Below are 57671 nucleotides of genomic sequence, written 5' to 3' on the forward strand. Positions count from 1 at the left end.
CCGCCACAAATAGGGCGGAGGGAGCGCGGCGCCGATCGCCTCCTCACGTACCACCGCCCAGAATTCGCGCACTTTGGCCTTCACCTGCGCCGTTTCCCGGCCCAGCACCTTGAAGATCAGGCCCGCATCATTGGGCAGACGACAGGCACCGAACGCCATGCCTTCCGCCAAGTCGACCCCGGCTTGCACGCGCTCGTGGATACGCTCCGCCTTGTCCTCGGGTGTGCACAGGATCACGTTGGCGAGCACGTCAAAGGAGTTCATCACGCCCGTCTGCCGCATCTCATATCGCCGTGGCTCGATCACCAGCTTCTCTGCGAACAGGGTCCGGCCATCGGGCCGCGCGGCCGCCGTCGACATCGACAACACGGTTGCGCCGAAACACTCGTCGGGATGATGGTGCTTGCGGCCGGGCTGAATGATTTCCGAGAACAGCAGCGTTGCCGACGGCGCGACGGAAATCTGCGTGTCGCTGAGAAACCGCGAGTGTCGGTGCGGGATCACGGGATCGGGAAGAAACTCCAGATAGGCATCGTCGGCCAGCGTGATCGTCTGGCTTTGCGCCGCATAGTTGGCGTCCATCGCGTGAACCTTGGTCGCCGATTGCGAGGTCAGATGCGCCTGCGCACGCGGTCCCACGGTGACGTCGAGAGCGAGCCGGTCTCCCTGCAACACGCAGCCGGTGGTGGTGATGAGAAACACGCAAGCCAACTCCGGCATGGCCTCGTCGCAATGCAGCGCGCGCTGCACCACGTAAGGCGCGCGGCGCTGCAGGCTGGCCAGGATCGTCTCTCCGGAGCGGCGCTCGAAGCCCAGGCGCAGGAAACCCGCCTTCCCGACCGCGCCGCTGCGCATCTGCGGCGGCTCGTCCTGGAAAGGCGCGAATTCCGGCATCGATGCGCCGAGCGCTTCGGCGCGAGCCCAGGGATGGACAGCGGCCGGTATCATGCCGGCCGCCGTTCGCGCGGCATGATATCGAACAGGAACTCCCGCTCGATCAGCGAAACCAATTCAGCAATGCCTTCTCCGGTTTTGCAATTGGTGAACAGAAACGGCTTGGCGCTGCGCATCATTCTCGCGTCCTGCCTCATCACGTCGAGGCTCGCCCCTACGTGAGGGGCGAGATCGGTCTTGTTGATGACCAGGATGTCGGAGTAGGTGATCCCGGGTCCGTTCTTGCGCGGGATCTTGTCGCCCGCGGCAACGTCGATCACATAGATGAAATAGTCCACCAAGGCGGGCGAGAAGGTCAGCGTCAGATTGTCCCCGCCGCTTTCGATCAGCACGACATCGCTGTCCGGAAAGCGCCGTTCCATGTCCTCGACCGCGGCAAGGTTCATGCTCGGGTCTTCGCGCACCGCGGTATGAGGGCAAGCCCCCGTCTCCACGCCTATGATGCGCTCGTGGAGCAGAATGCCCTTGAGCATACGCTGTACGTGCTTGGCATCTTCGGTCGTCACCACGTCATTGGTGATGATGAGCACCTTGATGCCGAGATCGAGCAGGCGCGGCGTGATTGCCTCCACGATCGCGGTCTTTCCCGATCCCACCGGGCCGCCGATACCGATCCGCGTGATACCCTTCGACATCCCAGGCTCCATCCGATATCAATTCATGAATAGGCGCACATGCGCGCGAGTGTGGACGGCGGCCAGAATCTCCGTCAGAGGCGCAAAGCCCGCCATGTCTGACAGCCGCGTCTTCGCGGCGATCGCGTACATCTCCTCCGCTCGTCCGGTGAGCTCGTAGAGAATCTTCTGCGTCTCGATGTGGCTGACCTTCATCAGCCGCAGGGCCGCCCCGAGGATCGTGGTCGCAACGCCATACTGGTGCACGACGAACGCCTGATAGGCAGGCAGATCCTGCACCGCAAAATGGATCGCCAGGGCCACGGGATAACAACCGGGCGTGACGGACGTCTCGATGCATTCGCGCCAGGCGCGAAGCAGCGGCGCGCCCACGACCTCGACACCCATCTCCGTGAACTTCTTGCCCACGCGAACCGACATGGCTCGCGCTTCGCCGGAGAGCTTGCGCGAGTAGACCTGCGCATCTATTCGAGCGAGGGTATCGATCTCGCCGGCGGTCGCCGCTCGATGCGCGGCGATCAACGCGATGCAGTCACCGCGGGCTGCCTGCTCGACCGCGGTGAGCGCGAACGCCCAAAGCGTGCTCGCGTCGGTGACGACGCCTTCCTGAACGGCGGATTCAAGCCCCGAAGAGAACGAGAACGCGCCGATGGGAAACATCGAGTCGCCAAACTGCAGCATCCGCGACAGCGATGTCGCGGTCCTCGATGCCTCGGCATGGTCATTTCCTGCTGTCACGTGCGGAGCCGGCCGCTAGCGGCGATGTTTGTTCGTGGTCGGCGGTTGCCGGCTTGGCGTGGATGTGCGCCACGCGTCCTGCCTCTGCTTCGATATGGGCATGGCTCTCGTGCGCGTGCGAATGCACCTGCCCTTCCGCCCCGCCGAAGAGCCGACGGGATTCATGCGGAGCGAGGTAGGGAACGACCTGGCGTCCGGATACGAATTCGTAGCGGATTCCCTCGAAGCGGTGCGTATTCATGACGGAGGCCATCACCTTGCGGTCGACGGTGAGCGGCACATACACGATGTTGTCCTTGACCAACGCCGGCCAATGCTGGTTGCCCATGGCGTGGCCGAGCTCGACGCAGGTCCGCATCGCTATTTCGGGCGCAACACGCGTCAGGTCGCCGAGATGCACGACCATCACGTCGCGCAGCTCGATCCGCGCGACGAGCGCCGAGAGCGCCTGCGCATTCCAAAGCAGAACGTCGCCATCGCAGAGGTGGGTATGGCGGTCGAGCGACACTGCCACCTGTGCGCCCTTGGCGGTGGTTTTGCGGAAACGGCTCTTCTGCGCCTCCCACTGGTCGATCTCGACCAGGTCTATCTCGGCACCCGACAGCCGGCTGGCCCATTCGGGATCGGCAGAATTGCCCAGAACGCTCTCGATCATGATCATGGCGGTTCCTCAACTGAAGAAGTACTTTTGGTTCAGCGAAACCATCGTCAGGGGCGGAACCGTGGCGTGCTTGCCGTCCACAGTCACGGCAAACGTTTCCGGATTGACTTCGATCTTCGGTGTCCCCGCATTTCGGACCATGTCCTGCTTTCCGATCTTGCGCACATTTCTCACCGGCATCACCTGGCGGCGCAGACCCAGCCGCTCCTTGACGCCCGCAGCATGCGCGAGGCCGGAGACGAACGTGATGCAATTGGCGGCCAGCGCGTCGCCGTAGGCACCGAACATGGGCCGATAATAGGTGGGTTGCGGCGTCGGCAGCGACGCGTTGGGATCGCCCATCACCGCCCAGCTAATGAAGCCGTTCTTGATTACGATCTTCGGCTTTGCGCCGAAGAACTCGGGCTCCCACAGCACGAGGTCGGCGATCTTGCCGACTTCGACCGAGCCCAGCACGTCCGCAATGCCATGTGCGATTGCGGGATTGATCGTGATCTTCGCGACGTAGCGCAGCACCCGGAAATTGTCGTTGCCGGCCACATCCTGCGGCAGCTTGCCGCGTCCGGTCTTCATGGCATCCGCGGTCTGGATGCAGCGCAGCCAGCATTCCCCGATCCGTCCCATCGCCTGCGAGTCGCTCGAGAACATCGAAATGACCCCGAGATCCTGAAGAACGTTTTCCGCAGCGATGGTTTCGGCGCGGATGCGGCTTTCGGTGAACGCAACATCGGAAGGGATGTCGGGGCTGAGGTGGTGACACACCATGATCATGTCGTAGAGCTCCGCCTGCGAATTGATGCCGTAGGGGAGCGTCGGGTTGGTGGACGACGGCAAGACATTGGGAAGGCCGGCGATCTTGATGATGTCAGGTGCATGGCCGCCGCCGGACCCCTCGGTGTGGAACGAGTGCACGGTCCGCCCTTCAAAGGCTGCGATCGAATCGTCAATGAAGCCGGATTCGTTCAACGTGTCGGTGTGAATGCAGACCTGCGTGTCCGTCTCGTCGGCGACGGTGAGCGCGGACCGAAGCACGGCCGGCGTGGTGCCCCAGTCCTCGTGACATTTGACGCCGACCGCACCCGCCTCGATCTGCTCAAGCAGGGCTGCTTTGCCGTGCCCGTGCCCTTTGCCGAGAATCCCGACATTGAGCGGCCAGTTTTCGAACGCGCGGAGCATCATACTGATGTTGCCGGGACCCGAGGTGACCGTTGTCGCGTTGGATCCGTCCGAAGGGCCGGTACCGCCGCCGATCAGCGTGGTCGTGCCGTTTGAAAGCGCGGCCTCCGCCTGCTGCGGCGAGATGAAATGGATGTGGGTGTCGATCCCGGCGGCCGTGAGGATGAGATGTGAGCCCGAAATAGCATCGGTGGCCAATCCCAGCTCCAGACCGGGCGTGACGCGATCCATGGTCTGGGGATTGCCGGACTTGCCGATTGCACAAATACGACCATCCTTGATACCGACATCCGCCTTTACGACGCCCAGCATGGCATCGATGATGGTCACGTTGGTGATCACAAGGTCGGGGGCGCCACCCGCCCGCGTCACCTGATTGTCCATCCCCATGCCCTCACGCATGCTCTTGCCGCCACCGAAGACGATTTCGTCGCCATAACCGCCGCGCAGATCGCGCTCGATTTCCACGAACAGACCGGTATCGCCCAACCGGATGCGATCGCCTGTCGTCGGCCCGAACAGACCGACATATTCTTGCCGAGAGATGGTAGCCATTGCGGCCCTCGCGCGTTTCACGCCTTGTTCTATGTGGAGCGAAAGCCCCGCTGCGCTGCCAGCGCGATCGCCTTGGATTTCGCCGTGGCGGCGTTCGTGTCGGCGGTGGGACCATCGACGAGGTTGTTGAAGCCATAGACCGCGCGCTTGCCGCCATAGGGAACGAGGTGAACCTCGCGCTCGTCGCCGGGCTCGAACCGAGTCGCCGTAGACGATGGGATGTTCAAGTGCAGCCCGAAAGCCGCGGCGCGATCGAACTCCAGGGCGGGATTGGCCTCAAAGAAATGGAAGTGCGATCCGACCTGTACGGGCCGGTCCCCCGCATTGCGCACCTTGAGCGTCGTCACCGGCCGATCGGCGTCGAACGTGATCGCTGCCGGGCTGCAGACGTAGCCGCCGACCGGTACGTGTGATGTGACCGGATCGACATCGGCGGCAACCTTGGGGCCCAGTTTTGGTCCAGCCATGTAGATCTCCTGTAAGCGCTCACTGGATCGGCGTATGCACCGTGACCAGGCGGCTGCCGTCGCTGAACACTGCCTCGACCTGCACCATGGGGATGAGGTCGGCGACGCCATCCATCACGTCGGCCTTGGTGAGAACGGTACGCGCCTCGTTGGTGACGTCTTCGATCGTCTTGCCGGAGCGAGCACCATCGAGGGCGGCCGCCGAAATCACGGCGACGGCTTCCGGATAGTTGAGCTTGATGCCCTTGGCTCTTCGTTTCAGCGCCACGTCGGCCAACATGTGGACGAGCAGCTTGTCGAACTCTCGCGGGGTTAGCTGCATGAGATCCTCCCCGAGCCGGCTTCCAAAGACCGCTTCGCACGTTGGATCAGATTCCCCGGAAGGATCATCCGGTGTTCTACTCAGTTCGACAGCGGGAAATACCCCCGTCGTCGTCATTCATCAGTATGATGGCCCCTAACAACCTCATACCGTGGGACGGCCGTGATCAGCCAACTCACGGGTCTTTGCGGGTCGTCGATCCCGGCACCGTCCTTTCGTTCGGCGGGCTCGTTTTCGCTAGAAGAATGTCTGGCTTTCGGACGATTCCACATTTCGCGCAGGAAGCAGGCGCCTCGCAAAGGGGGGCTGGAGTTCCGGACTAGTTGCGGCGCCAGTCGCGCTTCTTTTGTCTGGGGTTACTTCGCCTTCCCCGCCAACCAGTCTCGCCCTTCGCCATAGAGCTTCTCGACCTCGGCACCAGTGAGACCTGGCATGTCGCGCTTCACCTTGTAGCCGATCAGCTCCTGCATGTAGGCGAGGTGGCGGTAGCCTTCGGGCAGTGCGGCGAGCGCAATCTGGTCGAGCTGAAGCTCTGCTGCGGGATCGACCGGGTCGATCCGGTCCTTCTCATAGATCGGCTGGCGGCGGACGATGCCCCATTTCCCGTGGCGCTTCTCCAGGAAATCGTAGAAGCGCCCGGTGCAGACGACGTCGCAGAGCACGTCGTGTACCAGGGCGCGCTGCGAAATCGTCATCTTGGTCTGGGCGATCGCGCGCTCGCCCGCGAGGTCGATGCTGGTGCCGCCGAGGAAATGCAGGATGCGCACGCCCTTGGCGAACCCCTCCTGGCTGACGCGCATGAAGTCCCGCGCCGGCCCCTGAAACCAGGTGGCGGACATCCAGCCTTCTTCGTGCCAGACCGTGGCGAAGCGGTCCCAATCCCCGGCATCGCGCCAGACCGCCCAGTTCTCGACGAGGTCGCGGATGGCGAGGCGGTCGAGGAGTTGCTGGTCCATGGTACGTCTCTCCCGGCGACTTGAGGCTACGATGAATGTCATCGGCCCGACGTATCAACGCGGCAATGATGGTGGCGTCAAGCGCCTGATGTCTCGCGGCCGTTCGAGTTGCCCACAATGGTGCAAGCGCGACCCGAGCAGCGAGTCTTGCAATCAACCGGAGCGCGATTGGTATCCACCGTTGTGCAGATGAAATTCCCCTTGCTGGCCGCGCTTCTCGGATTGCCGGTAGCCTTCCCCACGCACGCCAGACTGAGTCAGAGAGCAGAGAGTCAAATTCTGGAAGGCGCAACTGACGGCCCACATTGTCCGCAACAGGGTTTTGCTGCCTGAAGGACGGGGACAAACCGGTGAGGCCAAGGTCGCATTCGGCATCGACCGGTTTGGCAAGTTGATCTGGCGGGCACTGGCTATGAGCGCTGGATCCCGGCCGCTCGATATTGCTGCGCTGGACATCGTCGCCCGCGCTCAACCGTTTCCGGCGCCGCCTCCGGAGTTGGAGACCTCGCTCACCTTGACCGTGCCGATTGTCTTCAATGGCCGTCAATTCGAGGTACCGTCCCCCGGGGATAGAGCTAAGCCGGCCGGATCCCGCCTCTGGCTCGCCCGATGCCGTGGCAGTCTGGCGCAAGGAGGTCACCGAGCGTGTATGGCGCAACGGAACGTTTCCCCCGGGGGCAATCGGCCAGCGAGGCGATGCCGGCGTCACATTTGTAGTCGACCGCTCGGGCAAATTGATCTCGAGCGCGCTCGTCGAAAGCACAGGGTCCGCGCTGCTCGATGCGGCGGCTCTCAAGATGGTGGAGCGAAGCGAGCCATTTCCGAAACCGCCTTCTGACGCGAAGGACGACCTGCAAAGGGTTACCGTGTTCATGACCCTCGACGGAATGCGACGCAACGGCGGGCTCGGGCCATGGGAGAACGAAGCTAAGGTAAAGGCCAAGCTCAACAGCGTCTGTCGAGGTTGCTGACACAGGGCGCGGGCAAACGAAAAACGGCGCGCCTTGCGACGCGCCGTTTTCTCGTCCGATCGATGCTTCCTTACGCCGCCGGCACCTTCGGCGCGCGGTTGCGCGAGTTGCGCTGGAAGAACAGCGCCTGGCTCGCCACCGCCGACACCATCGCCGGCTGGAACGGCTTTGAGATCAGGAACGCCGGCTCCGGGCGTTCGCCGGTGAGGAAGCGTTCCGGATAGGCAGTGATGAAGACCACCGGCACCTCGAAGGTGCGCAGCAATTCGTTGACCGCATCGAGCCCCGACGAGCCGTCGGCGAGCTGGATGTCGGCAAGGATCAGGCCGGGCCGCTTGTTCTTGGCGAGCGCCACCGCATCGGCATGGGTGCGCGCGACGCCGACGACATTGTGGCCGAGATTCTTCACCAGGCTCTCGAGATCCATGGCGATGAAGGTCTCGTCCTCGATGATCAGCACGTCGGTGGCAATCTCGGCCGCCATCTCGCGCCCTGCGGCGTCCGCGAGCCGCCGCGTCTCGGCAACGTCGGTGCTGAGGATGAAGGCGACTTCCTCTTCCGAAAATCCCTCCAGCGACAGCAGCAGGAATGCCTGCCGCGGCAGCGGCGTGATGTTCGACAGCCGCCGCTCGGGCGGCATCGGCAGGGTCGTCACCTCGGCATCGTCGTTGACCGAAACCGAATTCCAGATCTGGGTGAACAGCCGGAACAGGCCCGCACGCGGCCCATGGCTCTCGTCGAGCACCGACGGATCTCCCAGCATGGCTTCCAACATGGCTGCGACATAGGCGTCGCCGGAGGCCTGGCTGCCCGTGAGGGCGCGTGCGTACCGGCGCAGCAATGGCAAGTGTTCAGCGACAAGCTGTGAACGGGACATCCCCACTCCATTCATCTTCGGGCCGGCCTCAGAGAACAGGAACAACGAGGGGAGGCCCGGGTTCCCCTGCTGGCTGACTACGCCCCAGGACAAGAAAAGTTCCGCGAGAGCGGGAACTTTTTGACGAACCTCGAATTGTGCCTATCCAGGGAACGGCTCCCGGTTGAGAAAACTTCTCGATTTTACAGTAACTTAACTCGGGGAAACGTGGAACAGGTCATGAAAGATCTCAAGTCTCAAGCCAGCAAAAGCACGACCCCCGGCAAGGGAGGCCTTACTCCGGAGATCCAGTCCCGGATCGGGCATCAACTGCGCGCCATGTACGACGACGTCGTGCGGCAAGGGGTTCCGGACCGGTTCGCGGAGCTGATCAAGAAACTTGATGCGCCGGGAGGCGCACCCCAAGTGGAAACGGATGGGGGCTCCAACGACAACAACAATGGGAGGGATTAATGCCTCTCACGGAATCCCTGCGTAACGACATCCTTGCGGCCGTGCCAAGTCTGCGCGCGTTCGCCATCTCGCTCAGCGGCAACGCCGACCGCGCCGATGATCTGGTTCAGGAAACGCTGTTGCGCGCGCTTGCCAACATCGACTCCTTCCAGCCCGGCTCCAACCTGCCGGCTTGGCTGTTCACGATCCTGCGCAACCTGTTTCGCTCCGACTATCGCAAGCGGCGGCGCGAGGTCGAGGATGCCGAGGGCAATTACGCGAAGACGCTGAAGACGCAGCCGTCGCAGAACGCGCATCTCGAGTTCGAGGAGTTTCGCGGGGCGCTCGAGAAGCTTCCGCAGGACCAGCGCGAGGCCTTGATCCTGGTCGGCGCCTCCGGCTTCTCCTATGAGGACGCGGCCTCGATCTGCGGCTGCGCGGTCGGCACGATCAAGAGCCGCGTCAACCGCGCGCGCTCGAAGCTCGCCGCGCTGCTCTATGTCGACGGCGCCGAAGACTTCGGGCCCGACGAGACCGTGCGCGCCGTGATCGGCGGCAGCGGCGGATAGCGCAGCCATCGGGTCTCAGCAAACGTGCGAAGGCGGCCGTTGGCGCGGCCGCCTTCGCGTACGTCCTTACTCCTCCACGAACGTCACTGTGTCAGGCACGCTCGCGCGCGAGGTGCGGTAGCTGTTGACCTTGTGGGCGTGGTCGGCATAGCCGAACGAGATGCCGCAGACGACGCGGCGGTCGTCGGGCAGTTTGAAATGGCGGCGGATCAGGCCGGAGTGGCGCGCCAGCGCCGCCTGCGGAATCGTGCCGAGCCCGAGCGCCTGCGCGGCCAGCATGAAATTCGAGACATAGGCACCGCAATCGATCGCGCCGTAGATGCCGAGCGGCTCGTTGGTGTGGATGATGGCGACATGCGGCGCGCCAAAGAAATTGTAGTTCTCCAGCGCCTGCTTGGCATAGGCGGCCTTGTCGCCGCGGGCGATGCCGAGCGTGTTGTAGAGCTGGAAGCCGCTCTCGCGGCGGCGCTCGAGATAGACCCCGACATATTCGCGCGGCGGGATGAAATCGTAATCGTCGCCGAGGCCTTTCGAAGCCTCACCGTAGATCGCCTTGCGAAAGCGTTCCTTGGCCTCGCCGCTGGCGATGATGACCTGCCAGGGCTGGCTGTTGCACCAGGACGCCGTGCGCTGCGCGGTGGTCAGCACGTGCTCGATGGTGGTGCGGTCGACCTCCTTTGGAAGGAAAGCACGAACCGAGTAGCGCTCGTTGAGGAGCTCTTCGAGCACGCCGATGCGGTCTTCGGTTGAGTGGCGGGCGTTCGGTGTTTTCGCGTCCATAGCATGCTCTCTTCGTTGTCATTCCCGGGCGCCCGCAGCGCGAACCCGGAATCTAGAAGTTATTCACTCATCTCTAGATTCCGGGTTCGATGCTTCGCATCGCCCCGGAATGACGGCTACCCCCGCCCCTTCGTCGGGATCTTGTTATACGGCACGTCCTTGTCGACACGAATATCACCCGGCAGACCCAGCACCCGCTCGGCGATGATGTTGCGCAATATCTCGTCGGTGCCGCCGGCGATGCGCATCGAGGGCGAGGACAGCAGCATCTGCTGGAACTGGCCCTGCACCGTCTCCTCGTCGCTGCCGGTGAGAACGCCGGCTCCGCCCTGCAGGTCCATGGCGTAAGTCGCGATGTCCTGCAGCATCATGCCTGATACCAGCTTGCCGATCGAGTTCTCCGGGCCCGGCCGATCGCCCTTCGATAGCGCCGAGATGGTGCGGTAGCTGGTGTATTTCAGCCCGCTCGACTTTGCCGCCCAGCTCGCGAGCTTTGAGCGCACGGCGGGATCGTCGATGGCCAAGCCATCCTCCAGCATCAGGTTCGAGCAGAACTCGAACATCTCGGGCACGCCGGTCGCGAGCCGCGCGCCGATCGACATGCGCTCGTTCATCAGCGTGGTCAGCGACACGCTCCAGCCATCGCCGACGGCGCCGAGACGCTGGCTATCGGGAATGACGACGTCGGTGAAATAGACCTCGTTGAACTCCTGCATGCCGTTGGCCTGTTTGATCGGCCGCACCTCGACCCCCTCGCTTTTCATGTCCAGGAAGAACATGGTGAGGCCCTTGTGCTTGGGCACGTTCGGATCGGTCCGCGCGATCAGGAGGCCATAGTCGGAATAATGCGCGCCAGAGGTCCAGATCTTCTGGCCGTTGACGACCCAATTGTCGCCCTTCTTCTCGGCGCGGGTGCGCAGGCCGGCGACGTCGGAACCGGCGGAGGGCTCGGAGAACAGCTGGCACCAGATCTCCTCGCCCGAGGCGAGCTTCGGCAAGTACCGGCGCTTGGCGTCCTCGCTGCCGAAGGCCATCACGGTGGGGCCGCACATGCCCTCGCCGATCTGGAACGGCTGCGTCAGCTTGCCGTAGACGCCCTCCTCCTGCTGCCAGATCACGCGCTCGATCGGGCTTGCGCCGCGGCCGCCATATTCCTTCGGCCAGTGCAGGCAGGCCCAGTTGCCTTCGAACTTCTTCTTCTGCCAGGCCTTGCCGACATCGACGATGTCGTGCTTGGCGAGCCGAATGCGGCCGAGCGAGGATTTTGACAGCTCGGCATGCAGCTCCTTCGGCGCATTGGCCTCGACCCATTTGCGCGCGGTTTCGCGGAATGCGGCTTCCTGGGGGGTGTCGTCGAAATTCATATTCGAGCTCTCCTCTCTCGTGCCCCGGACGCCGCGCAGCGCGGAGCGGTGCGCTGCCAAGCGGGGGCCCATCTGCGGCCTGCTGGGTCCCGGCTCTGCGAAGCAGCGCTACGCACTGCATCGCGTCCGGGACACATACTCATCTCCCCTTCGTCGGGATCATGTTGAACGGCACGTCCTTGTCGACACGGATATCGCCGGGCAGGCCCAGCACCCGCTCGGCGATGATGTTGCGCATGATCTCGTCGGTGCCACCTTCGACGCGGGTGCCCGGCGCACGCAGCAGCATGGCCTGGAAACGGCCAGCGAGTTCAGCATCCTCGGCGCCGCTGACCACGCCAGCCGCACCTTGCAGATCGAGCGCGTAGGTTGCGACATCCTGGATCATCGAGCCCGCGACCAGCTTGCCGATGGAGTTTTCCGGCCCCGGGCGCTCGCCCCGCGACAGCGCGGAGATCGCGCGCATGCTGGTGTATTTCAGCCCGCTCGCCTTCACCGCCCAGTTCGCCAGCTTCGAGCGTACCGCGCGATTCTCGATCGCCGGCCCGTCGTCGAGCATCAGGCTGGAGCAGTACTCGAACAGCTCCGGGAAACCGGTCGAGACGGCCGCGCCGATCGCGCTGCGTTCGTTCATCAGCGTGGTCAGCGAGACGTTCCAGCCATCGCCGACCTCGCCGAGGCGCTGATGATCGGGAATGCGAACGTTGGTGAAATAGACCTCGTTGAAGTCGGAGGCGCCGCTCGCCTGCTTGATCGGCCTGACCTCGACGCCGGGGCTCTTCATGTCCAGGAAGAACATGGTGAGGCCCTTGTGCTTGGGCACGGTCGGATCGGTGCGCGTGAGCAAAATGCCGTAGTCGGAATAATGCGCGCCCGAGGTCCAGATCTTCTGGCCGTTGATGAGCCAGTCGTCGCCATCCTTCTCGGCGCGCGTGCGCAGGCCCGCCACATCCGAGCCGCCCGCCGGCTCGGAGAACAGCTGGCACCAGACTTTTTCGCCCGACGCGAGCGGCGGCAGATATTTGCGCTTATGCTCCTCGCGCGCGAACGCCATCATGGTCGGTCCGCACATGCCGTGGCCGATGATGAACATGCGGGACAGCTGGGCGAACGGCCCTTCTTCCTGCTGCCAGATCACGCGCTCGATCGGCGATGAGCCGCGGCCGCCATATTCCTTCGGCCAGTGCAGGCAGGCCCAGCCGGCATCGGCTTTCTTCTTCTGCCAGGCCTTTGCGACCTCCAGGATATTGGCATTCTTGAGCACGGTACGGCCGAGCGAGGATTTACGCAGCTCTTCCTCGTACTGCTTTGGCGCGTTCGCGCTGATCCAGGCGCGGGCCACGCTGCGGAATTCAGCTTCCTGCGGGGTGTCGTCGAAGTTCATGGTCTTTCTCTCCGTCATTCCGGGGCGCGCGTAGCGCGAACCCGGAATCTCGACGTTATTCACTCATCTCCAGATTCCGGGCTCGCCGCTTTGCGGCGGCCCGGAATGACACTAGGCCGCGTTCTTCTTCCGCATGCGGTCGATCAGCTGGTCCTCCCAATAGGACAGGCTGCCGAGCCCGAGCGCCATGGCATTGGCGCGGCGGTAGTACATGTGGCAGTCGAACTCCCAGGTGAAACCCATGCCGCCGTGAACCTGGATGTTGTTCTTGGCGCAGTGCTGGAACGCCTGCGTCGCGCTGATCCGCGCGGCGGCGGCCGCTTCCGGCAGTTCGGCGGCGTTGGTCGAGAGCGCCCAGGCGCCGTAATAGCAGTTGGAGCGCGCCAGCGTCGCCGAGACATACATGTCGGCCAGCATATGCTTGACCGCCTGGAACGAGCCGATCTGACGGCCGAAGGCGACGCGGTCGAGCGCGTAGTCGCGGCCCATCTCCAAAGCGCGGTCGGAGCCGCCGACCTGCTCGAAGGCGCACAGCACCGCGGCGCGGTCGAGCACCTGGGTCAGGATGCTCCAGCCTTCGCCGGCCGCACCGAGCGGCTCGGCCTTGCAGTCCTTGAACGAAATCTCGGCCTGCCCGCGGGTCGGATCGAGATTGGTGAGGCTTTTGACCTCGACGCCACCAGCTTTGAGATCGACCAGGAACAGCGAGAGATCGTTTTCGCGTCCGCTCGGTCCCGTGCGTGCGGCGACCACCGCGAAATCGGCGATCGCACCGTCTGCAACCGGCTTCTTGACCCCGTTGAGCACGCCGTTCGCAGCCGTCAGCTTGACGTTCTTCGGCGATGGATTGCCTTTGCCCTCGAACAGCGCCAGCGTGCCGATGGCCTCACCTGACGCAATCGCCGGCAGCCATTTTTTCTTCTGCGCGTCGCTGCCTGCGATCAGCAGCGCTTCGGCGGCAAGATAGACGGTCGATGAGAACGGCACGGGAGCATTGGCACGGCCCATTTCCTCCGCGATCACGCAGAGCTCGAGATGGCCGGCGCCGGCGCCGCCGAACTCTTCCGGGATCGCGACGCCAAGAAAGCCCATCTCGGCAAGGCCCTTCCATAGCTCCTTGTCGTAGGGCGCCTTGCCGTCGAGCACGACGCGCACCGCCTTGGGCGAGCATTTTTCCGCGAGGAATTTGCGCGCCTGGTCGCGGAGCTGTTTCTGATCGTCCGAGAAATCGAAGTTCATGGCGGCTTACCTTTGTTTATTCGTTGTCATCTATTGCCGTCATTCCGGGGCGCGACGAAGTCGCGAGCCCGGAATCCATACCCACCAGCCGGGGTTATGGATTCCGGGCCTGGCCCTTCGGGCCATCCCGGAATGACGAAGGGCGAGAGCGTCGTCTTCATTTCAGCACGATCACATCTTGATCCGGCTTCTCGGCATAGAGCCGCTCCACCAGCGTCGCGCGGCGTTCGAGGCCGGCGCGCTGGTTGATGTAGCCCTTGTCGGTCAGCTCGTTGCCGTCGATCGAAGGCGGCTCGACCATCAGCATCGCCCGCGCGATGATACGGCTGCTGGCGCCCTCGCACTCCCGGTTGTGAGCTTCCAGCCCGCGCCTGAAGCAGGCGAGCACGTCGGGGTGTCTCACCGCATCCGCAAAGCTCAGATCGGGATTGCCGACGAGCTGGCGACAGGCATGCAAATTCGGCCAGGCCAGCAAGCCGATGAAGGCGCGATCCTGTCCCGCAACCAGCGCGTCATGCACGACGGGCGTCGCGGCCGCGATCGCATCGGTGCGGAGCGAGCCGACATGGACGAAGGTGCCGGTGGTGAGCTTGAAATCCTCGACGACGCGGCCCGCGAAGATGATGCCCTGCACCGGATCGGCATCGTCGACGAAGATGCCGGCATCGCCGATGCAATAAAAACCTTCCTCGTCGAACATCTTCTTGGTCAACTCGGGCTGGCCGAAATAGCCGGGCGTGACGTTGACGCCGCGCAGGCGCAGCTCGTATTTCGAGCCGCACGGCACCATCTTCAACTCGACGCCGGGGAACGGCAGGCCGATCAGGCCGACGCGCTCGGTGTCCCAATAGGTGCCGGTCGAGGTCGGCGCGGTCTCGGTCGAGCCCCAGCCGGTGTAGAACACGATGCGCTCGCCGGTGGTCTTCACGGCAAGCGTCTGCATGCGGTCGTAGAGATCGTCCGGCAGCCGCGCGCCGCCATAGGCCATGATCGAGAGGTTCTTGAAGAAGGAACGACACAGCGCGTCGTCCTTCTCCATCGCAGCCGCGAGCGCCGCATAGCCGGCGGGAACGTTGGCGTAATAGGTCGGCGAGATCTCGCGCAGATTCCGCAGCGTCTCCTCGAACTGGCCCGGCATTGGCCGGCCATCATCGATATAGAGCGTGCCGCCATCGACCAGGACCGGATGGAACGCCGCATTGCCGCCCATCGTATGGTTCCACGGCATCCAGTCCAGCATGGTCGTGACAGGGCCGTCAGGTGCGCGCGGCCGCACCTGCATCATCATCGCGGCATTTGCGCACATCATCGCCTGCGTGTTGATGACGGCCTTGGGCATGCCGGTCGAGCCCGATGTGAACAGCAGCTTGCCGACGGTCTGCGGCGTGATTTTTGCGATCGACGCATCGACCTCAGATGTCACCGGCGTCGCCGCGAGATCGGCAAAACTCACGCTGCTGATGCCATCGCAGGGCCGCAAGACGTGCACAACGGTGACGCCCGTAAGATCGAGCGCATTCAGCGCCTTCTCGAAGATCGGGCCGTCCTGCACCATCACCACGGCCGGCTTGATCAGGTCGAATAAATATTTCAGCTTGACGTGATCGTGGCTCATCAGGGAATAGGCCGGCGACACTGGCGCGGCCGGAAGGCGCGCCTGCATCGCGGCCTGCGTGATCAGCGCGTGCTCGATCGAATTGCCGGAGAGGATCGCAACCGGCCGTCCCTCGAGCTTGAGATTGAGCAGACCTTGCGTCAGCGCATCCACCGTGCGCTTGGCTTCGGCGTAGGAAACTTTGCGCCATTCGCGATTGGGACCGCCGCGCTGCGCAAGCCAGACGCGCTCGGGCGCTTCCTTCGCCCATTTCGCCAACGACGCCGGAATGTGAGTGGCGTAGGCTTGCAGCGGAATGCGCGACTTCAGCACCACCGTGCCGTCGGCGCGGCGCTCGACGTCGATGTCGCGCTTGAGCCACTCGACCTTGCGAAAGGCGGGCTTCGTCATCACCGCCGCCGCGCTTCCACTCATTTTGCGTCTCCCGGAATTAGTGTCCTTTACGGATCTTCGTGCTTCAGCGCCTGATATAGACAGGCTTTCGCTTCTCAAGGAAGGCCCTGATGCCTTCCGAAAATTCCTCGGAGCGGCTGCACAGGACCTGGTTGCGGTCCTCCATCGCGATCGCAGCTTCCAGCGATCCGGCATCGACGCTCATGTTGAGACATTCTTTCGACAGGCGCAGGCCCACCGGCGAAGCCGTCATCATCGCCTCGACATAGGGCCCGGCCGCGTCATCGAGCTTATCCTCATCAACGACCTCCGAGACCAGACCGACCGCCAGCGCGCGCTCGGCGCCGATGAAGCGTCCGGTGAGGATCAGCTCGGACGCGACGGAGACGCCGACGAGCCGCGGTAGAAAATAGCTGGTGCCGATATCGCAACCGCCGAGGCCGAGCTTGATGAAGGCGCAGTTCATCCGCGCCGATGTCGCGGCGATGCGGATGTCGGAGGCAAGCGCCAGCGCGAAGCCGCCGCCGGCCGCGGCGCCCTGCACAAGAGAGATGATCGGCTGCGGACACCGCCGCATCAGCATCACGATGTCGGCGATGCGCCGCTGCGAGTCCAGCGACTCCGTGACCCCAGGCGGTTCCTGCTGCCCGGCACGACGCGCCATCGCGGCCTTGAGGTCGAGGCCCGCGCAAAAATTCCTGCCGGCACCTTTGAGCACGACCACGCGCGTATCGCGGTTGCGCTGCAGGCCCTGGAAATAGACGTTCAGCGAATCGATCAGCGCCGGATCGAGCGCGTTGAGGCTGTCAGGGCGATTGAGCGTCACCCGGTCGACGCCGTCATGATGATCGATCAGCAGCGGTTGGGACATGGGAGCCTCGTGCTTGCCGCGGGCCGCGGCGCCGACTGCTGCGCCCTCTCCTCCTTGTGGGAGAGGGCATGTAAATCGCTAGCCACATACTCGTTTGGGTGAGGGGTCTGTTTCCGCGGATAGAGACCGCTCATCCGTCGCGCTCGGGAGCGCAATTGCGCTCCAAAGCGCGCCACCTTCTCCTACAGGGGAGCAGGAAGAAAGCGTCTACCTTGGCGCCATGCGGATGGCACCGTCGAGACGGATGGTCTCTCCGTTCAGCATCGGGTTCTCGACGATGTGCACCGCGAGCATGCCGTATTCGCTGGCGTCACCAAGGCGCGAGGGATGGGGCACCTGGGCGCCCAGGCTCTTGCGGGCCTCTTCGTTCAGGCCCATCAGCAGCGGGGTGAAGAACAGGCCGGGCGCGATGGTGTTGACGCGAATCTTCTGGCTGGCGAGATCGCGCGCGGCTGGCAAGGTCAGGCCGACGACGCCGCCCTTCGACGCCGAATAGGCGATCTGGCCGATCTGGCCTTCGTAAGCCGCAACCGAAGCGGTGTTGATGATGACGCCGCGCTCTTCGCCGACAGGCTCGATCGTAACGAGGCGCTCGGCGAACAGCCGCAGGCAGTTGAAGGTGCCGATCAGGTTGACGTTGATGATGCGCGCGAACTTGTCGAGCGGGTAGACGCCGTCGCGGCCGACGATGCGCTGCGAGCCGCCGATGCCGGCGCAGTTCATCAGCACGCGGGCGACGCCGTGCGCGGCTTCCGCTTTCGCGATCGCCGCCTTGATCTGCTCCTCGCTGGTGACGTCGGCGTGCAGTGCGACGCCCTTCACCTCAGCGGCGATCTTCTCGGCGTTCTCCTTGCTCTGGTCGATCACGCCGATCCTGGCGCCCTTGGCGGCCATGGCGCGGGCGGTCGCGGCACCCAGCCCCGAACCACCGCCGGTGATGAGGACCGCTACGTCTTTCAACTGCATCGCTTGTACCTTTCCTTGGACGTTTCTTCTCTAGACTTTGTGAAGTGTTGGCTGGACTATCCGGCAGCAGCGGCTTCCCCGGCTTGCGTGAGGATGCCGCCGCAGATCAGCGTTTCCATGTGCTTGATGTATTGCCGGCAGACCTCGTCGGTGACCGGGCCGACGCCGGTCGCGCGGGACATCGCGTGCCGGCCGAAGAACAGGTGGTCGCAGGCGCCGATCAGGCTGGTGTAGAACAGCACCGGATCGGTCTTGCGGAACTCGCCGCTGCTCTCGCCTTCGGCGAGCAAACGGCGATGAAAATCGAGCAGTGGTGCGACGAAGAATTTCGAGACTTCGTCGGCAGAGCCGGCAACGCTCTCGTGCAGAAGATAGTGGATCAGCCGGTTCATGTAGGGGAACCGGTGATAGGCGCGGATGATGCCGCCGATATGCAGCTTCAGCTTCGCCGTTGCCGTGATCGGCTGGGCCAGCAGATATTCGAGGTTGGACATCTCCGTCCCCGCATCGCGCTCGAGCAGCGCCAGCAGGAGGCCGTCCTTGTTGCCGAAATGATATTTGACCAGCGCGGCGTTGGCGCCGGACTTCTGGGCGATGTCGGAGAGCGAGATCTCGATCGAGGAGCGTTCGATCATCAGCTCGCTGGCGGCCACGAGTAATTTCTCTGCCGTGGAATTTTTTCCGTTGGGGAGCCTGTTCGGTACGCTGGTAGCCACGGAGATCCCTGTTTGGCCGCGAGAAGCGGGTCGCAGATAAGCGCAAGCAGCGCCTCATCACAAGAGTTAATTGATCGATTGACTAAATGATCTCTCGCCCCTTTAATCCGCACCGACAACCAAACCACCAGAAGAATCCAGGGAGAAACCGACATGGCCGAGGCTTACATCGTCGCCGCCGCGCGTACCGCCGGCGGGCGCAAGGGGGGCCGTCTCGCCGGCTGGCATCCGGCCGATCTCGCCGCGAAAGTGCTGGACGAGCTGGTCGATCGCACCAAGGTCGATCCTGCCCAGGTCGAGGACGTGATCATGGGCTGCGTGATGCAGGTCGGCGAGCAGTCCAACAACGTCGCGCGCAATGCGATCATGGCCTCGAAGCTGCCGGAGAGCGTGCCGGGCACCTCGATCGACCGCCAGTGCGGCTCCTCGCAGCAGGCGCTGCATTTCGCTGCGCAAGCCGTGATGTCCGGCACCATGGACGTCGTGATCGCCGCGGGCGTGGAATCCATGACGCGCGTGCCGATGGGGCTGTCGTCGCAGCTGCCGGCCAAGAACGGTTTTGGCAATTACAAGAGCCCGGGCATCGAGGCGAAATATCCGAACATCGTGTTCAGCCAGTTCACCGGCGCGGAGATGATGGCGGAGCGCTACGGTCTCTCCAAGGACGAGCTCGACGAATATTCCTTCGGCAGCCATCAGCGCGCGATCGCGGCGACGCAAGCCGGTCACTTCAAGAAGGAGATCGTGCCGCTCGAGATCACCCGCGCCGACGGCAGCAAGGACACCCACCACATCGACGAAGGCATCCGCTTCGACGCTACGATCGAAGGCATCAAGGGCGTCAAGCTGATCGCCGAGAACGGCAAGCTCACCGCGGCCAGCGCCAGCCAGATCTGCGACGGCGCCTCCGGCGTCATGGTGGTGAACGAGAAAGGCCTGAAGCAGCTCGGCGTCAAGCCGCTCGCGCGGATCCATCACATGACCATGATGGGCGGCGATCCCGTGATCATGCTCGACGCTCCCCTGCACGCCACCAAACGCGCGCTGGAGAAGGCCGGCATGAAGATCGGCGATATCGACCTGTTCGAGGTCAACGAGGCCTTCGCCTCGGTACCAACCGCCTGGCTGAAGACCACCGGCGCCGATCCGGAACGTCTCAACGTCAACGGGGGCGCCATCGCGCTCGGCCATCCGCTCGGCGGCTCCGGCACCAAGCTGATGACGACGCTCGTCCACGCCCTGCATCAGCGCGGCAAGCGCTACGGCCTGCAGACCATGTGCGAAGGCGGCGGTATGGCGAATGTGACGATCGTGGAGCGGCTGTAAAGCCGAGACGTCGCCACACTAAAGGTGTCGTCCCGGACCAGCGCGCCCAAAGCGCGCGCCGATCCCGGACCCATAACTACAGGACTCCGTGTTGCGCTGCGCCGGAGCTCCATCTCGTTTCAACAACCACGCCCTGTGGTTATGGATCCCGGTCTTCGCCGGGATGACACCCTTATTGTTGGGAGACCAACGTACATGACTCACCCCTCCATCCACGCCCGCACCACGCCCGACAAGATCGCCTACCAGATGGCAGGCACCGGCAAGGCAATCACCTATCGCGAGCTCGACGAGCTCTCTAACCAGGGCGCGCATCTGTTCCGCTCGCTCGGGCTCAAGGCCGGCGATCACATCGCGCTGTTGATGGAGAACCGCCTCGCCTTCATGGAGCTCTGCTGGGCGGCGCAACGCAGCGGGCTCTATTACACCGCGATCAGCCGCTACCTGAAGCAGGACGAGATCGACTACATCATCGGCGATTGCGGCGCCAAGGTCGTGATCACCACGCCGAAATGCGCCGAGCAGATCAAGGCCCTGATCAAGGGCGCGCCAGGCGAGCCGATCTTCTACATGATGGACGAGCCGCTGCCCGGCTTCCGCTCCTACGACAAGGAAGCCGCCGCGCAGCCGACCACGCCGATCGCCGACGAGGTCGCGGGCTACGATATGCTGTACTCGTCCGGGACCACGGGCCGGCCCAAGGGCATCAAGAAGGCTTTCGAAGGCAACAGGATCGACGTGCCGAACGCGTTCCTGCGTGTGCTCTGCGCCGACATGTGCGGCATGAACGCCGAAAGCACCTATCTGTCGCCGGCGCCGCTCTATCACGCAGCGCCCCTGCGCTTCAACATGATGGCGATCGTGCTCGGCGGCACCTCCATCATCATGGAGCATTTTGACGCCGAAGAGTTCCTGAAGTTGGTCGAGAAATACAAGGTCACGCAATCGCAGCTGGTGCCGACCATGTTCGTGCGCATGCTGAAGCTGCCGGACGAGGTCCGCAACCGATACAGCGTTTCGACGCTGAAGGGCGCCATCCACGCCGCCGCACCTTGCCCGGTCGACGTGAAAGCAAAGATGATCGAATGGTGGGGCCCGATCCTGATCGAGTATTACGCGGGCTCGGAGGGCAACGGCGTCACCGTCTGCAACTCGCAACAATGGCTGGAGCATCGCGGCAGCGTCGGCCGCGCCGTGGTCGGCAAGATCAAGATTCTGGACGAGAACGACGAGGAGCAGCCGGTCGGGGAGATCGGCACGGTCTATTTCGCCGATGCGCCCGCCTTCACCTATCACAACGATCCTGAAAAGACGAAGAAGGCCTACAACGCCAAGGGCTGGTCGACGCTCGGCGATGTCGGCTATCTCGACAAGGACGGCTTCCTCTTCCTCACCGACCGTAAGTCCTACATGATCATCTCCGGCGGGGTGAACATCTACCCGCAGGAGACCGAGGACGTCCTCATCACCCACCCCGAAGTCGCCGACGTCGCCGTGTTCGGCGTGCCGAACGAGGAGATGGGCGAAGAGGTGAAGGCGGTGGTGCAGCCGCACGACATGAAGCGTGCCGGCAAGGCGCTCGAGGCCGAACTGATCGCGTTCTGCAAGACGCGCCTCTCAGCGATCAAGTGCCCGCGCTCGATCGATTTCGAGGCCGAGCTGCCGCGCACACCGACCGGCAAACTGGTGAAGCGGCATCTGCGCGACCGGTATTGGCCGAAGACCGCGACGAAGATTTAGGGCGGGATCGTAGGGTGGATTAGCCGAAGGCGTAACCCACCTCCTTCGGTTCCACAGAAGCAGAAGCGGTGGGTTACGCTTCGCTAACCCGCCCGACGATTCCGGAGCAGGCCGCCTCAATCAAACAGGCTCGGCGTGTGGTTCACGAGCGCGCCTTCAATCTCCAGCATCTTCAGCTTGGTCACCACGCCGCCATTCGCCGAGAAGCCGCCGGGCTTGTTGCCGGCCGCCAGCACACGATGGCAGGGCACGACGATCGGGCACGGGTTGCGGCCGAGCGCCTGGCCGACGTCGCGCGACAGCTGGACGCCTCCGAGCTGCTTGGCGATATCGCCATAGGTGATGGTCTTCCCGGGCGGGATGGCACGGGCGATCTCGTAGACGCCGCGGTTGAACTCGGGCACGCCGTCGAGATCGAGCGGAATGTCGGTGAGATCGTCAGGCTCGCCCGCGAGCAATTGTGTCATGCGGTCGATCGCCTCCCGCACCTTTGGGGTCGGCTCGGCTTCGGTGGCATCAGCATGGCGCTGGCTGATGCGGGTGCGGATCTTCTGTTCGCCGCCCATCGGCAATTGCGTGCCGTTGATGCCGCGCGGGCCCCAGGCGATGGCGCAGAGGCCGATCCTGGTGTCGAACAGGGCAAAATGCTGGTCGTTCATGGCTTGGTTCCTGAGCTAGCATTCCTTGTCGCATGCCCCAATGTGATCTCGGTCCAAATCTAGGCTTGGAAATAGTTGCGATCCACCCGGTTTCCGGGAATCTTGCACAGGAGTTCCAAGCCCTCTCGAGAGCCCCGAATGCAAAGCCTCCACGTCAATGGATACGACATGCCCTATCTCGACGTGGGCGAAGACAGAGGCGGCCCGCCGCTGATCTGCGTGCACGGCTCACTCAACGACTTCCGAGTCTGGGGCTGCGTGCTCGGCCCGCTGACGCAACGGCGCCGGGTGATCGCAGTCAGCTTACGGCATTTCTTCCCGGAACGCTGGGACGGTGTGGGCAACACCTACTCCATCGCCCAGCATGTCGACGACGTCACCGCCTTCATCGAAAAACTCGACCTCGGCCCGGTCGATCTGATGGGCCATTCCCGCGGCGGGCACATCTGCTTTCGCGTGGCGCAGCGCCGCCCCGATCTGCTGCGCCGCCTGATCCTGGCTGAGCCCGGCGGCGAGCTCGATGCGAGCCTCGATCCCGATTACGTCGGTGGCCCCTCGCCGCTGCTGGCGCGCTTCACGGCCTCGGCCGAGAAGATCGCGGCCGGCGATGTCGATGGCGGCCTCGCCGTGTTCGTCGACACGCTGGAAGGCCCCGGCACCTGGCCGCGGCTGCCGGCGATGGTGAAGCAGAATCTGCGCGACAACGCCTACACGCTGATCGGGCAAGTCCGCGACAACCGCCCGCCGTTCTCGAAAGCGGACGCAGAGTCCATCAAGATGCCGACGCTGTTCATCCTGGGCGCGCGGACCAAGGGGCTGTTGCCGAAGGTGCTGCATGCGCTGGCCGCGCATGTGCCCTATTCCAAGACGGCGATCATTCCGAACGCGACGCATCCGATGTTCGAGCAGGCGCCGCAGAAATATTCCGAACTGGTCCTGGATTTCCTGGCGAGCTGAGCATGCAGAGCTTCCGCGTCAACGGTTACGACATGGCCTATCTCGAAGTGGGAAGTGGCCCGCCGCTGGTCTGCGTGCACGGCACGCTCGGCGACTTTCGCACCTGGTATTCGGTGCTCGGTCCGCTGTCGAAGAACCATCGGGTGATCTCGGTGAGCCTGCGGCATTTCTTTCCCGAGCATTGGGACGCCGTCGGCGACGACTACAAGATGGCGCAGCATGTCGCCGACACGATCGCCTTCATCGAGCAGGTGAAGCCTGGGCCGGTCGACCTGATGGGCCATTCGCGCGGCGGACACATTGCCTTCCGTGTCGCGCAGGCGCGGCCTGATCTGTTGCGCAAACTGGTGCTGGCCGAGCCCGGCGGCGATCTCGACGCCAGCCTCCCTGTGCCCGAAGGCACGCCCGCGCATCCGCCGCTCGCCGCACGCACAGCGCGCTCGGTCGAGATGATCCGTGCCGGCGACCTAGAGGGCGCGCTGCAGAACTTTTATGAAGGCATCGAGGGCGACGGCTCATGGCGTCGGGTGCCGGCGGCGGCGAAGCAGCAACTGCGCGACAACGCGCTCACCTTCCTCGGCCAGATCAACGAGCAGCGCAGGCCCTATACGCTTGCAGATGCGCAGGCGATCAGGACCCCGACGCTGCTGATCGGCGGTGGCGCCACCACCGGCAGCCTGTCGGTGATGTGGCGCGTGCTGGCCGCGCATATCGCAGGCAGCCAGACGGCAGTCATTCCGAATGCCGGCCACTGGATGTTCGAGCAGGCGCCGCTGGAGTTCGGCGAGGTGGTGAACGCGTTTCTGACGGAGTAGGTCCTCGTAAGGCGGGCGCCGCTATCGCCGCGCTGGAGGTGGAGGTGCTGGAGCGCTGGGCCGGCCTCGCCCGGCCTTTTCCTCCAAAACAACCCCATGCACAGTAGACGGCCCAAGCAATATCAATAGCTTATGCGCATCCCAAAAGAGCGGCTGGCGGGGCCTATGGCCGCGCTTGACGCCCTTCTCCTCCGGCAGTACCTTCGAATACGGAATTCCGTATTCCATTTTGGTCTATTGGAGCTGCCGGCGTGATTCCTCTCGACCCACTCCCGAACCTGATCGACCAGGTCTATGCGCGCATCCTGGAGGCGATCTCCGATCGCACGCTCGAGCCCGGCCAGCGCATTCGGCAGAACGAACTCGCCGACAAGCTCGGCGTATCGCGCCAGCCGGTGTCGCACGCGCTGCATCTGCTGCACCGACAGGGCCTCGTCGCCGAGAGCGGCAAGCGCGGCTTTGAAGTCACCCAGCTCGATCCCGCGCGCATCCGCCAGCTCTACGAGGTGCGCGGCGCCATCGACGCGCTGGCCGCCCGGCTCGCCGCTGCGCGCGCGGCGAGCGATGCGGCGGGACGCACGAGGCTTGAGACGGCGTTCGCCGCCGGCCGCGGCATCGACCGCACCACGCCGCTGGGCGAGCTCATCGCGCTCGACGTCGAATTTCACCGCGCGATCTATCAGCTCGCCGGCAATCCCGTGATCGAGGAGACGATCGCGCCGCAATGGCCGCATATGCGCCGTTCGATGGCGGCGGTGCTGTCGGAGCTCGACTATCGCGGCAGCGCCTGGGCGGAGCATGCCGATATTGCCGGGCACATTCTGCGCGGCGATGCGAAGGCCGCCGAACGCGCCGCCCTCGCGCATGCGCAGACGGCCGGACGGATGACCGAGGAGAGATTGAGGGCCGGCGAAGACGCGGCGGCGTAGCCGTCATTCCGGGGCGATGCGCAGCGTCGAGCCCGGAATCCATCAGGCGACAAGCGCTGAGGATCAATGGATTCCGGGTTCACGCTTCGCGTGCCCCGGAGTGACAACAATAAACAACTGGAGGACGACCCATGAAACTGTCCGAGGCGCAACTGGAGTTCTTCCACCGCGAGGGCTGGCTGTTTTTGCCCGAGCTGTTCAGCCCGGAGGAGGTCGACCTGCTCGCGCGCGAGGCGGTCGGCATCTACGACGCCGACCGGCCCGAGGTGTGGCGCGAGAAGAGCGGCGCACCGCGCACGGCTTTCGCCGCGCATCTCTACAACGAGGCCTTCCGCATTCTCGGTGCGCATCCGCGCATGATCGAGCCAGTCGAGCAATTGTTCGGCGAGCCCGTCTACATGCACCAGTTCAAGATCAATGCGAAATCGGCCTTCACCGGCGACGTCTGGCAATGGCACCAGGATTACGGCACCTGGAAGCGCGACGACGGCATGCCGGAGCCGCGGGCGATGAACATCGCGATCTTCCTCGACGAGGTGATGCCGATCAACGGCCCCTTGATGCTGGTGCCGCGTAGCCAGAACGCCGGCGATCTCGAAGCCTCGCATGACCTCGCCACCACCTCCTATCCGCTGTGGACGCTGGACGAGGACACCGTGACGCGCCTCGTCAAGCAGGGCGGCATCGTCGCGCCCACCGGCAAGCCCGGCGGCATGCTGATGTTCCACGGCAATCTCGTGCACGGATCAAGCGGCAACATCACGCCCTACCCGCGCAAGATCGTGTACCTGACGCTGAACGCGGTCTCGAACTACATCCGCACCCCGACGCGGCCGGAGTACATCGCGCACCGTGATTTTACGCCGATCAGGACGGTGGATGACGGTGCGCTGCTGCGGCTGGCGCGGGCACCGCGGCAGGCGGCGGAGTAACCTGTCATTCCGGGGCGCGCGAAGCGCGAGCCCGGAATCCATCGAGCCGCAGAGACAGTCGATCAATGGATTCCGGGTTCGCGACTTCGTCGCGCCCCGGAATGACGAGTTTTGATTGTTGCATCAGGGACATCCCCATGAACCTCTTCCGCCTCCTGCAAGCCCGCGCATCCGCCGGCAAACCCGTTCGCGTCGCACTGATCGGCGCGGGCAAATTCGGCTCGATGTTCCTCGCGCAGGTGCCGCACACGCCGGGACTCGAGGTGCCCATCATCGTCGACATCGACCGCGACCGCGCGCGCGAGGCCTGCCGCACCGTGGGCTGGGACGCTGAGCGCATCGCCCGGACCGTCTTCACCGATGACGGCGCGCGCGCCATCGCCGGCGGCGCGATGGACGTGGTGGTGGAGGCGACCGGTAATCCCGCAATCGGCATCCGCCATGCGCGCGCCGCGATCGCGGCGGGCAAACATATCGTGATGGTCAATGTCGAGGCCGACGTGTTGGCGGGCCCACTGCTCGCCGAGGAGGCGCGGAAAGCCGGCGTGGTCTATTCGCTCGCCTATGGCGACCAGCCGGCGCTGACGGCGGAGATGGTGGACTGGGCCCGCGCCACCGGTTTTCGCGTCGTTGCCGCCGGCAAGGGCACAAAATACCTGCCGGCCTATCACGACGTGACGCCCGACGGCGTCTGGCAGCATTACGGCCTGACCGCGGGCGAAGCGCAATCGGCCGGCATGAACCCGCAGATGTTCAACTCCTTCCTCGACGGCACCAAGTCCGCGATCGAGATGGCCGCAATTGCGAACGCCTGCGGCCTCGACGTGCCCGCGGAGGGACTGCTGTTTCCGCCCTGCGGCGTGGACGATTTGCCGCACATCATGCGGCCGCGCTCGCGCGGCGGCGTGCTGGAGCGATCCGGCGTGGTGGAAGTCGTCTCTTCGCTTGAGCGCGACGGGCGGCCGGTATTTCGCGACCTGCGCTGGGGCGTCTATGTCGTGCTGGAGGCGCCGAACGACTACGCCGCCGACTGCTTCAGGCAATACGGCCTGAAGACCGATGCCAGCGGGCGCTTCGCGGCGATGTACAAGCCCTATCACTTGATCGGGCTGGAGCTGAACATCTCGATCCTGTCGGCCGCTCTACGCAGCGAGGCGACCGGCCAGGCTTTCGGCTTCCGTGGCGACGTCGCGGCCGTCGCCAAGCGCAATTTGCGCGCCGGCGAGATGCTGGACGGCGAAGGCGGCTACACGGTGTGGGGCAAGCTGGTGCCGGCCGCCGCGAGCCTGAAAGCAGGCGCCCTTCCGATCGGCCTCGCGCATCGCCTGAAGCTGAAGCACGACGTCGCCCATGGCGAGATCGTGCGCTGGAGCGACGTCGAGTTCGATGCGAACAACGAGACGATCAGGACAAGAAAGGCGATGGAGGCGGCGTTCGCGAAGGAGGGGTAGCGCGCGTTGGGTTGAGTCGGTGGCCGCGGTGTCGGTGCACCTCTCCCGCTTGCGGGAGAGGTCGACATAGGCGGCCTCTGGCCGCCGTTCTTTAAGACGCCGATGCTTCGCATCGGCTAAGGCGCGGGAGAGGGTTCTCTCCTCCAAGGAGATCATCCCGTTGCGGAAACACCCTCTCCCCAGCCCTCCCCCGCGAGCGGGGGAGGGAGCGCACCGGCTTCGGAGCTTCCTGGCCGCTGCACAATCAAGCGGCAGATCGCGGACCTTTCCGACTTTCGTCTGGCCCGCGTTCGCAATTGCGAGGACGGCATGAGGCTTGATTATCGCTACTTGACCGGTCATCCTCGCTGACGGAACCGCAATGATCGGAATTCCAACAACAAGAGCCCATCAGGGCCATTCGGAAACGCCTCACAAGTCTCAAACAAAACAACGTCGATCTCGACCAAGACAAAACGACACCAAAGTCCCTGACGTCGAAGCATCGGCATAACGGAGGGAAGTGCATGGAACGTCGTAAATTCCTGACGGCAGGCGGATTGGGCCTGGCCGCGAGCGCTGTTGCTGCGCCGGCTATCGCGCAAAGTTCGCCTGAGGTCAGGTGGCGTTACGCCACGAGCTGGCCGAAGTCGCTCGACACGCTCTATGGCGGCTGCGAATATTTCACCAAGAAAGTCGCCGAGATCACCGACAACAAATTCCAGATCCAGCCGTTCGCGGCGGGCGAAATCGTCCCGGGCCTGCAGGTGCTGGATGCGGTCTCGAACGGCACCGTCGAGATGGGCAACACCGCGCTCTACTATTACTGGGGTAAGAATCCCGCCTTCACCTTCGCCACCGCGCTGCCCTTCGGACTGAACACGCGCCAGCAGATCTCCTGGCTGCTGTGGGGCGGCGGGCAGGAGCTCGTGAACGACCTCCTGAAGGAGCACAATTGCTACGGCATTCCGACCGGATCCACCGGTGCCCAGATGGGCGGCTGGTTCCGGAAGGAGATCAAGTCGCTGGAGGACATCAAGGGCCTGAAATTCCGCATCGGCGGATTTGCCGGCACGATCATGGCGAAGCTCGGCGCGGTGCCGCAGCAGATCGCCGGCGGCGACATCTATCCGGCCCTCGAAAAGGGTACGATCGACGCGGCCGAATGGGTCGGCCCCTACGACGACGAGAAGCTCGGCTTCGTCAAGGTTGCGAAGTACTACTACTATCCGGGCTGGTGGGAAGGCACGAGCCAGGGCCACAACATCATCAACCTCGACAAGTGGAATGCGCTGCCGAAGCACTACCAGGCGGCGATCGATGCCGCCTCGCGCGACACGTTTACCTGGATCACCGGCAAGTACGACGCGTTGAACGCGCCGGCGCTGAAGCGGCTCCTGGTGGCGGGCGCGGTCCTGAAGGCGTTCCCGCAGGAAGTTCTCGAAGCCTGCTACGCGGCCGCCAACGAGACCTATGCCGAACTGTCCAAGTCCAACCCCCATTTCGGCAAGATGTATGCGAGCCTGACCGCCTATCGCGGCGAGGCGCTGCCCTGGTTCCAGGTCGCCGAGCTGAGCTTCGACAGCTTCATGATGCGGATGCGGACGAAGACGTGAGGCGCTGAAGCGGCGCACACGACTAAAGAATGAGAAGCTCCGGAGATGGCAACATCTTCGGGGTTCTTGCTTTGGCACGGTGATGCTGTTCTTCCCTTCTCCCCTTGCGGGAAAGTCAACAGCGGGAATTGCCGAGCGAAATCAATCGGCAATCGTCCGAGTGTATGGGGGGTGTAAAAATCCTAAAAATCGCTGGCAATGCAGGATAATAGGCCTCAGAGATCATCCGCGTTCGCTAGCGAGCCTAGCTACCCTCTTTGTTCAGCTTCCGAGCTTCCGCAAGATCGATCCTGTAGTTGCGACCATGCTTCCTCAGCATCTGAACCAGATAAGATCCATCGATCAATGTGATCGGTTTGTCTTTCACAAAGTCGCGTGAATCAGGACCGAAGCCGCTGGTCGTCACCAGGATTCCCCGATTTGCGCCCTCATTTATGACGGTCCCATACAAATCACGAACTGCAGCGACATCAACAGTGCGGGTGTAACGTTTCGCCTGCAGCACGTACTTTCCTCCCCTGAGCGGGTCAGGATCGTACATTACGGCGTCGACGCCATGATCTCTGGAAAGACGAAACACTTTCACTTCGACACCCTTCCCGCCAAACTCCCATTCAAAGAGCTGACGCACAAGGTGTTCGAAATCTTCCCAAGGCATAGCCGCGATGTTCGCTTCGACGTCCATCTCACTGTCGACGTCACGATTGCCGACGACCCTTTTGTCGTCTTTGTTCAAAATAAAGATCGGTCGCACTGCCGCGATATCTTCGACCGATGGAGTCGATATTCCCTTGAAATGTCGAAAGCAGGTCTTCGGATCGATTTGATCTGGCCGCAGTCCCATAAATTCCCGCGACGAGCCCTGTAGTGATGCGATTATTCCTTGCTTTGAAGAGCCCGTAGCCCGGTCGTTCCACTGCTGCGAGGCGTTGACCGCAACAACGTCGAACCAGTTTCGAATGTTACACTGAGCTGCAAGGAAAGCTGCCCGAATACAAAGGCTGTAAAGAAGTGCCTCGTTTAAGACCTTCCGCTCCTTCGGAGCGACAGGCACGTATTCATAGGATTTGCCGCGCCTTTTTACGATGGGTAGTTTCGCAAAATCGGGGATCTCGATCGAACACAGTAGAACCCGCGATGATTGATCAAAATCGAACTGAATTGGACGGTGAATTGCAGCAGGCAAATGATTGCGGGCATGCGCCAAATTCATCATGAAGCGGACCGCATCAAGGTCGTCGGCCTCGCATCTCGTCCGTACTTCAGTAAGTTGATGAGCGATGGCCTCATGCTTACGCTGAAACGCAGATCTCTTATCAGCGGTTTTCTGTATCAGCCTAGCTTCCTTTTCGAGAATTTCAGGAGAAAAGCCTCTTGGCGCAGGAGGCGGGGGCTTTGAAAATATCGAACGAAGGCCTGTCGGGGGAGCCGCCGGAATAAAATCATTCGGGCGACTCGGTAATGACGGAAACTCTGGCAGGGGCAGCGGCGCCAACACCCCGTAGCCATATGGCGGCCTAATTTGAGCAAGCAAACCATTTATGCGTTCGGGCGTGATCGGGCCGTCTGCAAACCCTTCGACGGTGAAGAACCCGCGACTATACTGTTGTCGCTTAGACAAATCCTTGGCGACACCCTCGTACTCGGCGGCGTCGAGCTGCCGTTCGTAGTTGTCCAAGTCTCTATCAAAATAAAACCAGCTACTGGACATAATCCCGGCCCCAAGACGATTCTCAAACGAATAGCATGAAAACTTCGATCGCGCCGGGTCGAGCGCAGCTTTTCGAACGCGATTGACGACTGCCCCACTCCGAATTCTGCAGCTGATCCATTTCGGTCTCGGCCAGCGCCGCGGCCTTCTTGATGGCGTCTTTTCGCGTGGTGCGCGGGTTCGACCGCCGCGAGACAAGATTGTCTCAAAAGAACCGCACCGACATCCGGCCGTCCGCGAACCATACCTCAAGCCTCCGCATTCGTCCTCCGAGGTGGGAATTATGCGGATGGGTCGGCTCTGCCCCCGAGGAACTGCTCCGCTATTCGCCAGCCGACGTTTCTAGGTCGCCTTGGGTCGCACCGCTTGACCTTTCCGCGGCATCATCATCGTTGATCAGCACGCCTTCTAGTAATTCTCGATGGCGCTCCTGCAGGAAGGCGAGCGCTTCGCCATCATCGACGCGATGTTCGAGCTTCTCCTTCACGAATTGTAGCCGAGCGTTGTTATCTTCAAGGATTTCACCCCAAGTCTTCACACCGATCTTGACCCGATCTGTCCGGAGGATCAGGCGACGCTGAGGGTCTGGTCCACCCTTGATGCGAGCCTCGACCTGCTTGTTGTATGCATCCGAAATGATCCAAAAGTGCCAGCGCAAGCCCTCAATGCGGTTAAACCGATCGTCCTCCTCCACAGCTAGGGCGTACCCCTCGATTTGGTTTAGGTGCTCTGCATTTATGGTGACCTTCGGTGCCTTAAGCTCAATCACCAGATGCTCAAGGTCGTCCGCACGATGTCGTCGCTGCGCACGTGACAGCATGAGATCGATAATGCCGCGTGACTTATTGATCACCTTTACAGGCTCATCGATGACAAGATCGGGATCGAGTTTATCCCGATGCACTTTCAGCACCGTCGTCAGGTCCTTGTCGCTTGCCCAGAGATTATACTCCTCTCCAAAAATCCATGTGTTCTGCTCCAAAATCTTATGAAGCTGGGAACGCTCGCGTAGCTTCTGCCGAGCCTCGTAGTCGAACAAAATAAAGCGCAGGGCCTCAAGGAACTTCAGCCGATCAGCCACAAGGGTGGTGGCGCCAATGATTCCGGCGAGGGTCGTCTCGTTGAGCAGCTCCGCCAGCTCTTTCTGCTTTCGCTTCGGTAATTTTAGAACCTGATCGAGGATAAGCTGCAGCTCGGCCGGACTGCGCTCGATGGCATGGCGCAATAGCCTCAGGTGTAGGGCGGTTTGCTTCGATGCGGTGTCGCTGAACTCTGGCGAGGCATCTTGAACAGTAACGGCGACGATGTCGAAAATCTGGCGCTCGGCCTTTTCTACGGGCGTCACCGGATCGCCTTCGTAGGGATAGACCTTCTTCTCCTTCCATTCGTCAACGACGATCCGAGCCCGCTCAGCCGCGCGGCTTCGGAAGACTTCTTTGACCTTTGCCCTTGCTTCCTCGATTGAAGCAACCAGAGTCGGGACCATTTCAGCGAGATCAAGCTGTCCGTCTTGATGCAACTCGCTGATGAAGCTAGATTTCAGGTAGGCAGAAAAATGGAAGTCGCCGACGTGGAAACGCGTCTCCACTTGCGAGAGCGGGAAGCCCTGTTCATTGCAAAGATACAGGGTGCGGCGGGTTTGTCCTCGCCATTCGATTATTTCAAGATCGACAGGGTGCTGCTCTCCATCATCGTCCGCTATGGGCGCTAATTCGAAGTCCCATGTACCAGCGATTGCCCGATCCGGATCGATTCGCTCGCCTGCGATTGTGATCGTGACGTTGCGATAATCCTTGAGATAGATAGCGAAGATTTCGGAAAGCTCTTGAACGGCATTTTGCGGCTGCAACGAACTGAAATGCCTCTTCAGTTCGGATATCACCACCGTTACTCCGGTGACAGCGCCGGGAGTCGGTGCTTCATCGCCAATACGGACCCGCTCAATCTGTTGCTCGAGCACGGCCACGTCGTAGCGGAACGGAGTACCATCCTTCGCGTAAATGACCTTCCAATCGACCACTTCCCCGAGGGCAAAGGCTTTGAACCGCCCGCGCCCCTCGCGTCCGTGGAGCATACGATTCAGGCGAGGCGTGGTCAGCCTCAGTTGCTTCCAAGAACCCCCAAGGTTTTTGAAGAGCTGCGGAGCCTCTGCGCGCGGTATTGCATCTCCATTGTCCGCTACCACGATTTTGGAGATGCCGCCGACGCCGTCCGGTTCGAACTCAATGTTGACAGACGTTGCATCAGCATCGAGAGAATTCCAGATAAGTTCCGCAAGCGCCTGCACGGGCTGCGCCTTTGCCTGCCGCGCGAGAAAATCGGGTCTTACTTCGACCTTTACTTCTTCCTGCATAGCCCCCCCGAAAACGGTCGCTTACTACCTTGAATAGCATTGGGCGGGCCGACTGTCTTGGGTCAAAAGGTTAGCCGTTAGCAGGTCGAGTGGAGATGCTAGCCGTCCGACACGAGACATCACCCAAGCTCAATCGGTCTCTGTGAATAATCGGTAGAAATGTCCAGATCCTCGTCTTGCGACCGTGCGTTGTGGCATCGTGAACCCGACTGATTCGTAGAGAGATCGGCACACATGTCGCTCAAGGACGATTTATTGAGAAGGGGATATCTGCCTGAGAACCTTCCGCCCCCCTTCCACACTGAAGAGATTGCAAAATTTTTTTCAAGTAACCCATCAAGTTATCTGTGTGATCCTAAGCAGCCTTTGCGCGCTGCAGCATACAACGCGTCCAAGCGAGGCGAATCGCGTCGATCGTTCTCAGCTATACACCCGATCACCGCACACGATCTGGCCGAGTTTCTCCAGTTGCATGCCGCCGAACTCGACAAGCGCTTTCAGAATAATTCGGTGAGCCTTTCTGTGCCTCGACATACCCCAAGCGGCGAGCGAGCGCTCGAAATAGCCTCACATAACCAACTTGAGGTGGAACGCCTCGCGCGCCTATCGGGCTATCGATTCATTGCAAAAACCGACATATCGCGCTTTTATCATTCGATATACACCCACTCTGTGTCATGGGCTTTTCACGGAAAGGCCGCAGCTAAGAAGACAAGAAAGTTTGATGCCTCCGATGTATTTTTCAACCGATTGGACTTCACGCTGCGGCAAGGTCAAGACGGCCAGACCATAGGAATACCGGTCGGCCCAGATGCTTCACGATATGTAGCCGAGCTAATCTGCACAGCTATAGACGATGACTTCATCACGCGCGTTAAGCACGACGATATCAGCTTCATACGGCACGTAGACGATGTTTGGATTGGAGCTCAATCCCACTCGGACGTTGAGCGGGCGGTGTGGTTATACCGAAACTGCCTTCGAGAGTTTGAACTCGACATAAACGAAACTAAGACGCGCATCTACGGCGCAAACTTTCGATTTACCGATGCGTGGCCTTCGGATATCGCGAGCAGATTGGAGCTCGCGTTGGGAAGCGCCGAACATCGACGGGAGGAGCGACTTAGAGCGGCACTGGAATTTGCGTTCGACATGTCGGTTACCAGTGGCGACGACGGCATATTGAAGTACGCCATTCGCCAATTGGATCGGTCTGACCAGCAGTGGGACGAGTGGGGTACGTTGCAGCCGTTCCTTATGCGTGCAGCGATACATTTTGGGCACACGCTTGACTATGTCGTGCGTGTCTTAGTGTGGCGCAAACTTACTAAGGACGACCTAGACGATGAGCGATGGCGCAATATCATCCACGCGCTACTTGATCGGCATGGACGCCTTGGCAACGATAGCGAAGTTTGCTGGCTGATTTTCGCCGCGGAAGTCCTGCAAACCGGGATACCGGAAGCCATTGCACATACGATTATTAAGAACTGCGGAGCACTTTCTATTGTTGCGATAATGAATTCGTGGGCAAGTCAGAGCAAAGCAATCTGTGAGGCAGCCTTTGATTTAATCAGCTCTGAAAGCTCCGAAGGTCCAATGTGGCCAGTGTTTCTCGAATGGGCAGGCACAGGGTGGCATAGACACGGCGATGTGCAGAAGCTCATTCAGAGTGAGGCAATCAGACAAATGTCCCTAGCACCTGTTTACCTGTTCGATAGCAATAGGCTGACCAGGGTCTTCGCTGGGATCGAGGAGTCAAAGTTTGGTGATATACCGCGCGCCATTGAGTATCGGGTGAGCTCATACGATACGGAGGAGGAGGAAGACGAAGAGGATGACGCGACGTAACGCAAGTCCGCCGCCCTATGTCAACTTTGACGACTTGGTTGGTCCGACATAGGACGCATCAGCGCCCTACTGTGTCCGGTTAAGGCCTCGCGCAGTATCATCAGCTTTTTTGGCTTGCTGAAATAAACTTGCCCGTCCTTTAGCTGTTGCTGTTTTAGGCAGATCGGCGCCGCGGCTTCGCAGTTGTTGTCATCTTTGCCTGCTTCTTACCGGCGATTGGCATCAGCATTTCCTTCTGACCAGCCGCGGCCTTGCGCGGCTTCTTTTCCGACTTCTTCTTTGCTGTTGCGGCTTCGGACGGTGCTTCCTTTCCGACGCTGCGCCGTAGCGCCTCCATCAGATCGACGACGTTCTCTCCCTTCGGCCGCTCTTTCGGCCGGATCACCTTGCCGGCACGCTTCTGGTTGATCAGTTCGACCAGCGCGCTTTCGTAGTGGTCCTCAAACTTCTCAGGATCGAAATTGCCTGCCTTCTGGTTCACGATGTGCTTGGCAAGGTCGAGCATGTCTTTGGTGACTTTGACATCCTGTATCTCGTCGAAGTATTCCTGCTCGCTGCGGACCTCGTAGGGGTAACGCAGCAGCGTTCCGACGAGCCCCTTGTCCATGGCCTCGAGCGCGATGATGTGCTCGCGATTTGTCAAGACCACGCGGCCGATGGCGACCTTGTTCATTTCACGGATTGTCTCGCGGATCACCGCGAACGCATCGTGGCCGACCTTACCGTCAGGTCGCAGATAGTATGGGCGAATGAGATAACGCGGATCGATGTCAACCTTATCGACGAACTCGTCGATCTCGATTGTGCGCGTGGACTCCAGCGCGAGCTCTTCCAGCTCCTCCTTGGTAACCTCGATGAACTGGCCCTTCTCCAACTCATAGCCCTTCACGATGTCCTCGTTCGGCACCTCGTCACCCGTATCCGCGTCAACCTTGAGATACTTGATGCGGTGGCCCGTCTGCCGATTGAGCTGATTGAAGGAGATCTTCTCGGACTCGGATGTCGCCGGGTACAGCGCTACGGGGCAAGTCACGAGGGACAGACGCAGGAAGCCTTTCCAGTTGGCGCGGGGGGCCATGTACGCAGTACTCCGTTAGGGCGGCTCGGATTCAAGACGATTGAACGCCGCCAGTTCCGACAAGGTGGGCGTCAAAAAATTCGGCCAATCTCTTTGGTCGGACTCGACTTTTGTTCTCTTTATGTTCTAATTCGTTGTCATGAGCGATCGACCTGCGAGTTGGCGGATGCCCACCCCAAAACAGATGGAAAAGCTAGCGAGGTCGATGGGTAGCCGGGCCGCGCGAGAAAACGCCCCCGGTCCACAGGACGCTATGCCGGAGGAATATTGGCACGCCATCCTCGATGGTCTCCCGGCCAACGCCGACCTAGTGGGACGGAGTGCAGGGCTCCGCTTGTCCGAGCTCCCGCAGCACGTCCTGCGCGTTTCCTGCCGCAGATGCGAGCGCATTGTCGAGATCCAGAAGGCCGATGCCGTTCGCTTGTACGGGCAGCAGGCCGTTTGGAAGGAGGTCGGGCAACGGCTGCTGGACAACACGTGCCAAAACCGGACCGGCCGCTATGAAGAGGACGGCTGCTGGCCGTCCTTCGAGCCTGTCTGAATTGATCACCCGCATCCCGGATGGCGCCGAAGCATCACCCAACGCCGCTCTCCGGTGGCGACCGAAAGGCTTTGGGCAAGGAGCTGGGCAAGGCACGCGCACTACCGCTTCGGCGGATATGGCGTCCCGGTGGCTGCAAAATACTGAGTTTTTACTAGGACGTGAGCGAAGCCCCGGCTTGTCCGGGGCTTTTCTTTTTGCGCACGCCGTCCATTGATCTAGGTCATGATCTTCAAGTAGATCCGCGCTCCTCTCTAGATTCGGCGGCAGTTCGAGGCACAAGCGGAAGTCACCAATGTGGATCCTGATGTACGTCTTCTCTTATTCCATCAATCCGGCTGCAAGCAGCGACCGAGCGGAATGGCGACTCCTCCCCAATGTCGTATTTCAGGAATTCACGAGCGAAGAACGATGTCGGACGGCAAAGGGAGCCTTGGAGAACAGCCTGAAGGAAGCGGGAGCCAAGCTGAGGAGCGGCTTGGAGGACTTGAAGAGCATCGGCAAGGCTGACCCGACGCATGTCATCATCGCGTACAACGTAGAATGCCTTCAGAAATAGGTAGGGTCGCCTCTCATCTAGGTCGAAGTTTCGCACTCGCACATTTTTAGACCTAACAGCGGCTCCAACGAGGCCCTGCGAGCAAGCTTTATTGAGGCGCCCCTAGAGTACGCAGGCCCCGGTTCAGCTCGAAAGCACGCTGAATCCGATGCCCGTGACCAAACAGACGACATTATCTTCGTCCACTAGGACATCGCCGATTGTCATGGTCGTGTGCTGCAGTCCTTTGGCTTGAAGCAAATCGCGAGCTTCACCATTCGGCGACCAGTTTTCCGCTCTCATGCGATACAATGCGTTTTCCCTATCCTCCGCCTCGATATCCTTCAAATGAACGTGGGTGGCCGCGAGGTTATCGGGGTCAGGTGAGCTTCCAACCGTGTCGCGGAGAAATGATGGCTTCATATACCAAATCTGATATTTCATTTGAGTGCCTCCGTTTTCCCTCTTGCGCTATCAGCCTGTCCCGAATACGCGCCTCCTGTGGCAAGCTCGGCCTGCCACCACGTAGCGATCCCCGTGAACGGAGTTTTCGCTCTGGCCAATTCAGCCGACAACCAACTTCAAAGAGCTGACGACCTCTGCCACGCCGGTGATAATGATTTGGACGCCAACGCAAAGCAGAAGGAATGCCGACAATTTGGTTACAACACTCGTGCCTTCTTCCCCGATAAGTCGGGCCATTGCAGCCGATCTCTTATAGGCAACGTAGACCGTTAAACTCACCGCAAATGCGACAAGTAGCCACACGATGGATGAATAGACGATGCTATTCAGGTCATCCGAGCGGTTTGTCGTGCCGATCGCGATTGCCGTTGCGATCGTCCCAGGCCCCGCGGTCAGCGGTATCGTCAGCGGAAAGAAAGACATTCGTTTTATAGTGGCATAGTCAGCACCTGATCGCGGGTGGCCGCCAGGCGACGAGGGCATCGCGTGGAGCATCGTCCAGCCCGTCACAGCCACGATAAGTCCCCCTGCAATGCGAAGGGCGGGGACGGAGATACCGAAGAAGCGAAGAACAAGGTGCCCCGCGAATAGGGATCCCAACAATATAGCGAATGCATAGATCGCAACGCGCCCGGCGACTCGCGCGCGCTCGGACTCTGTGAGTCCCAAAGTCCGGTCATGGAAGACAAATGCCAAGCCAAACGGATTGATGATCGAAAATAGCGCACCAAATCCGAAGAGAAAATCGCTCAACCAACGAGATGAGAAAACGTCGATCACTAGGGCGGGGAAGAAACGGTTGCCTGTGCGCCGGCCAGAGCGGCCTGAAGCGCAGCTTCCTTGGTATGATCCAGCGACGTCTTCAAAACAGTTCCGCCCTCGCCTTTGAGACCTTCGAGAACCTTGTCGGCTGTGACCTTGCGTACCAGAACAAACAGCGCAGCAGATCCAGGTTGGATGGCCGCCGCAGTTTCCTTCATCCATTTGTCGTCGATCCCGATATCGGTGAGATATCCGCCGAGTGTTCCTGACGCGGCACCCAATGCAGCGCCTACCAATGGCATTAAGAAGATCAAGCCTATCAAAGCTCCCCAGAACGTTCCTGAGACCGCTCCTGTGGCCGTCGTGTTAATGAGCTGGTTCAGTTTGATGCGCCCCTGCGCATCCTTCACCGCGATCACAGCATCGCCTAGTTCGATAAGATACTCTTTTTGCATTGCCAGCAACTTCTGGCGGATTTCTTCGGCCTTTGCTTCCGTCGGGAACGCGATGACAACGAGGTCACTCATACCAAATCTCCAGCCTATTCTAAGAGCACGTCAGCCATTCACCACCGCGCCGCAGTTGACTTAGGTCAACGTTCGCAAATGAATTAGGGTCCGTGCAAGCGGGCCGCCGTCGGGGCTCAGCGGAAGCGCGGCGCGCCACTATTGTCCTTTTCCGAGCGCGCCGAAGATCTCGACCCAGGCCCGTTGCCACGGCCCCATGAGTTTGATCCACACCTCGATCGGGTTCGCTGACGAAGACATTCCCGGAAAGCTCGACAAGGAGTTCAATTTCGACAGAATCTGCGAGGACGATGCCGTGGGGCTTGGAGATTTTAGCTCTTCTTCCCAAGCCTCCATCGTCACATCCAACGTTTTGACTTGCAGCTCGACAACGCTTTTTAGCTGCGAGCGAGCGGCATCTACAACCTGGCCTGGCCATCCGAGGGCCTTCGTGGCCACCGCCATATGGTCAAGGACACGCTCGCCCTTGTTCCGATTAATTTCGACGATATCGTTTCGCCAATCAATCAGTTCCTTCAAGGCTTCATTGGCGCTATCAAGGGCTTCTGGTGTGAGTCCCGAGGCGGAAACCGGGTTGAACGCACGAGGCTTGGTCTCAAAGAAGGCCGCAGGCATGAGTTGCTCTCCTCAATTGCTCCTTGAACCACGAGCGCTCGCACACGCCGCGACGAATTCAGTTGATGCAGATCAAGCCTCGCCTCGCGACAAGAAGTTAGGGATCGGAACTCTCGCACGTGGTTCGCGATGACAAGCGACACCGGCACATGTTGCCGCTCGCGACATCCGCGCAGACTGATAGCCAAGACCCTTAAAGCGCTACATTTCCAACGCGCTCAGGCGGGTCCTGTAGATAACCGATGTTAGCAGCCGCTCCATCACGACGACGTATCCACATGGGCAAGCCCTTCGCCATTCGCAGCGTGATCCGCTGAACCGGCCAGACGTGGGCGTCCGCTGAGAGGCTCATATCAAAGTTGCGGATCAGGACGGCCAGGACAATGGTGGCTTCCTGCAGCGCGAAAGAAGATCCAATGCATGTCCGAGGACCGATACCGAACGGCAGATAGGTGAAGCGCGGAATGGTGGACCGCGCGTCCGGCAGGAAGCGCGAAGGGTCGAAAACATCGGGCCGGTCCCATATGGCCCTGTGCCGGTGGAGCACGTAAGGCGCGATCACGATCAGCGAGCGCCGCCCGACCTTGACGTCACCCAGCAGGTCGCTCTCAAGGGCAGAACGGCTCAGCGCTGCGATCGGTGGGTACAGGCGAAGCGCCTCCTCCACGACCGCTCTGGCTACGACAAGCCGATCGGCCAAGCCGTCCAGCGAAGAGAGCTCGCGCTCGGCCTCTTCGCGTGCGCGCGCGCGCCACTCGGGCGATTGTGAAAGCAGGAACAACGACCAGGTGAGCGTATTTGCCGTGGTCTCGTGACCGGCTGAAAGAAACGTCAGGATGTTCGAGCGGATCTCCGTCGAATCCAGCTGCAGGCCTGTCGACGGATCGAGCGCCTTCAGCAGGAGCGTCAGGAGATCGTCAGGAGCGTCTTCCCGGGCAAGCCGTTCGTGCCGCATCTGAACGATCCTGTCGATGATCCCCTCGAAATAGGCCATCGTGCGCCGCAGGCGCCCGTGGCCGGGACGCGGCACGAAGGTGGGCACCCCGAGCAGATCGAGCGCCCCGATGCGGCCGACCACGTCGAAGTAGGCGGTCATCGCCGCGCTGAATTCGTCGAGATCGCCGCCGATTCCGTCGGAGAAGATCGTCAGCGTGAGCACCCTCAGAGTGATCAGCGTCATCTCCGCAGCGACGTCTATCGTGGTTGCTCCCAGCTTCGACCATTTCGCCACCAGCTCGTCTGCTGCCGTCAGCATCGCTCTCGCGAACGAATTCACCGTCCGCCGCGCGAACAACGGGGCGAGCGCTCTGCGCTGGATCTCCCACCGCTCGCCCTCGACGCTGAGCAGTCCGTCGGCGAGGCCCGAGGAGAGAATCCGGCGCTGGATCGCGTCTTTCGGATAATTCTTCGCATTGTCCATCAGCACGCGCTTGATGGCTTTCGGCTCGTGAACCAGGAACGCGTCAAGGAAAGGAAGGCGAAGCCTGCAAACCGGGTCGCGGAAGAAGTCTTCGCTCCAGCACTCGAGCGGATTGCGCTTCAACCGGATCAGGATGTCGATAAGGCCCAGCCGGCTCTGTGGAGGAACCGGCGCGGGCGGGCTGTAATCGAGTTTGGCCATGCAGCATAGACGTCAATTTGAAAAACTAACCAGCATAAGTCTCCTACGATGTCTTCTGTCTCCCGATCTATCGATATCGAGCCAACCTTGATGAGACGATTCGCGCCGTCAGACACGAGCATAAGTCGTGGCCATGGAGCAGTCCCCAACGGTCGGTAACGACCCCTACGGCAGTTTGGAAACCGGAAAGCACACCAACGGGTTGGTTCTCCGCGCGCGTATGGTTGGTCGAAAACGGCCCTCTCATCCGAGAATTCGTCGTCCCCGACTGCGCTTGATAAGCCTATACAGACAAAGAAGGACAGTTGCTCCGACAATAACTCCTATTCCGAAGCCGTTCCACCCAACACTTGGACCAAGGTAAGCCGCGACGACCCCACCAGTAATTCCGAATGTCGTAATCAGGATAAATCCCGTTGGTTCGGGTTCTCGGAGCATTATCAGCTTCGCGACTACCCCCGCGATGCCTCCAATTACGATCATCCAAAAAATGTCCATCCCTTTGCTCCATTAAGAACAACACTCTATCGGACATCGTCCTCGCGCCGATGGCGTCTCACGCCGTACGCTTGATTGCTGAAAGCGGATGCCGACAGAGGCCTCCTAATGAAAAGAAAGGCTCGGTCAGCCACTTTGTGGCAACCATTGCACTGGGCGGTCATCTTATCAAATGACCGATCAAAATTTGCCTCATCTTTCGCTTTGATCGCCACGGAAACCGATTCTTTCAACTCCGCTGCATCCGCCAAGTCAGAGGTCGAGACGATTTTTGGATAGTAGCGGCCAGCTTCCTTGAGGCTACTGGAGAGCTGCTCAAGTTCGAACGCAGCCAAAGGCCAATTTCCGCGCTTAGCAGCGAAAAATAGTTTCGCGTGTCGAATTTGCATGATTACCATGAGATCGCCCAAACGCGTCACGTAGCTTGTTGCGTCTCGCTCGGCATTCTCCTCAGCTTCGGAAGCCGCAGTTATGACCAACAGCAGCAACGCCGCGGTCGTGAAGCGCTTTAACGGTTGGCGCATGGCCACTCGCAACTTAACCTGGCGCCGGGACCGGTATGGATCGTCAGAGCGATCAGCGGAGGCGCGGGCAATGCCTTTATCCTGACGCCGCCCGTGCCCGCGCTTTTATCAACTCCTCTTCGAGGCTTCATAAGCATCGCGATAGCCTCGCGCAATGGTGCGCACGCCCCGTCCAATATCGTCGTAGACATCGTCGGGCAGATTAGCCAGCGATACGCGGAGCGACCATTCGGGCGCGTCGAAGCCGCCTCCGTTGAGTAGTACGATGCCGTGGGCCTCAGCCAGTCGAAATGCGAGATCGAGCGGATGGACGTTCTTCTTCAGATAATCGACCGCCTCGTCGCCAATGTTCTTCCGCGCCCAGAATTCGAAGTCAATCAGGCCGTAATAAGCATCATAGTTAGGGTTGGGAGTTAGCTTGTCGGCAAGTCCAAGACCGTCGAGCAGCGACCACAGCCGCTTATTCACGATTTCCATGCAGGCGGCCTGATAGGCCTTTTTGGTGTCCATCATCTCCGAGAGCGAAAACAGGCTCATCATCACCTGCTGCGGCAGAGACAGACCCGCCGTGTGATTGAGCGCGACATCGCGACTGTCGGCGACAATGCGGTCGATGATCTTCAGCTTGCGCGGCTCCAGCGTTAACGGACCGTATCTTTTGTCCAGGGCCTTGACGGCGTCCTCGGGCAGCTTCGCGATCATCTTGTCGAAGATGTTGTCTTCATGAATCGCGATTGCTCCAAGCCTCCATCCCGTGCAGCCGAAATACTTGGAATAGGAATAGACGCCGATGGTGTTGTGCGGAAGCTCACCCAGCAGCGAGCGGAAGCCGTGGACGAACGTGCCGTAGACGTCATCGGTGAGCAGCATCAGATCGGGGCGCTTGGTCTTGACCAGCTTGCTCAGCTTGCCGATCGTCTCCGGGCTCACCCCCATCCCGCTGGGGTTGGCGGGATTGACGATGAAGAACGCCTTGATCTTCGGGTCCTCGAGCTTGGCGATCTCCTCGTCGGTGAACTGGAACTTATTCTCCTGCGGGGCCCTGATCTGCACGACCTTGAGGTCATAGTCCTCAAGATGTGTCATCTCAATATAGGGCGTGAAGATCGGAGTACCCAGCGCGATGGTATCGCCGGGAAGCAGCAGACGGTTGGCCTTTAGGGACTTGAAGAGGTAGCACATCGCGGCCGTGCCGCCCTCGACCGCGTAAATATCGAATTTGCCTGAGGGCCGCGGCTCGCCACACACGGCCCACATCAGGTATTCGTGCACGATCTTCTCATTGTGAACCAGCATGCGGTCCGGCACCGGGTAGTTGTCGCCGATGATGGAATCGACGAGCTCGTGGACAAAAGCATCCGGCTCGAAGCCGAACTTCTTAACCGCAAAGGGCAGCATTTCTGACAGAAAATTCGCGCCCGGCATGTCCGAGTGCTGGGCGAGCCAGGCCTCGTAGCGCGCGGCAATACCCTTGGACTGGGGCATGCCGCCGATCCCGGCGGGGTGGTCGATGACCCGCTTGCTTTCAGTGATGGCAAACTGTCCCAACAAGAAAAAGCCTTCTCGCGGCGTGGTGGCTACCCAGTTCGGATTGCCGCGGCCTGCATTGAGGAACGCCGACTGCGTCCGTTTTGACGTCGCCTTGGCGAGATTGATCAGCTCGTCCTTGATCTCGAACGGGCTCAGCGCCTCGAATTTCTTCAACGTCAAGATATCGGCCATGTGACACTCCCGAACGGTGTGATCTGTGGAAGCGAGGTAGAATAGGCGTCGCGCGTGCTCCGTCGCATTCAAGATGCGTGGTGGCCGATGACTACCTTTGATCTAGCTCAAGGGTCTTTGACTCCTCTGCCTTTCGCAACGCAGCGAAGTTATCGACGCGCTCGCCCCAAGACTAGCCATTGATATAAATCAACGTGTTCGGTGCAGCTCACCGCCTCATGTCGGACAATACGGCGACAGATCTCGTTGTCGGGATCTTCCCATCCGACGAAGCGCGGAGCGGGTTGGGCGCGTGCCGATGCATGTAGGGGTGACATCATGATCGACTGGTTCTTTCAGACGCTCAAGAGCTATCCGGAAATCGCGATCTTCATATCCTTGGCCCTCGGTTACTACTTTGGCTCCTTCACTTACAAAGGCCTCGGGCTCGGTGCCGTCACCGCAACGCTAATTGCCGCCGTGATCATCGGCCAGATCGGGATTACGATCACCGGCCCCCTCAAGCCGTTCTTCTTCCTGATGTTCCTGTTTGCCATCGGCTACGGGGTCGGACCGCAATTCGTGCGCGGCATCGCGCATGACGGTGTGCCCCAAGCGATTTTCGCGGCCGTCGTATGCGTGTTTTGCCTTCTCGCCCCGTATGTGGCGGCCAAGATCGCCGGTTATGACGTCGGTTCGGCTGCAGGTTTCTACGCCGGCTCACAAACGATCTCAGCATCGATGGGTCTGGCGACGGACGCCATCAATCGTCTCGGACTTTCCCCTGAAGACACCAAGAAGATTCTCGATGGCATGCCGGTCGCCTACGCGGTCACCTACATCTTCGGCACCGTTGGATCGGCGATCGTGCTTGCGCTGTTTGGTCCAGCCCTGCTCGGCATCGATCTTGAGACCGCATGCAAGAAATATGAAGAAGAGTACGGCGGCAAGAAGCAGTTGGGTGGTCCCGGCACCGCATGGCACCAGTTCGACGTCCGCGCGTTCCGCGTTCGCGAGCGCGGCCCGGTGGTCGGCAAGACGGTGCGAGAAGCCGAGGGACTACTCCCCGATCATCGCGTATTTATTTTGCGGATGCGCCAGGACGGGAAGGTGGTCGACGCCACCGCTGACGCTGTGATTCATGCGAATGACATCGTCGCCGTGGCGGGCCGGCGCGACGTGCTCGTCCAGCTGATCGGAGAGCAGGCTGAAGAAGTGGACGATCGCGAGCTGCTCGCCATGCCGATCGAAGGTGTCGACGTCTACGTGACCAGCAAGGACGCAGACGGCAAGACTCTAGACCAGCTTTCACAAAACCCGGCCTCGCGCGGCGTATTCCTTCGCAAGATCACGAGGGGGGCGATTGCGGTCGAAATTCCGATCCTGCCCAACACCAAGATCAACCGCGGCGACATCGTCACCATCGTCGGACGCACGCCCGATGTTGCGGCCGCCACTAAGATGCTGGGCCGCCCGGACAAGGCAACCGACGTAGCCGACGTTGCCTTCATCGGCGCCGCCATCGCCATCGGCGCGCTGATCGGCGCGATCGTCTACAAGATTGGTAGCGTGCCGCTGACGCTGTCCACCTCCGGCGGCGCTTTAATCTCTGGCCTTTTCTTCGGCTGGCTGCGCTCGGTGCGTCCGACCTTCGGGCGGATTCCCTCGCCAACCGTTTGGTTCATGAATTCGGTAGGTCTGAACGTCTTCATTGCCATTGTCGGCATCTCGTCTGGCCCGGGCTTTGTGGCAGGCCTAAAAGCGCTCGGCATCGGGTTATTCCTGTGGGGCATCGTGGCGACGACCGTGCCGCTGGTCCTGGCAATGTATGTCGGCAAATACCTGTTTCGCTTCCACGACGCCATCGTGCTCGGATGCTGCTCTGGCGCACGCACCACCACTGCTTCGCTCGGCATGGTCTGTGACCGTGCCAAAAGCCAGATTCCCGGATTGGGTTATACAGTCACATACGCAGTTGGGAACACGCTGCTGACGATCTGGGGAATGGTGCTTGTCATGTTGATGACGTAGCAAGGTCACCGCGATGCTGACCTGGCTGGAGCAGTTTCTCGTCCGTTATCCAGAGCTCGCGCTGTTTCTTGTGATTGCCGCGGGCTACTGGATCGGCAGCTTTAAGATCGGTACCTTCAGCCTCGGTCCCGTAACCGGAGCGCTGTTTGCCGGACTGGCGGTCGGGGACTTCGCGCACGTCCCCGTCTCGAGCATGACCAAGTCCTTTCTCTTCTTATTATTCTTGTTCGGCGTCGGCTATCTCGTTGGGCCGCAATTCTTGCAAACCATGAAGCGCGACGGGTTGAAGCCAGTACTGCTCGCCGTAATCGTCTGTTTGACAGGTCTGGCGATGGCGATTGTTGCTGCGAAGGTGCTGCGACTGGATCCCGGCTTCGCCGCGGGCCTCATGTCGGGCGCACTTTCCCAGAGCGCCGCGATGGGAACGGCCACCGACGCGATCAACGGATTGGCGATTTCCGAAGCTCAACGCGCCCTTTTCGTCTCCCACATCGCCGTAGCGGATGCGGTTACCTATATCTTCGGCTATGCCGGCGTCATTCTCTTTGTTACGCAGATTGCGCCTGCCCTCTTGAAAATCGATCTGCGTGCGGAGGCACTCAAGCTCGAGGAGGCGTTGGGCGTTGAGCGCACCAAGCCGGGACTGGCGTCCGCGTGGCGTAAATTCGAACTGCGCGCCTATCGTCTTGAAGAGGGCTCCGCGCTCGTCGGGATGACGGTCGCTGCTGCGGAGGCCCGCATTGCGGACCATCGGCTTTTCATTCATCGGATCCGTCGTGGCGAACAGCTTGTCGAGGCAAATTCCGGAACGGTCCTCGCCACTGGCGACCTAATCGCACTGTCCGCTCCGCGACAATTCATCGTCGAATGGATCGGCGCTCGCGCCGACGAAGTCGAGGACAGGGAGCTCCTTGACATTCCTCTGATCTCCGCCGACGTCATTCTAATCAATTCGAAGCTCGCCGGCATGACGCTGGAAGCTGCCTCCAAAGAGAGCTGGACCCGTAGTCTCTACCTGCGCTCGCTCAAGCGGGGAAGCCAGGAGATCCCCATTGGAGCCGGCGTTGTCCTGCAACGCGGTGACCTGCTGAAGATCGTCGGGCCCGAGCCGGTCGTGCAAAACGCTGCCAAGAGCATCGGTGCCATCGTTGCGCCGAGTACCAATATCGACTTTGTCGTGCTGGGCCTTGCGATCTTTTTCGGCGGGTTGTTTGGCGTTCTGCTGAGCTTCTCGGTCGGCGGGATCAACATATCTCTCAGCACGAGCGTTGGCACATTACTGGCTGGGCTCTTTGTCGGCGCCCTCCGCACGCGTTTTCCGCTGTTCGGTCAAATTCCCGATGGCGCCATCAGCCTGATGACCTCCCTGGGGTTGGCGGCTTTCGTCGGGCTGACCGGCATCCATGCAGGGCCGATCTTCCTTTCAGCCTTGCGAGAATCGGGCGTCGGCCTACTGCTCGGCGGCATGGCCGTGACCCTGGTGCCGCAAATCGTTGGACTATGCGTTGGCCATTTCCTCTTGCGGATGAACCCAATCCTTCTGCTTGGGGGGTTGACCGGATCGCAAACGGTAACGGCCGCGATGGCGGCCCTTCAAGAGCGCTCAGGAAGCCCCGTGCCCGTGCTCGGCTATACGCCGGCCTATCCCATCGCCAACATCCTGCTCACGACCTGGGGCTCGGTCATGGTCCTTGTGTTCGCGGCCTGAGCCGCAGTCGTCAGTTTGTTATGCACTCTAGCTGGATGTGTAGAAATCGCGCAAATGAGGAATCCCATTAATCAATATCTGGCAGCGTGGCTCGCCTGGAACCTTGTTGTTGCACTCGCGGTGATCCTCCTATTGGTCTTCCATCAAATCTGAAGCCATCAAGTCGCGAGAACAGGCAGCAGGACCTGTATTGTGGCGAATACGTTTCGGAAGCCAGAGAACGCGTTTAAAAGAAGCAACGCTGATGCGGGATGTGGCTGGCCAGGCTTAACATTTGTTACGCTCTCCGCTTCTGCGAACTGAAAGAAAATCAGAATGCGCCGCGATGTAGTGCTGAGGGCGCGTCGATCGCGGCCCCGCGGCCCGCAGGATCGGGAGGGGCCGCTCTTCCGGCAATATTCCCAGAGCTATCAAGCAAGTCCTCCCGGGCCCTGCGCATGAGACCTACGCGTTTCAGATCGCCCCGCTTTTTACTGCAGCGCTGTGTCGGCGTTGTTATTGCAGTTCTCCGTCATCTTCATTCCAAATGGGATAGGGTTGGTAGAGCGCCGACGATATTTCATGCTCGACGCGCTAAGTTGTTCCGAACGAAGAGCGCTCTATTTTAAGTCGTGGAACTCGATTGCTTGATTTGCGTCAAATGCGCTCGTTCTCCGGAGCGCTGGTTGAGCCGAGCAGCCCGTCGTTAATGGAAAAGACGGGACGACACGCGATGGAGAACTCCTATGATTCAACGTGGGCTGATCGGCTTTGCCGCGACCGTTCTCATATTGGCTTGCCTTGCTCCTGATGACGCATTCGCCCGGCGCGGCGGCGGCTATCGCGCCGGCGGATATCACGGAGGCGGCGCTCATGTTCGGGGTGGTGCAGTTCACGCCGGACGTGTCGGAGTCGCCGGACGCGGATACGGCTACAGACCAATCCCCGGCAGGCCAGTCGCGCGAGCAGCAGTGCGACGAGGCGCATACCGTACGGCTTACAGAGGCGCGGCGTATCGCGGCGCAGCCTATGGCGCTGCCGCTGTTGGCGCAGCAGCGGCAGGGGCCGCCTACTACAACGGTTACTACAATCGTTGCTACTACGACGCCTATGGTCAGTGGGTTTGCCCGCCATACCAATACTGATCAAAGTGTGGGGCGGCCTTAGCCAGGCCGCCTCATAGGCTTGATTGTTAGCATGAGTCCATCGAGAAGCGCCTTCATGAGCAAGCATTGTTCTAATTGGTTTAGTTGCATTCGCTTCGATACGTGTAGTCGCGTTCGCGGTTGTCGAAGCAAGAGAGCACTTACCAAAGCAACACCTGACTGAGGAAACAAAGTCGCTAGTATCTATGTCGAGCGCCGCGCTGGCGACGGTCGGTGCTCTCGTGTCGGGCCTTCTGATCTCCAACGAACTCCGCATTCACGCGCCGCCGAACAATCGTGTTGAATGAATGCGACTGTCGCCGGTTTCTCCATTTATCTCAAGGTTAGTTGACGTAAATCAAACTGCGATCGGTTCGCACGCGTCCATTCCAGTCGGGGGTACAGCCTTAGGGAGTTTGCAATGACGAAAACGACAGCCATCGCAGTGCTTGCCTTTTTGCTGGCAACCTCGCCTCTCGTCCGCGCGGCAGAGACGCCACCGACGGCGGGATCTGGCGGCCCTAGCGCGGCCGACTTAAAAAGCCTGACGGATATGCGCGTCGGGATCATCAAGGCTGCCCTTCAATTGACGACCGATCAGGAAAAATATTGGCCAGCCGTTGAGGACGCGATCCGCAACCGAGCGATGAACAGACAGGCCCGTTTGCAGCGCTTAGTCGAATTGCACGACGACGCCGTGGACCCCCTCAAGGACAGCAATCCGGTCGAATTGATGCGACGCAGAGCGGATCGGCTTATTCAGCGAGGCGACGATTTAAAGAAGCTCGCTGCAGCCTGGGAGCCCCTCTACAAAACATTGAGCGACGACCAAAAGAGACGAATGTCCTTTGCATCTTATGTTGTCATGCGCGGAATGCGCGACGCCATCGAGCATAGTCTCGAGACTGAAGACGACGACGACTAACCGCTGACTAAAGTTCCACGCCCAAAGCGGTTTGCCGATTGGGTTCCTGCGCTCATGATGCGCGCGTTCGCCTTTCTCCTTCGCGCGCATTCCTTGATCTACGTCAAACGCAGACATCGCCCGGCGATCTCGTCTGTAAGGAAGGAGGACCAGCGCATGAAGTTAGTGAGCAGAATGGTCGTCATGGGAGCGTTCCTTGCATCGCTCAGCATCGGCTTGCCAGCATTGGCGCAAACGGCAGATCAGCCCCCTCAGGCGCCGAGTTCAGCGTCCGCACCAATTGCCGACCAAGGAGCTCTCAAGCCCGCGGAGCTTGAAGCCCTGGTTGCTCCGATCGCCTTATATCCAGACACGCTGCTGTCGAACGTGCTCATGGCATCCACCTATCCGCTCGAGGTGGTGCACGCAGCGCGCTGGCTGACCCAGAACAAGGACCTGAAGGAAGATGCCCTCAAGACTGCGGCCGAGAAGCAGGAATGGGATGCGAGCGTCAAGGCTCTGATCGCGACACCCTCGGTCCTGCAGATGATGAACGAGCATCTCGAATGGACGCAGAAGCTCGGCGAGGCATTTTTGGCGCAACAGCAGGACGTCATGGATGCAGTGCAACGGCTGCGCTCGAAGGCTTACGACCGCAAGAAGCTGGTGACGACGAATGAGCAGAAGGTAACCGTCAGAGAAGACCAGAACCGGCAATTCATTTATATCGAGCCGGCAGCTCCCGACAGCATCTATGTTCCCTATTACGAGCCTCAGGTCGTGTTCGGCGATTGGCCTTACTCCGACTATCCGGCATACCCCTACTATTGGGGTTACCCCGGCTACATCGGAGCTGGCTTGATCGCGACGGGCGTGGCGTTCGGTGCTGCTTACGCACTCGGACGATGGGCAACGGGCGGTTATTGGGGAAGTGGCGGATGGTGGGGCGGCAGTCGCGTCAACTGGGGCGGCGGAGCGATCGACATCAACCGCGGGGCTCACGTCGAGCACTGGCGCCACGACACAAGGCACCGCCAAGGTGCACGCTATAACAACTCCAATCTTCAGCAGAGATTTGGCAACGCCAATCGCCCGCAAGGCGGGCGGCAAGGATTGGGAAATGCCAATCGTCCGAATGCAGGCGATCGCGCGCAGCGCGGGGACCGCTCGCAACGCGCCGACCGCGGCCGTGCGGCAAACCGGCAGGCGGCAGTTAACAGAGGTGCCGGCAATCGACAGGCCCGCAATCGCTCCAGCGCCGGCCGACACGCGCGCTCGGGGAATCGCGTTGCGCATCGCGGCGGGNCCCGCCGCTGGCCGCGGGGGAGCCGCAAGATTCGCGGGAGGCGGACACCGTGCAGCAGCATTCCGGGGTGGCGGTGGCGGCCGGAGTTTTCACGGAGGCGGCGGTGGAGGGTTCCGCGGGGGCGGTGGTCGTGGCGGCGGGGGCCGAGGTGGCGGCGGGCGCCGGTCGGACATCAACTTGAAGCACGACGTTGTGCTTCTCGGTCGGCTCGACAATGGTCTCGGCTATTACCGCTTTGCGTACAATGGCAGCGATAAGGCCTACGTCGGAGTGATCGCGCAAGAAGTGCAGGAAGTCAGACCGGATGCAGTTACACGCGGCGAAGACGGCTACCTGCGCGTCTACTATGAACGGCTCGGCCTCACGTTCACGTCATATGAGAGTTGGGCCCGCGGTGGAGGCGTCATACCCAGATCCGCCGGCTCACCACCAGCGGGGAGAAGTCATCTATAGGCATTGAGATGTGAGACCGGCCCGACACCTGCGCTTTGATTTCCGGGCCGGTCAGCAGCCCTGTGGTTCACAAGCACCGACCACCAGTAGCGGGAATTCTGGATGTCCTCTCAAAATGAAGTCGCCGCGAACGCTCCTGACTTCGCGGCGTCCTCATCCGTCTGGGCGCCTTTCGCCAGCCGGGCATTCGTCTGGCTGTGGCTCGCCAACGCGGTATCTGCGCTAGGAACCTGGATCCAGAACGCCGCCAGCGCGTGGATCATGACGGATCTGGCGCCGAGCCCAATGATGGTCAGCTTGGTGCAGACGGCGGCTCAGCTTCCTGTGCTGCTTCTCGCCCTGCCCGCCGGAGCCATTGCCGATTTGATGGACCGCAAGCGCCTGCTGATCGTTACGAACATCTTGATGTTGGTGGCTTCCGCCATCCTCGCGATCGTCGCAGCCGTGGGGCGCGTCGATCCTGCAATGCTGTTGGCGCTGACCGTCCTACTCGCTGTAGGCGCCGCATTGAATAACCCGGCGTGGGCCGCATCCGTGCCACTGACCGTGCCGCGCCGGTCACTGGCGCAGGCACTCGTTCTGAATTCGGTCGGGTTCAATATCGCCCGAGCCATCGGCCCTGCCATGGGCGGCTTGATACTAGCCGTTCTCGGCGCAGCTGCGGCTTTCTCTGCAAACGCAGCTTCTTTTGCTTTCGTTGCTCTCGTGGTCGGGGTGTTTCTGACGTTCCCGAGAACTCAAGCGACGAAGAACGTCCCGCCCGAGCCGTTCGGGTCGGCCATGCGCATCGGCCTCGCCTATGCACTCGCCGAGCCGGTGGTGCGTAGCACGCTCATCCGATCAGCGGCGTTCTTCGGCTGCGCGAGCGCGATCTGGGCACTGTTACCATTGTATGTCCGTGAAGTGCTTGGACTGTCTTCCGCATCTTTCGGCTTGATGATGGGCGTCATCGGCACCGGCGCGGTGCTGGGCGGCTTGATGATGCCTGCGCTGAATAGGTTGTTTCCACGCAACAACCTGATCCTTTTGGCCGGTGCTTGTTGCGGCCTTTCACTAGTCCCTCTTGCTCTTGTCCCAACTGCCACGATCGCCTACATCGCGCTGTTCGTGTTCGGCATGGGCTGGATCGTCGGCGCCTCGAACCTGCAGGCAACGGTACAATTGGCAGCGGCGCCGTGGGTTCGAGCTCGCGCGCTGGCGCTGTACCAAGCGGTCTTCAACGGCGGCATGGGCTTGGGAGCCATCTTTTGGGGCTGGCTTGGTGATCGTGCCGGTCTGACAGAAACGATCCTGATAGCCGGGCTCGCTGGTGGTGCCATTGCGATCCTCACGCGGGCGATCCATCTGCCGCCTGAGATCGACGATCCGTCGGCCGCGGCGATAACCGATCCGCCTTCGTTATCGATTGCCGAAGAGATAAGACCGCTTCTGCACAGCTCTCGGCATAGACTGCGTGCTGCTGTGAGTTACCGCATTGATCCGTCTGATGTCCCGCCGTTTCGCGCCGCCATGACAGACGTTCGACTTTCTCGATATCGCGACGGCGCAGTCGGCTGGGCCTTATCGCGTGATGTCAGTGACCCGACGCATTGGGTGGAGACATTTGTCATCCGTGATTGGCATGAGCTGCAACGAGGAATAGATCGCCTCAATTTTGCAGATAGCGAGGCCGTAGCTCGTGCGCGCTCCTACCATCGCGGTCAGCATCTTCCCCGCGTGACCTTACTGCTGCAAGAGTAGACGGCGATGAAAGGCCATGCGGCGCGTTCGGCGACGTCTTCGACTTGGTGTAGCGCATCACAGTTCAGCAGGTCTGGTTGAAGAACGCCTGCTACGGCGCGTGGTCGTAAGCGCTTCGCGGCGACCCTGCCCGCACTGGCTTACAGCGGCAGTTGTCCCTGATCCTCGGTCCAGTCAATGATCTCGAAGTACATGCCCCGGTTCAGCATTTCCGCTTCGAGGTTAGCGGCGTGTTCTTTCCAGTCGCGCGTTTCGCGAACGCGGAAACGAGGTTTGTCCCCGGCGGCCTTCTGCGCATTGTCAGACGCCAATGCTGCTCGAATGCTCTCGTACATCATGGTGAGGCTGTCGTTCGTGAATGCGCGATAATCCATTCACAACCCCGAAAAAAAGGCCGCCGCCGGGTTGAGATCAGCGACGGCTCCACTGGGTGAGTTTTCGATGATTATTGCGCTAGCCGAGATCCATGATGATCGTGCGCGGTTAATGGCGGTTTAAGCATCTACAATTCGAGCGGCACTTGAAGGGCAAGACTGAGCCATGGGATGTACCAGAAGACAATTGCTCGTGCCCGCGTGATCCAGGTCACTAGGCGGGCGCGGATGGGTCCGCCCCCGCGCCTCGATGACGGTCCCGGCCCCCCAACTCAGCCCCCCAAGTCCGGGACCGTCGTTCTGGATATCGCAATTGCTCAAGTGGATCGTCAATCGAACAACGTCCTTTGCTAGTTCCTTGCTCGTCACCCCTGGAGGGAGGCGCGCGGCGCTCGCTTGCCCGCGTTGCGCACGCGAAGCTTCACGCGAGAACGTCAAGCGCGGACGATCTCTGGGATGCACACATTTGACCTGTGAGGGGTGCGGCAAGAGCAGTGACATTGCAGGCTGGCGGCTGCAAGGATTGTCAGGCCGAGGCTCCGGGCCGCTTATCGACTGAAAATTCTAGAGGCCGAAGACGAGCAGGGAGAATAGGACGGTCGAAAAAACGCCTAACCCCACGATGCTAACCTTGAAGATGATGTCCACCATCATGGCACCCCCGTCTTCCACGATTAGACGGTAATGCATTATGGGCTCGGTGTGATGTGCAGTTTGTGCCAGAGGACATCCCCTCGGACGGCCTAGAGAATTGATGCGACGTTGTTGACCTTCAACATGACGGAAGACTAACCTCAGCTAAGGTTACGCCACGGGCGCTCCACCCTTGGCGCACTCACTCCTAGTGGGGGGCGCCCATGTTAGTCCGAACAACAGAGGCGGCGCGTCGCGCCAATCTGCTCAGAGATTTCGGGATCACCAGCAGCACAGATCACGCTGTCAGCCTGAATGAGTTCACATACAAAAAGGGTACTGAGATATTTGGTGAGAAAGAGCCTGCCAAATATATTTACCAAGTCAAACTCGGTGCCGTGCGGACGCACAAGTTGCTCTCGGATGGGCGACGGCAGATCGGCGCATTTCATTTGATCGGAGACATTTTCGGCCTGGAGAACGCTGCTCTGCATCGGTTCACCGCTGAGGCCGTGGTGGAAACTACTGTTCGCCTGATCCTGCGAACGACCCTTGAACATCTCGCCGAGTCTGATGCAGTTGTAGCGCGCAACCTGCGAACGATGACCACATCAAACTTGCAGCACGTTGAAGACCACCTGCTCCTGCTCGGGCGCAAGACCGCCATGGAGCGCGTGGCCGCGTTTCTGCACGACATGAGCGTTCGCTCGACAGCGGCAGGTGTGATGTCGCTGCCGATGTCGCGCCGCGACATCGCCGACTATTTGGGATTGACCATAGAGACCGTATCCCGCGCGATCTCCCAACTCCATGCTGATGGCGTGATAAGTTTCCGCAGCAACACGCAGCGCGATATCGTTGTGCTCGACCATGACCGGCTGACGGCCTTGGATAAGCCTAATTGACGTTCAGGAAAGGACGCGCTGTGAGAGGCTCGCCATTCGCCTCAGGCGACAGCTCGGCGCGCGATAGATACTAAAAAGCCCCGGCGAGCCGGAGCTTTTGTTTGCGCAGCACCGCTAATCAGTAGCGAGCGGCGATCGGAGCTCCGTAGCCGCCAAAGCGATAGTTCAGCCGAACCGTGACCATGTCCACGTCCTGGCTCACTCGGTCGCTCAGCAGAGTAACGCCACCGGGCGTGACAAGACCTGCACCTGCAAAGGTGCGAGTGTCGTTGCCCATCCAGAGATGGTCATATTCAACACCGAGCGACCAGTTCGGCGTGAAGCCGTACTCCCAGCCGACTCCCAGTGCACCGCCCCATCGGGTGTGACTTGCAGAGTCCAAACCGACGCCAGTGACATTGTTAAAGACGTCAAGCCGACTATGCGTCACAGCAGCGCCGCCCTTCACGTAGAGCAGCGACGCATTCCATGCCCAGCCCAGCTGAGCCGTGAACAGGCCAATGCCATCAGTCTTGCCTGTGGTCGAAATCAGCGGATCAACCAAGGTCACCCGCGTGTTCTTGATGTCGGCCCAATCGCCTTGCGCCTCTAACCCGAGCACGAACTGATTGGTCTGCCACCGGTAGCCAATTTGACCGCCCGCGAGGCCGCCCGAGCGCGTCGCACAACCCCCAGCGACGGTTCCCGCCGGTGTCACGAAATCAACGCATCCACGGCTTTGGCCCCATCCGCCGTTGGCGCCGATGTAGAAACCAGTCCAGTCGTAGACCGGGGATACCATCGGCGGCGGTGCTTTGGTGTAAGGCCGTGCAGCCAAGTCAGCGGCCGACGCGGGCGCAGACACGGCAATTACTCCGGCCGCGATTGTCAGAAGCTTTTTCATTACGAGCAATCTCCCCACAAGTTCGGATACGTACGAATGCCCACCTGCCGAATCCACGCTATGTTTTTCGCCTGACGGTTGCTGTAGTTACGGAGCAACACTGCGCTCATTTGTTTGGCGGAGATTCTTAATTCCGATTAAGAGGTTATGCACGTCGTCGTGCATATCTGTTTGACGCGGCGGCTGGACTTGAATAGGAACCGAGGAAACGCAGCGGCGATGCAGATCCGGCAAAAGCCACGACTTTGATTCAGATCAAAGGCGGCAAGACGCCAGTGCGGCTGAATTCAGCCTCGTAGACCCCAAACTACGAACGCGACCCGATAAGGCCGCCGGCTTCCCAAGGCTGGCGGCCTTCTTTTTAAAGGTCAGCAGTTGCGCAATGCCCGAGAGGTCAGCCAGACCAGAGAGACTTACCGTCACGCCTGCAATACGTCAGGCGATGGTGGCGACAAATGACCAAAAAGTTTTTCGTGTTTCCGGGCCGAATGGAAGCTTTTGGAAGTGCGAGCGCGATCGTGTTTCGGCGCGCATACTTTGTAAACTGATCGCGAACCGTCTCATCGAGGAAGAACCGAACACGGCTGTCACGACATCCGCGCTCACCACGATCAGAATGCGTGTGAGCAAGGCTGGCTTCGAGTTCTTGAAGGACGATTAAACACATGTGGAGCGCGAGGCTATCGAGAGGGTGACGACTTACTCCTCGGACTGGAAGCGCAAGCGAATGCGAGGTAGTGTAAAACCATGCCCGTTGGGTGCCTGTCTATGACGGCCCTTAATACAAGCTGATCGAGCGACGGCTCGGGCGATCCGCCGCGGCTCGCCGCTCGGTCGTATGCTTAAGGAAGAGTACGAGAACGGCGGCATGCCTTACGGGGTGTAGTCGTGCTGACGGGCTCGCTTCTTTCGGCAAAGAAGCGAGGGCATGTGCGGGAGGTCCTGGTCTTGGCTGACGCAACTCGGAACACGACGGTGACCGCTTCCGAAAGATGCCCCACCAATGGCGTGCTGGCTGCTAAGGGCAGGCTATGACCCAATTGCGATATCGAAATCCTCTTATCGTTTAGCCAAAACAGGCTGAAGCCGCTGGCGTTGACGCCGCTGGGATGGAATAATCGCTCTATACAGGCGATGATTTTAGCCGGCCGGATTGAACGGCACATGGATTTGAGTGAATGACCGCGCCTCCTCTGGACGCCGTGGCCGACCTCCACAAGCTGGTTGCCGATCTCGAGCAACGGCTTGCTTCCAGCATCGCAGCGCATGATGCGGCAAAAGCCGAAAATGCTTGTCTGCGCGACGAACTCGCCAATTTGCAGGAGAGGCAGAATGCCAGTGCCGACATCCTCCGCACCATTGCCAGTGCCTCCGGTGATGCCGAAAGCGGACTTCAGCAGATCGCCGAAACTACCGCGCGCCTCTTCCATGGTGCGAGCGTTGCTATTCAGATCGCCGCAGGCAACGAGTGGGGTCTTTCAGTCGGTTTCGGCGCCGGTATCGAGCGCATCACCGCATTGGTACCGGAGGAGCAGCGCCGCCCAGGAGGCCGAAACCTCCCCGCGGTAGTCTTCCGTGAGAATCGACAAATACATATTCCCGATATCGATAATATCGATGCGGATATGGCCGACTGGCCCGTGACATTGGCCCGTACGGTTGGCATCCGAACCGTGGCCGGTACGCCATTACGGCGCGACGGCAAAGCGATCGGAGCACTCGTCGTCCAACGCGATCGGCTCGAACCCTTCACCGCAGACGAACTGGTGCTGCAACAAAG

General features: G+C 60.9%; 52 protein-coding genes and 1 pseudogene (1 of these 53 cut by a window edge). 22 read left to right on the forward strand and 31 right to left on the reverse strand.

The window, feature by feature from the left end; genetic code table 11:
* The 8 genes from A5906_RS07135 to A5906_RS07170 form a co-directional block, all read right to left on the reverse strand.
* Positions 1-894, reverse strand: an 894-nt coding sequence (locus A5906_RS07135; RefSeq protein ID WP_245326621.1) for an urease accessory protein UreD, incomplete at its 3' end; no start/stop codon positions are given.
* Between the two features lie 50 nt (positions 895-944).
* Positions 945-1589 (reverse strand): urease accessory protein UreG, encoded by a 645-nt coding sequence (gene ureG / locus A5906_RS07140; RefSeq protein WP_080134543.1) that lies wholly within the window; start codon positions 1587-1589, stop codon positions 945-947.
* Between the two features lie 18 nt (positions 1590-1607).
* Positions 1608-2270, reverse strand: a complete 663-nt coding sequence (locus A5906_RS07145; protein ID WP_080134544.1) for an urease accessory protein UreF — start codon at positions 2268-2270, stop codon at positions 1608-1610.
* Positions 2271-2310: 40 nt separating this feature from the next.
* Positions 2311-2988, reverse strand: coding sequence for an urease accessory protein UreE (locus A5906_RS07150; RefSeq protein ID WP_080134545.1), 678 nt, complete (start codon positions 2986-2988; stop codon positions 2311-2313).
* A gap of 9 nt (positions 2989-2997) precedes the next feature.
* A complete protein-coding gene (locus A5906_RS07155) occupies positions 2998-4719 on the reverse strand; it encodes an urease subunit alpha (RefSeq protein WP_080134546.1) in 1722 nt (573 codons plus the stop codon).
* 29 nt (positions 4720-4748) lie between these two features.
* Positions 4749-5186 carry an urease subunit beta gene (locus A5906_RS07160; RefSeq protein WP_080134547.1) on the reverse strand — a complete coding sequence of 146 codons (438 nt, stop codon included), beginning with the start codon at positions 5184-5186 and terminating at the stop codon, positions 4749-4751.
* Positions 5187-5205: 19 nt separating this feature from the next.
* Complete coding sequence (locus A5906_RS07165) at positions 5206-5508, reverse strand: urease subunit gamma (protein ID WP_080134548.1); 303 nt, start codon at positions 5506-5508, stop codon at positions 5206-5208.
* 356 nt (positions 5509-5864) lie between these two features.
* Positions 5865-6464, reverse strand: coding sequence for a nuclear transport factor 2 family protein (locus tag A5906_RS07170; protein WP_080134549.1), 600 nt, complete (start codon positions 6462-6464; stop codon positions 5865-5867).
* A gap of 322 nt (positions 6465-6786) precedes the next feature.
* On the opposite strand from A5906_RS07170, the pseudogene A5906_RS44005 reads away from it, so the two are divergent.
* Both A5906_RS44005 and A5906_RS44010 read left to right on the forward strand, forming a co-directional pair.
* Positions 6787-6942: pseudogene (locus A5906_RS44005) on the forward strand (energy transducer TonB family protein); the annotation flags it as partial.
* 58 nt (positions 6943-7000) lie between these two features.
* Complete coding sequence (locus A5906_RS44010; protein WP_245326623.1) at positions 7001-7435, forward strand: energy transducer TonB family protein; 435 nt, start codon at positions 7001-7003, stop codon at positions 7433-7435.
* A 70-nt stretch (positions 7436-7505) separates the two neighbouring features.
* Here A5906_RS44010 and A5906_RS07180 read toward each other — a convergent pair whose 3' ends face one another.
* Positions 7506-8312: a response regulator gene (locus A5906_RS07180; RefSeq protein WP_026312585.1), complete on the reverse strand. Its 807-nt coding sequence runs from the start codon at positions 8310-8312 to the stop codon at positions 7506-7508.
* A 219-nt stretch (positions 8313-8531) separates the two neighbouring features.
* Here A5906_RS07180 and A5906_RS07185 point away from each other — a divergent pair, with 219 nt between their 5' ends.
* Together A5906_RS07185 and A5906_RS07190 are read left to right on the forward strand one after the other, a co-directional pair.
* On the forward strand, positions 8532-8765 hold the full coding sequence (locus tag A5906_RS07185; protein WP_080135209.1) for a NepR family anti-sigma factor: 234 nt from the start codon (positions 8532-8534) through the stop codon (positions 8763-8765).
* On the forward strand, positions 8765-9313 hold the full coding sequence (locus tag A5906_RS07190; protein ID WP_018646832.1) for a sigma-70 family RNA polymerase sigma factor: 549 nt from the start codon (positions 8765-8767) through the stop codon (positions 9311-9313). The genes A5906_RS07185 and A5906_RS07190 overlap by 1 nt, the downstream gene beginning before the upstream one ends.
* A 66-nt stretch (positions 9314-9379) precedes the next feature.
* On the opposite strand, the gene A5906_RS07195 is transcribed toward A5906_RS07190, so the two are convergent.
* The 8 genes from A5906_RS07195 to A5906_RS07230 all read right to left on the reverse strand — a co-directional run bounded on the left by A5906_RS07195 (position 9380) and on the right by A5906_RS07230 (position 18560).
* A complete protein-coding gene (locus A5906_RS07195) occupies positions 9380-10093 on the reverse strand; it encodes a nitroreductase (RefSeq protein WP_080134550.1) in 714 nt (237 codons plus the stop codon).
* A 116-nt stretch (positions 10094-10209) separates the two neighbouring features.
* Positions 10210-11457, reverse strand: a complete 1248-nt coding sequence (locus A5906_RS07200; protein ID WP_080134551.1) for an acyl-CoA dehydrogenase — start codon at positions 11455-11457, stop codon at positions 10210-10212.
* 139 nt (positions 11458-11596) lie between these two features.
* Complete coding sequence (locus tag A5906_RS07205) at positions 11597-12841, reverse strand: acyl-CoA dehydrogenase (protein ID WP_080135210.1); 1245 nt, start codon at positions 12839-12841, stop codon at positions 11597-11599.
* A 111-nt stretch (positions 12842-12952) separates the two neighbouring features.
* Entirely contained in the window at positions 12953-14080 is a 1128-nt protein-coding gene (locus tag A5906_RS07210; protein WP_080134552.1) for an acyl-CoA dehydrogenase family protein, read from the reverse strand.
* A gap of 157 nt (positions 14081-14237) precedes the next feature.
* Entirely contained in the window at positions 14238-16109 is a 1872-nt protein-coding gene (locus A5906_RS07215) for an AMP-binding protein (RefSeq protein ID WP_080134553.1), read from the reverse strand.
* A 43-nt stretch (positions 16110-16152) separates the two neighbouring features.
* Positions 16153-16959, reverse strand: coding sequence for an enoyl-CoA hydratase/isomerase family protein (locus tag A5906_RS07220; RefSeq protein ID WP_080134554.1), 807 nt, complete (start codon positions 16957-16959; stop codon positions 16153-16155).
* Between the two features lie 207 nt (positions 16960-17166).
* Positions 17167-17925, reverse strand: a complete 759-nt coding sequence (locus tag A5906_RS07225; protein ID WP_080134555.1) for an SDR family NAD(P)-dependent oxidoreductase — start codon at positions 17923-17925, stop codon at positions 17167-17169.
* Between the two features lie 56 nt (positions 17926-17981).
* Positions 17982-18560, reverse strand: coding sequence for a TetR family transcriptional regulator (locus tag A5906_RS07230; protein WP_430642366.1), 579 nt, complete (start codon positions 18558-18560; stop codon positions 17982-17984).
* A gap of 234 nt (positions 18561-18794) precedes the next feature.
* On the opposite strand from A5906_RS07230, the gene A5906_RS07235 reads away from it, so the two are divergent.
* Together A5906_RS07235 and A5906_RS07240 are read left to right on the forward strand one after the other, a co-directional pair.
* On the forward strand, positions 18795-19967 hold the full coding sequence (locus A5906_RS07235; RefSeq protein WP_080134557.1) for an acetyl-CoA C-acetyltransferase: 1173 nt from the start codon (positions 18795-18797) through the stop codon (positions 19965-19967).
* A gap of 195 nt (positions 19968-20162) precedes the next feature.
* On the forward strand, positions 20163-21707 hold the full coding sequence (locus A5906_RS07240; protein ID WP_080134558.1) for an acyl-CoA synthetase: 1545 nt from the start codon (positions 20163-20165) through the stop codon (positions 21705-21707).
* A gap of 116 nt (positions 21708-21823) precedes the next feature.
* Here A5906_RS07240 and A5906_RS07245 read toward each other — a convergent pair whose 3' ends face one another.
* Positions 21824-22366, reverse strand: a complete 543-nt coding sequence (locus tag A5906_RS07245; RefSeq protein WP_080134559.1) for a methylated-DNA--[protein]-cysteine S-methyltransferase — start codon at positions 22364-22366, stop codon at positions 21824-21826.
* A gap of 138 nt (positions 22367-22504) precedes the next feature.
* Between A5906_RS07245 and A5906_RS07250 the strand changes: the two genes are divergently transcribed.
* From A5906_RS07250 to A5906_RS07275, 6 genes are all read left to right on the forward strand, one after another.
* Positions 22505-23323, forward strand: coding sequence for an alpha/beta fold hydrolase (locus tag A5906_RS07250; RefSeq protein WP_080134560.1), 819 nt, complete (start codon positions 22505-22507; stop codon positions 23321-23323).
* 2 nt (positions 23324-23325) lie between these two features.
* Entirely contained in the window at positions 23326-24138 is an 813-nt protein-coding gene (locus tag A5906_RS07255) for an alpha/beta fold hydrolase (RefSeq protein WP_080134561.1), read from the forward strand.
* 251 nt (positions 24139-24389) lie between these two features.
* Complete coding sequence (locus tag A5906_RS07260) at positions 24390-25067, forward strand: GntR family transcriptional regulator (protein WP_080134562.1); 678 nt, start codon at positions 24390-24392, stop codon at positions 25065-25067.
* A 131-nt stretch (positions 25068-25198) separates the two neighbouring features.
* Entirely contained in the window at positions 25199-25999 is an 801-nt protein-coding gene (locus A5906_RS07265; RefSeq protein WP_080134563.1) for a phytanoyl-CoA dioxygenase family protein, read from the forward strand.
* Positions 26000-26136: 137 nt separating this feature from the next.
* Entirely contained in the window at positions 26137-27450 is a 1314-nt protein-coding gene (locus A5906_RS07270) for an NAD(P)H-dependent oxidoreductase (protein WP_080134564.1), read from the forward strand.
* A gap of 506 nt (positions 27451-27956) precedes the next feature.
* Positions 27957-29045, forward strand: coding sequence for a TRAP transporter substrate-binding protein (locus A5906_RS07275; RefSeq protein WP_080134565.1), 1089 nt, complete (start codon positions 27957-27959; stop codon positions 29043-29045).
* A 244-nt stretch (positions 29046-29289) separates the two neighbouring features.
* Here the strand turns inward: A5906_RS07275 and A5906_RS07280 are convergent, their stop codons facing one another.
* Both A5906_RS07280 and A5906_RS07285 read right to left on the reverse strand, forming a co-directional pair.
* Positions 29290-30723: a restriction endonuclease gene (locus A5906_RS07280; protein ID WP_161495372.1), complete on the reverse strand. Its 1434-nt coding sequence runs from the start codon at positions 30721-30723 to the stop codon at positions 29290-29292.
* Positions 30724-31078: 355 nt separating this feature from the next.
* Positions 31079-33109, reverse strand: a complete 2031-nt coding sequence (locus tag A5906_RS07285) for an ATP-binding protein (RefSeq protein WP_080134567.1) — start codon at positions 33107-33109, stop codon at positions 31079-31081.
* A gap of 234 nt (positions 33110-33343) precedes the next feature.
* On the opposite strand from A5906_RS07285, the gene A5906_RS07290 reads away from it, so the two are divergent.
* Positions 33344-34960, forward strand: a complete 1617-nt coding sequence (locus A5906_RS07290; protein WP_080134568.1) for an RNA-directed DNA polymerase — start codon at positions 33344-33346, stop codon at positions 34958-34960.
* 154 nt (positions 34961-35114) lie between these two features.
* Here the strand turns inward: A5906_RS07290 and ku are convergent, their stop codons facing one another.
* Both ku and A5906_RS46115 read right to left on the reverse strand, forming a co-directional pair.
* On the reverse strand, positions 35115-36038 hold the full coding sequence (gene ku / locus A5906_RS07295) for a non-homologous end joining protein Ku (RefSeq protein ID WP_080134569.1): 924 nt from the start codon (positions 36036-36038) through the stop codon (positions 35115-35117).
* Positions 36039-36345: 307 nt separating this feature from the next.
* Complete coding sequence (locus A5906_RS46115) at positions 36346-36621, reverse strand: hypothetical protein (protein ID WP_167523510.1); 276 nt, start codon at positions 36619-36621, stop codon at positions 36346-36348.
* 253 nt (positions 36622-36874) lie between these two features.
* Here A5906_RS46115 and A5906_RS07305 point away from each other — a divergent pair, with 253 nt between their 5' ends.
* The gene (locus A5906_RS07305) at positions 36875-37138 is read left to right on the forward strand and encodes a hypothetical protein (protein ID WP_080134571.1); all 264 of its coding nucleotides are present in this window, start codon (positions 36875-36877) and stop codon (positions 37136-37138) included.
* 123 nt (positions 37139-37261) lie between these two features.
* Here the strand turns inward: A5906_RS07305 and A5906_RS07310 are convergent, their stop codons facing one another.
* From A5906_RS07310 to aspD, 7 genes are all read right to left on the reverse strand, one after another.
* Positions 37262-37561, reverse strand: a complete 300-nt coding sequence (locus tag A5906_RS07310; protein ID WP_136615035.1) for a hypothetical protein — start codon at positions 37559-37561, stop codon at positions 37262-37264.
* Positions 37562-37681: 120 nt separating this feature from the next.
* Entirely contained in the window at positions 37682-38335 is a 654-nt protein-coding gene (locus A5906_RS07315) for a MarC family NAAT transporter (protein WP_245326625.1), read from the reverse strand.
* A 26-nt stretch (positions 38336-38361) separates the two neighbouring features.
* Entirely contained in the window at positions 38362-38871 is a 510-nt protein-coding gene (locus A5906_RS07320; protein ID WP_080134574.1) for a DUF1269 domain-containing protein, read from the reverse strand.
* Positions 38872-39009: 138 nt separating this feature from the next.
* Positions 39010-39486: a hypothetical protein gene (locus tag A5906_RS07325; protein ID WP_080134575.1), complete on the reverse strand. Its 477-nt coding sequence runs from the start codon at positions 39484-39486 to the stop codon at positions 39010-39012.
* Between the two features lie 193 nt (positions 39487-39679).
* Positions 39680-41107, reverse strand: coding sequence for a cytochrome P450 (locus tag A5906_RS07330; RefSeq protein ID WP_080134576.1), 1428 nt, complete (start codon positions 41105-41107; stop codon positions 39680-39682).
* 524 nt (positions 41108-41631) lie between these two features.
* Complete coding sequence (locus A5906_RS07340) at positions 41632-42129, reverse strand: hypothetical protein (RefSeq protein ID WP_136615036.1); 498 nt, start codon at positions 42127-42129, stop codon at positions 41632-41634.
* 108 nt (positions 42130-42237) lie between these two features.
* Positions 42238-43851 (reverse strand): aspartate 4-decarboxylase, encoded by a 1614-nt coding sequence (aspD, locus tag A5906_RS07345; protein WP_080134579.1) that lies wholly within the window; start codon positions 43849-43851, stop codon positions 42238-42240.
* A 318-nt stretch (positions 43852-44169) separates the two neighbouring features.
* Between aspD and aspT (A5906_RS07350) the strand changes: the two genes are divergently transcribed.
* The 6 genes from aspT (A5906_RS07350) (at position 44170) to A5906_RS07375 (ending at position 53096) form a co-directional block, all read left to right on the forward strand.
* Positions 44170-45861, forward strand: coding sequence for an aspartate-alanine antiporter (gene aspT / locus A5906_RS07350; protein ID WP_080134580.1), 1692 nt, complete (start codon positions 44170-44172; stop codon positions 45859-45861).
* 13 nt (positions 45862-45874) lie between these two features.
* A complete protein-coding gene (aspT, locus tag A5906_RS07355; RefSeq protein ID WP_080134581.1) occupies positions 45875-47569 on the forward strand; it encodes an aspartate-alanine antiporter in 1695 nt (564 codons plus the stop codon).
* A 1545-nt stretch (positions 47570-49114) separates the two neighbouring features.
* Positions 49115-49618 (forward strand): Spy/CpxP family protein refolding chaperone, encoded by a 504-nt coding sequence (locus tag A5906_RS07365; protein ID WP_167523521.1) that lies wholly within the window; start codon positions 49115-49117, stop codon positions 49616-49618.
* Positions 49619-49774: 156 nt separating this feature from the next.
* The coding region (locus A5906_RS07370; protein WP_245326626.1) for a DUF3300 domain-containing protein at positions 49775-50902 on the forward strand (1128 nt) is incomplete at its 3' end.
* Positions 50903-51095: 193 nt separating this feature from the next.
* Positions 51096-51356: a tail fiber domain-containing protein gene (locus A5906_RS46120; RefSeq protein WP_347337597.1), complete on the forward strand. Its 261-nt coding sequence runs from the start codon at positions 51096-51098 to the stop codon at positions 51354-51356.
* 102 nt (positions 51357-51458) lie between these two features.
* Positions 51459-53096, forward strand: a complete 1638-nt coding sequence (locus A5906_RS07375; protein WP_080134583.1) for an MFS transporter — start codon at positions 51459-51461, stop codon at positions 53094-53096.
* A 140-nt stretch (positions 53097-53236) separates the two neighbouring features.
* On the opposite strand, the gene A5906_RS07380 is transcribed toward A5906_RS07375, so the two are convergent.
* Entirely contained in the window at positions 53237-53470 is a 234-nt protein-coding gene (locus A5906_RS07380) for a hypothetical protein (RefSeq protein ID WP_080134584.1), read from the reverse strand.
* 857 nt (positions 53471-54327) lie between these two features.
* Between A5906_RS07380 and A5906_RS07385 the strand changes: the two genes are divergently transcribed.
* Positions 54328-55008, forward strand: a complete 681-nt coding sequence (locus A5906_RS07385; protein WP_080134585.1) for a helix-turn-helix domain-containing protein — start codon at positions 54328-54330, stop codon at positions 55006-55008.
* 118 nt (positions 55009-55126) lie between these two features.
* Here the strand turns inward: A5906_RS07385 and A5906_RS07390 are convergent, their stop codons facing one another.
* Positions 55127-55891, reverse strand: a complete 765-nt coding sequence (locus A5906_RS07390; RefSeq protein WP_080134586.1) for an outer membrane protein — start codon at positions 55889-55891, stop codon at positions 55127-55129.
* A gap of 1178 nt (positions 55892-57069) precedes the next feature.
* Here A5906_RS07390 and A5906_RS46125 point away from each other — a divergent pair.
* Positions 57070-57671: the 5' end (the start) of a GAF domain-containing protein gene (locus A5906_RS46125; RefSeq protein ID WP_347337591.1), read on the forward strand. 895 nt of this gene lie beyond the right edge of the window; 602 of the gene's 1497 nt are visible here — the first part of the coding sequence; it begins with the start codon at positions 57070-57072; its stop codon lies off the right edge, out of view.

Origin of the sequence: Bradyrhizobium sacchari (assembly GCF_002068095.1) — a bacterium.
GTDB lineage: Bacteria > Pseudomonadota > Alphaproteobacteria > Rhizobiales > Xanthobacteraceae > Bradyrhizobium > Bradyrhizobium sacchari.

Bases quoted from the DNA above. Each gene is read 5' to 3' on its own strand.
- A5906_RS07160 (WP_080134547.1), bottom strand. From the start codon at position 5,186: ATGGCTGGACCAAAACTGGGCCCCAAGGTTGCCGCCGATGTCGATCCG.
- A5906_RS07390 (WP_080134586.1), bottom strand. From the start codon at position 55,891: ATGAAAAAGCTTCTGACAATCGCGGCCGGAGTAATTGCCGTGTCTGCG.
- A5906_RS07310 (WP_136615035.1), bottom strand. From the start codon at position 37,561: ATGAAATATCAGATTTGGTATATGAAGCCATCATTTCTCCGCGACACG.
- ku (WP_080134569.1), bottom strand. From the start codon at position 36,038: ATGGCCCCCCGCGCCAACTGGAAAGGCTTCCTGCGTCTGTCCCTCGTG.
- A5906_RS44010 (WP_245326623.1), top strand. From the start codon at position 7,001: ATGGCCGTCAATTCGAGGTACCGTCCCCCGGGGATAGAGCTAAGCCGG.
- aspD (WP_080134579.1), bottom strand. From the start codon at position 43,851: ATGGCCGATATCTTGACGTTGAAGAAATTCGAGGCGCTGAGCCCGTTC.
- A5906_RS07180 (WP_026312585.1), bottom strand. From the start codon at position 8,312: ATGTCCCGTTCACAGCTTGTCGCTGAACACTTGCCATTGCTGCGCCGG.
- A5906_RS07285 (WP_080134567.1), bottom strand. From the start codon at position 33,109: ATGCAGGAAGAAGTAAAGGTCGAAGTAAGACCCGATTTTCTCGCGCGG.
- A5906_RS07170 (WP_080134549.1), bottom strand. From the start codon at position 6,464: ATGGACCAGCAACTCCTCGACCGCCTCGCCATCCGCGACCTCGTCGAG.
- A5906_RS07245 (WP_080134559.1), bottom strand. From the start codon at position 22,366: ATGAACGACCAGCATTTTGCCCTGTTCGACACCAGGATCGGCCTCTGC.
- ureG (WP_080134543.1), bottom strand. From the start codon at position 1,589: ATGTCGAAGGGTATCACGCGGATCGGTATCGGCGGCCCGGTGGGATCG.
- A5906_RS07250 (WP_080134560.1), top strand. From the start codon at position 22,505: ATGCAAAGCCTCCACGTCAATGGATACGACATGCCCTATCTCGACGTG.
- A5906_RS07365 (WP_167523521.1), top strand. From the start codon at position 49,115: ATGACGAAAACGACAGCCATCGCAGTGCTTGCCTTTTTGCTGGCAACC.
- A5906_RS07190 (WP_018646832.1), top strand. From the start codon at position 8,765: ATGCCTCTCACGGAATCCCTGCGTAACGACATCCTTGCGGCCGTGCCA.
- A5906_RS07155 (WP_080134546.1), bottom strand. From the start codon at position 4,719: ATGGCTACCATCTCTCGGCAAGAATATGTCGGTCTGTTCGGGCCGACG.
- A5906_RS07330 (WP_080134576.1), bottom strand. From the start codon at position 41,107: ATGGCCAAACTCGATTACAGCCCGCCCGCGCCGGTTCCTCCACAGAGC.
- A5906_RS07165 (WP_080134548.1), bottom strand. From the start codon at position 5,508: ATGCAGCTAACCCCGCGAGAGTTCGACAAGCTGCTCGTCCACATGTTG.
- A5906_RS07185 (WP_080135209.1), top strand. From the start codon at position 8,532: ATGAAAGATCTCAAGTCTCAAGCCAGCAAAAGCACGACCCCCGGCAAG.
- A5906_RS07325 (WP_080134575.1), bottom strand. From the start codon at position 39,486: ATGCCTGCGGCCTTCTTTGAGACCAAGCCTCGTGCGTTCAACCCGGTT.
- aspT (WP_080134580.1), top strand. From the start codon at position 44,170: ATGATCGACTGGTTCTTTCAGACGCTCAAGAGCTATCCGGAAATCGCG.
- A5906_RS07145 (WP_080134544.1), bottom strand. From the start codon at position 2,270: ATGCTGCAGTTTGGCGACTCGATGTTTCCCATCGGCGCGTTCTCGTTC.
- A5906_RS07240 (WP_080134558.1), top strand. From the start codon at position 20,163: ATGACTCACCCCTCCATCCACGCCCGCACCACGCCCGACAAGATCGCC.
- A5906_RS07270 (WP_080134564.1), top strand. From the start codon at position 26,137: ATGAACCTCTTCCGCCTCCTGCAAGCCCGCGCATCCGCCGGCAAACCC.
- A5906_RS07205 (WP_080135210.1), bottom strand. From the start codon at position 12,841: ATGAACTTCGACGACACCCCGCAGGAAGCTGAATTCCGCAGCGTGGCC.
- A5906_RS07215 (WP_080134553.1), bottom strand. From the start codon at position 16,109: ATGAGTGGAAGCGCGGCGGCGGTGATGACGAAGCCCGCCTTTCGCAAG.
- A5906_RS07230 (WP_430642366.1), bottom strand. From the start codon at position 18,560: ATGATCGAACGCTCCTCGATCGAGATCTCGCTCTCCGACATCGCCCAG.
- A5906_RS07375 (WP_080134583.1), top strand. From the start codon at position 51,459: ATGTCCTCTCAAAATGAAGTCGCCGCGAACGCTCCTGACTTCGCGGCG.
- A5906_RS07225 (WP_080134555.1), bottom strand. From the start codon at position 17,925: ATGCAGTTGAAAGACGTAGCGGTCCTCATCACCGGCGGTGGTTCGGGG.
- A5906_RS07340 (WP_136615036.1), bottom strand. From the start codon at position 42,129: ATGCGCCAACCGTTAAAGCGCTTCACGACCGCGGCGTTGCTGCTGTTG.
- A5906_RS07385 (WP_080134585.1), top strand. From the start codon at position 54,328: ATGTTAGTCCGAACAACAGAGGCGGCGCGTCGCGCCAATCTGCTCAGA.
- A5906_RS07255 (WP_080134561.1), top strand. From the start codon at position 23,326: ATGCAGAGCTTCCGCGTCAACGGTTACGACATGGCCTATCTCGAAGTG.
- A5906_RS07275 (WP_080134565.1), top strand. From the start codon at position 27,957: ATGGAACGTCGTAAATTCCTGACGGCAGGCGGATTGGGCCTGGCCGCG.
- A5906_RS07150 (WP_080134545.1), bottom strand. From the start codon at position 2,988: ATGATCATGATCGAGAGCGTTCTGGGCAATTCTGCCGATCCCGAATGG.
- A5906_RS07195 (WP_080134550.1), bottom strand. From the start codon at position 10,093: ATGGACGCGAAAACACCGAACGCCCGCCACTCAACCGAAGACCGCATC.
- A5906_RS07380 (WP_080134584.1), bottom strand. From the start codon at position 53,470: ATGGATTATCGCGCATTCACGAACGACAGCCTCACCATGATGTACGAG.
- A5906_RS07220 (WP_080134554.1), bottom strand. From the start codon at position 16,959: ATGTCCCAACCGCTGCTGATCGATCATCATGACGGCGTCGACCGGGTG.
- A5906_RS07305 (WP_080134571.1), top strand. From the start codon at position 36,875: ATGTGGATCCTGATGTACGTCTTCTCTTATTCCATCAATCCGGCTGCA.
- A5906_RS07320 (WP_080134574.1), bottom strand. From the start codon at position 38,871: ATGAGTGACCTCGTTGTCATCGCGTTCCCGACGGAAGCAAAGGCCGAA.
- A5906_RS07265 (WP_080134563.1), top strand. From the start codon at position 25,199: ATGAAACTGTCCGAGGCGCAACTGGAGTTCTTCCACCGCGAGGGCTGG.
- A5906_RS07200 (WP_080134551.1), bottom strand. From the start codon at position 11,457: ATGAATTTCGACGACACCCCCCAGGAAGCCGCATTCCGCGAAACCGCG.
- A5906_RS07235 (WP_080134557.1), top strand. From the start codon at position 18,795: ATGGCCGAGGCTTACATCGTCGCCGCCGCGCGTACCGCCGGCGGGCGC.
- aspT (WP_080134581.1), top strand. From the start codon at position 45,875: ATGCTGACCTGGCTGGAGCAGTTTCTCGTCCGTTATCCAGAGCTCGCG.
- A5906_RS07290 (WP_080134568.1), top strand. From the start codon at position 33,344: ATGTCGCTCAAGGACGATTTATTGAGAAGGGGATATCTGCCTGAGAAC.
- A5906_RS07210 (WP_080134552.1), bottom strand. From the start codon at position 14,080: ATGAACTTCGATTTCTCGGACGATCAGAAACAGCTCCGCGACCAGGCG.